This is a genomic window from Lutibacter flavus, assembly GCF_900188355.1.
Classification (GTDB): Bacteria; Bacteroidota; Bacteroidia; order Flavobacteriales; family Flavobacteriaceae; genus Lutibacter; species Lutibacter flavus.
In genome coordinates this window covers 173,014-230,684 of the sequence record NZ_FZNX01000005.1, presented here as the reverse complement: position 1 = coordinate 230,684, position 57,671 = coordinate 173,014, and the positions used below count along the sequence as shown (strand labels likewise).

Genomic DNA, 57,671 nt, shown 5'->3' with positions numbered 1-57,671 from the left:
CTCCTTATTTTCAGGTAATTGATGTATTAAACCGTCAATTTCTATAATTAAATTCGTTTTTAAACATATAAAATCTGTAATATAATTTCCTATGATATGTTGTCGTCTAAATTTATGCCCATCTAATTTTTTTCCGCTCAATACATCCCAAAGCAAAGATTCAGCCTCAGTTGGCTGCTTACGCATTTGTTTTGCATAATCTTTTAATAAACCATACAATACCGGGTTTGCAGTTTCCCAGTGAAAAGTCCCCTTTGGGGATTTAAGGGCTTCTTTTGCAGCGTCAATATATGGCAATAAGTAGGCAACCGCTTTTTTCATAACACGAGCAGATTTTACTACTTGAGGTAAAAACATTTTTCCTGAACCAAATAAATCTCCAACTACATTCATACCTGTCATTAAATTACCTTCAATAACTTCAATTGGTTTTTCAGCCTGTAATCTTGCCTCTTCTACATCTTCAACAATAAATTCATCCAAGCCTTTTACTAAAGAATGTGTTATTCTTTCTTGCAAAGGTCTTTCACGCCAAGACAAATCTACTTTACGACCTTTTGCAGTGCTTACAACACTTTCTGCAAAGTCTAACAATCTCTCTGTTGCATCGGCTCTTCTATCTAAAATAACATCTTCTACTCGCTCTAATAAATCTTTCGGAATTTCATCGTAAACTTCTAACATTGTAGGATTTACAATTCCAATATTCATTCCTGCTTTAATTGCATAATATAAAAATACCGAATGCATTGCTTCACGTACCGCGTTATTTCCTCTAAAAGAAAAAGATACATTACTTACACCACCACTAATATTTGCATTTGGTAAATTTTCACGAACCCAACGTGTAGCTTCAATAAAATCAATCGCATTTCTTTTATGCTCATCCATTCCTGTTGCCACAGGAAATATATTTAAATCGAAAATAATATCTTCAGAAGGAAATCCAACTTTATTAACCAAAACATCATATGAACGTTTCGCTATTTCAATTCTTCTTTCATAATTATCTGCCTGCCCAACTTCATCAAAAGCCATCACAATTACAGCAGCTCCATACATTTTAATCTTTCTGGCTTGCTCAATAAATTGCGCTTCTCCTTCTTTTAAACTGATAGAATTCACTACACATTTACCTTGTGCAACTTGCAAACCGGCTTCAATAATTTCCCACTTAGAACTGTCAATCATAATTGGAACACGAGCAATATCTGGTTCAGCAGCAATTAAATTCATAAAACGAACCATTGCTTCTTTTCCATCTAACAAACCATCATCCATATTAATGTCGATAATTTGTGCACCACCATCAACTTGATCTCTTGCTATCGCTAAGGCTTCATCAAATTTTTCTTCTTTTATCAGTCGTAAAAATTTACGAGAACCTGCAACATTGGTACGTTCACCAACATTGATAAAATTACTTTCTGAGGTAATTATTAAAGGTTCTAGTCCTGAAAGTTTCAGCCCTCTGGCCCCCGAAGGAGGAACGAATGGTGTTTCTATATTTTTTGTATTGTCTTGCATTATTTTTGTACTAGTAAATTATAGTAAATAAAAAATTATCTACTATTTAATTTCCCCCTTCGGGGGTTAGGGGGCTTCTTGGCTTATAATCTTTAACCAACTCAGCAATGGCATTGATATGAGCTGGAGTTGTACCACAACAACCACCAATAATATTAATTAAATTTTTATCTAAATATTCTTTTATTTGACTTGCCATCATTTCTGGAGTTTCATCATATTCTCCAAAAGCATTTGGCAATCCAGCATTTGGATGTGCCGAAATTCCTAAATCAGATTTTTGCGCCAACACTTCTAAATGAGGTGTTAATTGGCTTGCACCTAATGCACAATTAAATCCGACTGTTAATAATGGAATGTGAGAAACCGAAATTAAAAATGCTTCCGCCGTTTGTCCAGACAACGTTCTTCCACTTGCATCGGTAATTGTACCGCTTAACATTATAGGAATATCAATATTTCGTTCGTTTTTTATTTCTTCAATCGCAAACAATGCTGCTTTTGCATTTAACGTATCAAAAACCGTTTCAACTAATAAAACATCCACTCCTCCATCAATTAAAGCTTCTGCTTGTTGCTTGTATGCAACTCTTAAATCGTTAAAAGTTACGGCTCTAAAACCAGGATCATTTACATCTGGAGACATACTTGCTGTCCTATTTGTAGGTCCGATTGAACCAGCGACAAAACGAGGTTTACTTGGATTTTTTAAAGTAAATTCTTCAGCTACTTCTTTTGCAATTTTAGCAGATTGATAATTCAACTCATATACAAAATCCTCCATTTCATAATCTGCCATTGCGATGGTAGTACTTGAAAAAGTATTGGTTTCAATAATATCAGCTCCTGCTTCTAAATATTTTCCGTGAATTGCTTTAATAGCTTCTGGTTGTGTAATTGAAAGCATATCATTATTCCCTTTCACAGAAATATGAAAATCTTTGAATTTTTTACCTCTATAATCTTCCTCAGTAAATTTAAACTGCTGAATCATAGTTCCCATAGCTCCGTCAAGAACCAGGATTTTATCTTTTAATATATTGCGAATGTCTTCCATTTTAAATTTTTTACATAAACATTTGGAAGTTATTAAGAAGGTATACTTTAAAAGTATAGGTGTTATCTGTCCATAATTAATGGTAGAACGTAGCACCTTCTTTAGTTTTAAAGGGTTGCTAAGGCTTCAACAGGTCTATTCCCTCTGCCTTTCTTAATAACTAATAAGTATGTTTATGAACTTTCTGCAAAGAAACGGCATATTCTTATGAATTACAAACAACTATTCTTAATATTTATGAATTTGGTAAGATTCTATTAATTGTAATGCGAGTACCGTTATTTTTTGAAGAATTAATAAAAATTCGTCCGTTAATATAATTTATTCGTTCTCTCATAAAAAAGAGCCCCATTCCTGCCTCCTTTTTTTCTGCTAACAATTTTTGAGCATCAAATCCTTTACCGTCATCATCAATAACAATGCTCAATACTTGATCTGTATGACTTATAGAATTTAGAAACTATAAAAGTAGAAATCATTAACTAAGTGCTTTTGTAATTAACGCTAGTGCTACTTTTGGAAGTTTTAATTTTAAAGCTGCTTCATGTCCTTTTTTAGACATTTTTTTCCAAGTTTTTTGAACGATCGCAATCAGCTTTTCTTCTGAATATTTTTTTGAAAACTTTAAAAAGTAAAATTCTAAAAACACCAAACAAACTACATCCTCTAATGCTTGAGTATCCCTATTTTTTTTCAACTGTTTTTTCAATAACAAAAATTCAATCTCTTTTATAAGCTCGCTATTATAGCCTACTTCTAGTAATATTTCAGTTGCTTTTTTTGCATGAAAATCCTTTAGATCCTTTCTCCAGTTTAGATACCCAACTCTATTCATTTCATAAGAATCTCTTGGAATTTCCCATCTACAAATATGTTGACAACGTACAGTTAATTGCAATGCTAAAGATGAGTTTGGAGCGAATTTATTTAATTGCTCAGTCATTCTTTCAGCATATAATAATTCCTTTGGATATTCCTTGCCTTCAAAAAATTCTGTATTTGGGTCTAAAGCATTTGCTTCATCAAAAAGCTGAATTGCTTTCTTATATTTTTTTAAATTTACCATTGTTTATATTTAAAATAAAATAGATCCAAAAAACCCGATATAATAAAAGTTACTTTTAATTTTCATTGGATAGAGTGCAATCGCTACTCTTTTTTATGAATAATCCCTTTCGTTAAATCATTTAAAGTTGTTACTTTTTCTTCAAAATCTCCTTTAATTGTTTTTCTAAAGGAATTTAAGTTTTTAGCTAAATCATTAATATTTTCGGGAATTACTTCTTCAAAAAATTGACGTAATCTTTTAGCTAATGTTGGTGATTTTCCATTGGTTGAAATGGCAATTTTCACATTTCCTTTAGTTACAATTCCACCCATGTAAAAATCGCAGTACGGTGGATTATCAGCAACATTTACCAATATATTTCTTTCTTTACAATCTTTATAAACCTCAACATTTGTTGCAACAACATCAGTTGTTGCAATTACCATATGCTTTCCTTCTAAATATGATATATTATAAGAATCTTCAACTAATTTTACTTCATGGTTTTTTGCTAATTCAACTAATTCAGAATGAAAATGAGGAGCCACAACAGTTACTTTTGCACTAGGACTTGACTTTAATAAGAACGTCAATTTTTCCAAACCAACATTTCCACCTCCAACAATTAGAACCTCTAATTGGGCAACTTTTAAAAATATTGGGTATAATTCGTTTTGGCTCATAATTAGTGTTTTTGATGTCATTCCTGCGAAAGCAGGAATCTAAAACTTAATGTTTAATATGGATACCTTCCTTCGCAGGTATGACAAGTTTTTTAATTACTCACCAAATTTAAACTTTCGTAAAATGAACGTAATTTAGTGCTCTCTTTTACAACTTCACCAATTACAATAATTGCTGGAGATGATAATTTTTTTTGTACGACAACTTCTTCAATTGTACTTATAGTTCCAAAACCTAATTTTTCATTTTTAGTGGTTCCATTTTGAATAATTGCTGTTGGAACTTCATTTTTATTAAACTTTTTGAAGATTGAAACAATCTCAGAAAGTTTACTCATTCCCATCAAAATAACAACAGTAGCGGTTGATTGCGCTGCTAAATAAACATCATTTGATAGTTTTCTTTCTGAAGTTGTTCCGGTAATTACCCAAAAACTTTCTGAAACTCCTCTTTTGGTTAATGAAATTCCTTGACTTGCCGGAACCGCCATTGATGAAGAAATTCCAGAAATAACTGTTGTTTCGATACCAAAAGATTCAATATATTCTATTTCCTCTGAGCCTCTTCCAAAAATAAACGGATCCCCACCTTTTAAACGAACAGCATTACCGCACTCAAAAGCACTTTTTACAATTAGTTCATTAATTTCATCTTGAGAAAAACTATGCATTCCTTTTCTTTTACCAACAAAAATTAATTTCGCTGTTGGTGCATAATCCAATAATTCTCTATTGATTAAAGCATCATATAAAATAACATCCGCTTTTTTTAATGCGTTTACCCCTTTTACTGTTATTAATTCCGGGTCACCTGGACCTGCACCTAATAAGGTTACTTTTGGTTTTGTATTAGTTCTCATTTGAAACAATATTAGCTCTAAAAGCATCTACTTTTTTATAAAAGGATTGCGCATCACTCAAATAATTTTGAGCAAACTCTTTAGATGGTTCATTATTTTTAATTTGATAAATAAAATCAGAAAAAGGAACATTTAAATTAATTTCAGAAGCAAAAACTTCTTCAAACTGTTCAATAATACCCGCATGAGTATTTGTCTTTTTTCCATCGGAGATTAACAACGCTTTTGCTGTATTTACAATACTTAAATATGAATAGTAAATACTATCTGCATATTGCTCCTGCTTAAATGATTCTGAAGCGTTTTCTAGTTTCTCTTCACTTTCAAATAACAATGTTGCAATTAAATCAATAACCACACCTGCACATTCACCAACTCCAACTTCTGTTATATAATTTGTATCTGCCCCCCAATCTACAAAATCACTTTCTTGCATATTTGATACATCTGCTAATGGCTTTAATAAATTATAGAAATATTTTTCACCTTGCCTGTCGTAATAATTTACAAAAGTTTCACTTGCATTTAAATTTGTTTGATAATCATTTAAAATAGTACGTAAAGCACTCGGACCTCTTTTGCTTGGAATTTTTAACACTTTATCTGCAATTCTTCCACTTCCATCACCTAAAACACTTCCTCCTAACGACACTTGTAAGGCAGGAGCTACCAATTTCCCTGATTTAATTGACATACCTTGAAATCCAATATGAGCCATTGTATGTTGCCCACAAGAATTCATACATCCACTTATTTTTATAGTAATATCCTTATTATTTACATACTGTGGAAACTCATTTTTCAACACTTTTTCAAGTTCTGTAGAAATTCCCGTACTACTTGCAATTCCTAAATTACAGGTGTCTGTTCCAGGACAAGAAGTAATATCTAAGGTACTTTCATAACCTGCTTCTACAAATCCTAATTTTTCTAATTCAACATAAAAAAATGGCAATAATTCATTTTTCACATGACGAATTAATATATTTTGACGTAATGACAAACGGATTTCATTTCCAGCATATTTTTTAACCAAATCTGCTAAAATCCTAGCTTTATCTGTGTAAAAATCACCTAAATGAACTTTGATACCAATAGCACTAAAACCTTCTTGTTTTTGCTGAATTACATTTGTTTTTTTCCATAAATCAAAAGCTTCTTGATCTATAATTGTAGCTGAAGGAGTTTCAATTTGAGAAAAATCTATTTCCGAATCAAATCCATCAGTCTCAATTGGAAATGAAGTTATAGACAATGCTTTTTGTTCCTCTTCAACTAACTTTATAAAAGCATCAAAACCAATATCTTTTATTAAAAACTTCAGCCTTGCTTTTGCTCTTTTAGAACGTTCTCCGTATCTATCAAAAACACGTAAAACGGACTCAGTTATTGGAATTATTTTATCCGCAGCAACAAAATCAAATAAAATATCAGCTAATCTAGCTTGCGATCCTAAACCTCCACCAATCATTATTTTAAAACCAACTACACCATCTTTAATTTTGGCAATAAAACCTAAATCGTGCATAAAACTTAGGGCAGTATCTTTATCCGTTCCTGAAAACGAAATTTTAAATTTTCTACCTAATTCCTGACAAATAGGATTTCTTAAAAAGAATTCGAACACTGCATGTGCATAAGGAGAAACATCAAAAGGTTCTTCTTTATCAACTCCTGCCGTTTCAGATGCGGTTACATTTCTAACTGCGTTTCCACAGGCTTCACGCAACGTAATATCATCTTTTTCTAATTCAGCCCAAAGTTCAGGAGCTCTATCTAAACTTACATGATGTATTTGAATATCCTGACGAGTAGTTATATGCAGTCTACTTCTTGAATATTCATCAGAAACATTTGCAATTCTGTGTAATTGTTCACTAGTTACTTTTCCATAAGGAAGTTTAATTCGAATCATTTGAACCCCAAACTGACGTTGCCCGTAAACTCCACGAGCCAAACGTAAACTTCTAAAACGTGCTTCATCAATTTTACCTTCGTAAAATAATTGAATCTTTTTTTCCAGGTCAATAATATCCTTCTCGACGATCGGATTTTCGATCTCGCTTCTAAAGCTTTGCATTCTATTTGATTTTTTTAGTTAGTAATAATAGATTCCCTAGTTCATAAGGAATTATGAGCTTTAATAAATTATATGTATTTGATTTTCTTTTAGTTACCTATTCAATAAATCCTACACCAGCTGTATTATTGCTTTGTGAATCTATTAATATAAATGCTCCATTTGTTCTGTGCTCTTTAAAAGCATCAAAAAATATTGGTTTATTTAATTGAAATGAAACCGATGCAATATCATTCATTTTTAAACTTGAAACTCCAGTTTCGATACCAGAATAATCAGGGTTAATTTTATTATTAATTGCACTCACCTTTGCCAAAACTTTATTTACGCCATGTTGCAAGGTATATTTTGCGCCAGGCACCAATTCTTTAGCATCCATCCATGAAATAGTTGCTGTTAATTTTTTTTCAATTTTTGGCAACTCTCCAACTTTCACAATCATATCTCCTCTACTTACATTTACATCGTTTTCTAATGTTAATGTAACTGAAGATCTTCGTGCTGCTGATTGATATTTTTTATCGTAGAAATATATTTCTTTAACTTTTGTTTTAGTTTCTGAAGGCAATACCATTACATCATCACCAACATTTATATCTCCTCCATATACTTTTCCAGCATACCCTCTATAATCGTGGTATTCTTCAGTTTTTGGACGAATAACATATTGAACAGGAAAACGAGCTCTTCCTCTATTGTAAATATCTGCAGTATCAATTTTTTCTAAATGCTCTAATAACGTTTGACCGCTATACCAGGTCATTATTTCTGATTTATCAACAACATTATCACCTTTTAAAGCACTCACTGGAATAAAAGTTATATTCTGATCTTCGTAATCACTTTTTTCAACTAATTTTTGAAAATCAGCTTTAATTTCATTGTATCTTTCTTCTGAAAAATCAACTAAATCCATTTTGTTTATGGCAACAATCACATCTTTAATCCTCAATAAATTATTAATAAAAAAGTGACGGTATGTTTGCTCAATTACACCATGACGCGCATCAATTAATACAATTGCAACTTGCGAAGTTGAAGCTCCAGTTACCATATTTCTTGTATACTCTACGTGTCCAGGAGTATCTGCAATTATATAACTTCTTTTATCTGTTGAAAAATAGATATGTGCTACATCAATGGTAATTCCTTGTTCTCTTTCAGCTACCAGACCATCAGTTGCTAACGAAAAATCTAAATAGTCATATCCTTTTTGTTTTGAACTACGTTCTATTGCCTCTAATTTATCATCAGTTAATGATTTTGTATCGTACAATAACCTTCCAATTAACGTACTTTTTCCATCATCTACACTTCCTGCTGTTGCTATTTTTAAAACTTCCATTTTTTGTTTAGCTATTTGCCATTCGCTATTTGCTATAGGCTTAATTATATTATTATTTTATAAATCTGCTAATGGCTAAGTGCCAAAAGCTAAAAGGAAAATTTTCTAAAGAAAATTTTAAAAGTACCCTTGTTGTTTACGTTCTTCCATTGCTGCTTCCGATCGTTTATCGTCAATTCTGGCACCTCTTTCTGAAATACTAGAATCTCTTATTTCTGCAACCACTTGACTAATTGTAGTAGCATAAGATGCCACGGCAGCTGTACAACTCATATCTCCAACAGTTCTAAATCGCACAATTCTTTCTTCAACAAGTTCCTCTTTATCTTTATATACAAATTCTGAAGCTGACCAGATTAACCCGTCCCTTACAAAAGTTTCACGCGGATGTGAAAAATAGATTGAAGGAATTTCTAAATCTTCTCTTTCAATGTATGTCCATACATCTAATTCTGTCCAGTTAGAAATTGGAAAAACACGTACATTTTGACCAAAATCAATTTGACCGTTTAACATATCAAATAATTCTGGACGTTGGTTTCTTTCATCCCACTGACCAAAATCATCACGTACTGAAAAAATACGTTCTTTTGCTCTAGCTTTTTCCTCATCTCTACGAGCGCCACCAATACAAGCGTCAAATTTAAATTCTTCAATTGCATCTAATAAAGTAGTTGTTTGCAACATATTTCTACTTGAATATCTGCCAGATTCTTCTTTCACTTTTCCTTCATCAATAGAATCCTGTACATTTCTAACAATTAATTCCAGCCCTAATTCTTCAACCAATCGATCTCTAAACTCGATGGTTTCAGGAAAATTATGACCTGTATCAATATGCATTAATGGAAAAGGAATTTTTGCCGGATAAAAGGCTTTTTGAGCCAACCTCACCAATGTTATAGAATCTTTTCCACCAGAAAACAATAGTACTGGTTTTTCAAATTGAGCAGCAACTTCTCTAAAAATATAAATTGCTTCATTCTCAAGGGCGTTTATTTGAATCTTATCTGTCATCTTTATTTTTTTATGAATGCAATCCACATTCTCTGTTTGATAATACTTTTGTTGGATCAAAATACGTAAACTCGTTTGGTAAATTATTTTGCTCTAGATAAGCATCTAATTGAGCATCTGACCAATTGTAAAACGGACTCACTTTTAAAACTCCATCTTTACTTAAAGAAACAATATCAATACTATTTCTAAAGGCTGTTTGACCACTTCTTAAATTTGTAAACCACACATCTGGTTTATGTTCTTTCATCGCTCTATTAAATGGTTCTAATTTTACTTGCTCAGTGAAAATTGCATGTTGAGGATCTTCAATTTGTGGAATTCCCATAATTGAATCTCTATGTGCCGAAGTTTGTTGCGGAACATATAAATGAACATTTAAACCCAACGAGTGAATTAACTCATTTGCGTGTTTATAAGTTTGTGGTGTATTATAACCAGTGTCGCACCAAATAACTTTTAAATCTGGCTCTACCTGGTTACAAGCATATAAAATCGCCACTTCATAAGGTCTAAAATTAGTTGTAACTAAAGGAGCTTTACCAACTTCAATAGCCCAAGCAATAATTTGCTCCGGTGATTTATCTTTTAACTCTAAATTTATTTTTTCAATATTTAAATCTCTCATTATTTTCCCCATTTTATAGTATTCCAAATTCTTTCATGAAAAAAGTACAACACCATTTTAGTTACTAATTCAATTGAACCTATTGTAAGCGCTAAAGTCATTTTTCCAGTTATAACCCATGAAATAATAATTGTATCAATAGTACCAACAATTCTCCAGCTAATTGACTTAATTATACTGCGGACAGGCCTCTCGGAATGTGTTAATTTTGTTTTAACTTTATCTGTATGTTTTTTATTTGAAATAAAAATTTGATCGAGTATCATTTCTAAACTTTATACATTTATTTTTAAGATACAAACATACTATTTTTCCACTACTCTACCAACTCGATAGACTTTTAGATTATTATTTTTTTAAGAATTATTAAATTCCTAAAAAACAGTATTAATTTTTAACTATTTAAAGCTTGATTTATATCTTGAAGTATGTCATCCACATTTTCTAAACCAACTGAAATACGAACCAAGCCTGGAGTAATTCCAGCAGCTAAACGCTCTTCTTCACTTAATTTACTATGTGTTGTTGATGCAGGGTGCGTTACTATAGTTCTTGTGTCGCCTAAATTTGCAGATAAGGAACACATTTTAATTGAATTCAAAAATTTTCTTCCCGCTTCAATTCCTCCTTTAACATCAATTGCTATTATATTTCCTCCTAATTTCATTTGCTTTTTTGCAATTTCATATTGAGGATGCGATTTTAAAAATGGGTATTTTACCATCGAAACTGAAGGATTTTGCTCCAATGATTTAGCTATTGTTAATGCATTTTCACAATGCCTGTCAACACGAACAGCTAAAGTTTCTAAACTTTTACTTAAAACCCAAGCATTAAATGGTGACATTGCCGGGCCTGTATTTCTTGAAAACAGATAAATTTCCCGAATCAAATCCGTATTTCCAACTACAACCCCACCTAAAACACGACCCTGACCGTCCATTAATTTTGTAGCAGAATGTACAACTAAATCAGCTCCAAATTTAATAGGTTGCTGTATATAAGGAGTTGCAAAACAATTATCAATAATTAATAATAAGTTGTGTTTTTTTGCAATTTTCCCTAACAATTCTAAGTCAATAATATCAACTCCAGGATTTGTTGGAGATTCAGCATATAATATTTTTGTTGAAGGTGTAATTAATCCCTCAATTTCATCAGGATTGTTAATATCAAAATAAGATGTTGTAATATTCCATTTTGGAAAATACTTTGTAAATAAAGTATGAGTTGATCCAAAAACAGAACGAGCTGAAACAATATGATCTCCACTACTTAATAACGCTGCAAAAGTTGAATAAATAGCTGCCATACCGGTTGCAAACGCATAACCATCTTCTGCACCTTCCATTTTTATCACTTTTTCAACAAACTCGGTTGTATTTGGGTTGCTAAAACGAGAGTAAATATTTCTAATTTTTTCTTCTGTAAATGAAGCTCTCATATCTTCAGCATCATCAAAAACAAAGCTAGAAGTAACATACATTGGTGTTGAATGTTCCTGAAAATGAGAACGCTCTAATTGCGTTCTAATAGCATCGGTTTCAAATTTATTATCGCTCATAATGTTTTGTAAATCTTATTTTTAATTCTTCTCTGCCAATCTTAAAATATCTCCAAAAACTCCTCTTGCAGTTACTGCTGCTCCCGCTCCTGCTCCCTGAATAACAATTGGTTTTTCTCCATATGATTCAGTAAATACTTCAAAAATAGCATCGGCCCCTTGTATTTGACCCAAAGCACTATTGGATGGAACAGATATTAATTTTACTTCTAAAACACCTTTATCTTCTTGTAAATTACCAGATAAATCTCCAATGTATCTTAACACATGACCTTCCTTCTGGTTGTCTTTTACGCTCTGATAATAAGCATCCATTTCTTCTAATTTACTTAAAAATTCTGAAGCAGTACCTTCACGTAAATCTTCTGGAATTAAATTTTCAATTTTTACATCATCAAATTCATTTTGTAAATCTAATTCTCGTGCTAAAATTAATAATTTTCGCCCTACATCATTTCCACATAAATCTTCGCGAGGATCTGGTTCTGTAAAACCACTATCAATTGCTTCTTTTAAAACAGCGCTAAAAGGCCTATCCTGAACAGAATAATTGTTAAATAAATAACTTAATGAACCTGAAAAGACACCTCTAATTCCTGTGATATTTTCACCTGAATCATGTAACAATTTAATAGTATCAATTAAAGGCAAACCAGCACCAACATTGGTTTCATACAAATATGCCTTTTTGTTTTCACTCAATTTTTTACGTAATTCTTTATAAAAAGAATATTCCAATGTATTTGCAATTTTGTTTGAAGAAATTAAATCGAATCCATTATCAACTAGATCAATATAATTTTTTACAAACTCACTACTCGCAGTGTTATCAATTGCAATTAAATTTTCTAAATGAAACTTTTCGGCATATTCAATAATATTTTGAACACTATTTACTACTTCACTAGTTTCTAAATCTTTTTCCCAATTATCTGAAACACCATTTTTACTAAGTAATACATTTGATGAATTTGCAACGGCAAAAATATTTAGATTGATATTTTTTCTTTTAATAATATTTTCTTTACTCTTTAAAATCTGATTTATAAGGGTTCCTCCTACTAAACCTTTACCAAAAATAGCAATGTTTATATTTTTTGAAACTCCAAAAATCTCACCGTGAATTACATTTGCCGCTTTATGTAAATCCGTTTTTTTAACAACCAAACACACATTTTCTCCTGTAACAGTATTGTTTATTAAAATTGGAGTAATGTGGTTTTTAATTAAAGCACTATAAGGCTGATTAAAAGAGTATAAACTCTGTCCAATAATTGATATTACAGATACATTTTCAGTAATATAAATCTGACTTACATCTTTACTTTGAAATTCATTTTTAAATTCGTTTTCAAGTACTTTTTTAGCTTTGTAACCATCTCTTGCATCAACTATAAATCCAATTCCTCGCTCTGATGATCCCTGCGAAATAATACTTACACTAATATTTTCCTTTCCTAAAGCGCTAAAAATTCTACCATCTACACCAACCTTACCTAGTAAACCTCTACCAATTAGATTAACCAATGCAACATCTTGTTCTACAGAAAGTGATTTAATTCCACCACGTTCAGTTTCTGAACCAATTAAAGTCCCTGTATTATCAGCATTAAACGTATTTAATATTCTTAATGGAATGTTCTTTTCTATTAACGGAATAATCGTTTTTGCATGTAAAATATTAGCCCCAAAATTTGCCATTTCATTAGCTTCCTGGTACGATAATTTTTCAATTTTCTGTGAATTTTCAACTAAATCAGGGTTTGCAGTATAAATTCCGTTTACATGTGTATAGTTTTGAAATTCTTCAGCATTTAAAAAATTAGCAATTAATGCTGCGGAATAATTACTTCCATTTCTACCCAAAGTAGTAGTTTCTCCATTTAAATTAGAACCAATAAAACCAGTTATTACTTGGATAACATCATCATCTACATTTCTAAAATGTTCAACCACGTTTTCTTCTGAAACACTTTCAAATGGCAATGCTTTTCCAAACTGATTATTTGTTTTTATTAAATTTCTGGAGTCCACAAAATTTGCTTTAACCCCACTTTTATTCAATAAATGGGTAATAACTTTTCCTGATAAAATTTCTCCCTGAGCAAGAATTTGATCTTTTACTTTTGGGCTATAATCACCTAATAAATTAACACCTTTAAAAATTTCATCTAACAATTGAAATTCTGCCGATACATCTACTGAATTATCAACTGCTAATTGATACTCTTTTAATTGCTGTAATTCTTCTAAATATGGTAAACTATTTTTTGCCTTTTCTAAAATAGATTCTAATTGATTGGTTGTATTACCTCTCGCTGAAACAACTAATGCTATTTGCTCTCCATTTGTTACTTTATCTGAAACTATTTTCAAAATACAGTCTAAACCCTTTCCGTTCGCCAACGATTTCCCTCCAAATTTTACTACTTTCATCTTATTTTTTTTAGAACTTTGATTAAATATTGGTTCTATTATTTTTCCTAATTGTTTGTATTCTATCAAAAAAGCATCGTGCCCATGTACCGAATTAATTTCGTTATAAGTTACATTTGGGTTTAACAATGCTAGTTGTTTATGGGTTTCTTTATTCTCTTCAGCAGTAAAAAACAAATCTGAATCAACTCCAATTATGTGAATATTTGCTTTAATTGAATCTAAAATTGTAGCCTCTCTGCCTTTGGTAACATCAATTGTTCTTAACAACTGATTCATTAATTTATATGCAGATAATTGAAAACGCTCTTGTAATTTTTTTCCATGATGCAACAACCAACTCTCTACATTAAAAATTTCTAATTCATCATTTTTTGAACGTTGAAATCGTTCTTTAAAAGATTCAGGAGTTCTATAACATAACATTGCATGCATACGAGCATCGTGCACCGGATTACTTGAGTTTGATAAAAATTGCTCTTGTATTTGACAGTTAGCTATTAACCAATCTGTAGATTTCCAATCAGTTGCTATGGTAATTAAATGTTTTGTGATTGTTGGATTTACAACTGCCATTTCCCATGCGATTCCTCCACCTAAAGAACCTCCTACAAGAGCAAATATTTCATCTAATTTTAATTCACTTAAACCTTTTAAAAAGATTTTAGCAATATCTCTGGCAACAAAATCTTTATAATTATCTATAACAAAACCATCAAAACTGTTTCCTGGAATGTTGAAAGACAAAATTGTATATTTATCTGTATCAATTACTTTATTTTTACCAACTAAATCATTCCACCAACCATCTTTACCCGCAACATTGCTATTTCCTGTCAATGCATGGTTTACTAAAACAATGGGTGCAGTGTATAATTCTTTCCCAAAAAGTTGATATGAAAGGTTAATATCTTGACCTTCACTCCCCTTTTCAGGAATAAAATTAGTTATTGTTATGTGTTTTAATTGACTCATTAAATACTCTATAAATTGATTAAAAATCAAAAATTATTTGTTTCAGCTTAAAAAATAGTGTTACGAGAAATTGCAGTAATTACAAAAAGTAATTACGTTGAGTTATCTATCCAAAATGGGTAGAATTTAGCACCTTCTTTAAAAGCTAAAGGGTTGCTAAGGCTTCAATGGGTCTATTCCCTCTGCCTTTCTTGATAACAATAGTCAATAAGTTTATGAACTAAGTGGCAAATTAACGCAATAATTATTTCTCAAACAAAACATTTCAGCAAAAATTAAATCTTCTTAAAAGCTGCTGCTAAATCTTGCTTCAAATCTTCAATATCTTCAAGACCTACAGACAATCTTATTAAATCTTGTGTTACTCCTGCTCCAGCTTGTTGTTCTAATGTTAATTGCTGGTGTGTTGTACTTGCAGGATGAATAATTAATGATTTTGTATCTCCAATGTTAGCTAATAATGAAAATATTTCAGTAGCATCAGTCACTTTTTTAGCAGCTTCAAAACCACCTTTTACACCGAAAGTAACCAATCCGCTCTGGCCTTTTGGTAAATATTTTTTAGCCAACGCATTGTATTTATTACTTTCTAAACCAGGATAATTTACCCATTCCACTTCGTCTCTACCTTCTAACCATTTTGCTAATTCCAAGGCATTTGCACTGTGTTGTTTTATACGAACAGGCAATGTTTCTAACCCTTGAATAATTTGAAATGCATTAAAAGGACTTAAAGCACCACCAAAATCACGTAATCCTTCTAAAATTAATTTAAATGTAAAAGCTGCTGCTCCTAAAGCTTCACTATATATCAAACCATGGTATCCTTCTGAAGGCTCCGTAAATTCAGGAAACTTTCCATTTGTCCAATCAAAAGTTCCTGCATCAATAATTGCGCCTCCTAAGGAATTTCCTTGTCCACCAATATATTTTGTTAATGAATGAATTACTAGGTTTGCTCCGTGTTTGATAGGATTTAATAAAGCCGGACTCGCAACTGTATTATCCACTATAAATGGCACTCCAGCAGCTTTTGAATGTTCTGCAATTGCTTCTAAATCTAGCACATCTAATTTTGGGTTCCCTAAAGATTCAACAAAAAAGGCTTTTGTATTATCTTTAACGGCCTTTTTAAAATTTTCAGGGTTTGATGCATCTACAAACGTAGTTGTAATTCCCAATCTTGGTAACGTAACATTTAACAAAGTAAACGTACCTCCATACAAACTACTGGAAGCTACAATATGATCACCCGCTTTCAACAAAGTTAACAATCCGGTAGATATTGCTGAAGTTCCAGAAGCAAAAACCACAGCTCCTATACCTCCTTCAATGGCAGCCAAACGCTGTTGTAAAATATCGTTTGTTGGGTTATTTAAACGTGTGTAAATAAAACCTAGCTCTTTTAATGAAAACAAATTAGCAGCGTGTTCCGTATCATTAAAAACATACGATGATGTTTGATAAATTGGTACGGCTCTTGTTCCTGCTGTTTTAGTTGTATCGTGTCCTGCGTGTAATGCTTGTGTTGATAATTTTTGAGTGCTCATTTTATATAATTTTTATATTTTAATTCAAATTTTAAATAAAAAAGCCCCTTTGGTTTTAGGTATTACCAAAGGGACTTAAATCTTATATGATTTTATTTTTCCATTTATTTTAGGCAATACCATTTCATTGTGCTACGCATCATTCGCATAGATATTTTAGACATATTGCACATTTTTTTTTGAAAATTTGAGTTCATTTTATTACTTTTTTGATATAAAAAAACCTCTGATAAATCAGAGGTTTTTATTTATTATATATTATTATATTTTAAACAATAGCAGCCTCTGTGTAAATTTCACACATCATATAACGCATTTTGTTAAACATAATATTCATTTTTCTTTATTTTAATGTGACAAATGTAATCACATTTATTTAATATGCAATAAAAAAAATAATTATTTTAATTCAGCTGTACCAAAACTTACTGAAAAATCTACACACCAAATATTCACAATTTTAAATTTCTCTAAATCAATATTTTCTGGAATTGAATAGGTGAAATTTCCTGAAACACCTTTTAAATCCCCAAGATTTACATATTCTGTTGAGTTGGTATCTGTTGATAAATACACCAATAATTTTGGACCATTATCTGTTTTAAAATTAGCAAAAGACAGCACTGTTTTATCAGAATTTACAGTTGCTTTTCCAGATGTTGGATGCGCACCATCTACAAAATCGCCCATAGCAAAATTACTAACTTCCATATCATCAACTAATTCTTCTGCCATTTGATCCTCTAAAATTTCCATAGAAACATCATTGTCTGAGCAACTAATACTTATAACTGTACAAAGAACTAAAACTAGTATTTTTTTCATCTTAAATTTGGTTTTATTGTGTTTTGTCTCACCAAAAAACAAATCATTACAAAAAAATTTATGAATTATTTAGCAGTAAATTAGCTTTTAAATTTTAAATTTTCATAGATTTGCAGTCGAAATAATCCGAGGAAAAATTTGAACTGATTGCAACCTCATTAAAAAATGCTAAAGCAGTAATTATTTACTCCTTTTAGCGACCAACGCAATCTTCAATTTTCTTAAATAATTTAAAATTAGATAATTATGTCATATTTATTTACATCCGAATCAGTTTCTGAGGGACATCCAGATAAAGTTGCTGATCAAATTTCAGATGCTTTAGTAGATAACTTTTTAGCTTTTGATGAAAACTCAAAAGTTGCATGTGAAACTTTAGTAACCACTGGTCAAGTAATATTAGCAGGTGAAGTAAAATCTAATACTTATTTAGATGTTCAAAAAATAGCAAGAGACGTTATTAATAACATTGGCTATACAAAAGGAGAATATATGTTTGATGGTAATTCTTGTGGTGTTTTATCTGCAATCCACGAACAATCTCAAGATATAAACCAAGGTGTAGATAGAGCTACAAAGGAAGAGCAAGGTGCTGGAGATCAAGGAATGATGTTTGGCTACGCAACAAATGAAACTGAAAATTTAATGCCATTAGCGTTGGATTTAAGTCATAGAATTTTGCACGAACTTGCTGAATTACGAAGAGAAAATAGCGATATTACATATTTACGTCCAGATTCTAAAAGTCAAGTTACTATTGAATATACCGATGATAATGTTCCTTTTAGAATTAAAGACATTGTAGTTTCAACTCAACATGACCAATTTAATGAGGATGATGAAGCTATGTTGGCAAAAATAAAAAGCGACGTAATTCATATTTTAATTCCTAGAGTAATTGCAAAATTACCTGTTTCAATTCAGGCATTGTTTAACGACAATATTGTATACCACGTAAATCCAACTGGAAAATTTGTAATTGGTGGACCTCACGGTGATACTGGTTTAACAGGCCGAAAAATTATTGTTGATACTTATGGAGGTAAAGGTGCTCATGGTGGTGGTGCTTTCTCTGGAAAAGATCCAAGTAAAGTTGATAGAAGTGCAGCTTATGCAACTCGCCATATTGCTAAAAATTTAGTTGCTGCCGGAGTTGCAGATGAAATTTTAATACAAGTTTCTTATGCTATTGGAGTTGTAAAACCTATGGGTATTTACGTAAACACTTATGGAACTTCTAACGTTGATAAAGCCGATGGTGAAATTGCAGAAATAGTTGAAAAATTATTTGATATGCGACCTGCTGCTATTGAAGAACGTTTAAAACTTCGCCAACCAATGTATTTAGAAACTGCTGCTTACGGACATATGGGTCGTGATAATAGAACCGTTACTAAAACTTTTTCAAACGTTGACGGTACTGAAAAAACCATTGATGTTGAATTATTTACTTGGGAAAAACTAGATTACGTAGAGAAGGTAAAAGACGCTTTTAACTTATAATCTTTTCCGAATTCAAAAATAAAAAAAGACGATTTCTTAGAAATCGTCTTTTTTTTATCATATATTTTTTACTCTTTTTTGTGATCGTCTATCACATTTTCATCTCTGTATTTACAACAATCATGTAAACTATTATAAGCTTCATCTGAAGCCTTTAAATCTTTCATATCGTGGCCTGCATTTGCAACGCTATTCTTTATTTTTTGGGTATCCGTTTTGCGTTCGTCAAAAATAAGACTCAATTCATGTGTTTTTACATTCCACACTGCTGATTTTACACCTTTTGTTTTAATACAAGCTTTTTCAATGCGCTCTTTACACATTAAACATACCCCATCAACTTCAAAAGAAGTTCTTGCATTTTTATTCTGAGCATACGATATCACTCCAGTAAGAAGCAACATGATTAATAATAATTTTTTCATTTTATTTAGTTTTAATTTAATTTATATCTAAGACCCGTATAAAACATACTTCCAAAAACAGGACCATATACAAGTGTACTATCAAAATATGGACCAAATGGATTTTCAGCGCTTACAACTGGATTCTTTTGCTTTACGTTTGTTATATTTTCACCTCCAATATAAACTTCAAACTTAGGTGAAAACACTTTTGTTGCCTGTACATTTAATGTTGATAGCGTTGGAGAAAATTCATTTAATTGATATTCGATTTCACTATTCTTTGTTGATGGCAATCGTTGTTTACTCAACCAATTATAAGTAGCATCAAATTTCCAATGACTTCCATTCTTTTTCGTATGTAATTCATAAGATGCATTTGCAAACACCCTATTCTTAGGAATTAAAGGAGTTAATTTTTTACCTGATTTATACTGAGTCATTACATCGTAATACTTATACGCCAATTTTAAATTAAAATGATTAAATGGATTGTAACTGAACTCCGATTGAAAACTATTTGAATAACTTTCACCTTCTAAATTGTAGAAGCTTATTTCTGTTGAATTTTCCCAATCAACAACTACTTGGTTTTTAAAATCAGTTCTATAAAAGTCAATATTAATATCGGCTTTTCCACCAAATAAATTAAATCCTTGTAAATATGAAACACCATAATTCCAAGCAATCTCAGGGTCTAAACCGTAAACTTTCCCACCAGAGTTAAAGATATTTATACTTCTTGAGGTTGCAAACATCTTTTGATTTTCAGTGAAAATATTAGCACTTCTTTTTCCCCTTCCAAAAGAAGCTCTTAATGCAGATTTCTCCCATTTTGAATAACGTATGTGAAATCTTGGAGTAACAAAAGTTCCTAATAAATTATGATGATCAATTCTAATTCCAGCAGACATATTAATGGCTCCTAAATCATCATAATTATACTCGAAAAAACCACCTACAGAATTCTCATTTCTACTATAATCAGTGTCTAAAACCAGCTCATTATATTCATCATAAGTAAAACTAACTCCTGTTTTTACCTTATGTCGAGAATCGGATATAATTGAGTTGTACAATAGGTTTGAATAAAAACTTTGGTGCTTTATGTCATACCTTTTCAGTCCAAAATATGAATCTTGCTTATGATCACTATATGCCAATTGCAAACCTAAACTTTGGTAAGGAATGTTTGGGTTAACATACCCTAATTTAAAAGAAATATCCAATCGTTCTGTATCTATCTCACTTCCCCAAAAATTCGTTGTTAATTTATCAGTATCCGGATTAAAACTTACCTGACCCGATTGTTTTTCATCATTTAAATATCTTAAATTCAAAAAACTCACAAAACCAGTTTCGGTATTGGCATACTGCCAACGGTTCATTACATTTATTTGCTTTGCCAAAGGAGCATCTAAAAATGAATCATTGTTTTTATCATTTTTTTTATCTCTAATATTTCCGTGTAAATAAAGCCCTGTACTCCATTTTTCACTTAATTTTGAATTCAAATGTGTATTCAATTCCATTCGTCCATTACCCGCAGTATATGCATTTACAAAAAGTTTATCATCCGTACTTGGTTTTTTAAGTTCAGCATTAATCTGACCAGCAATACTTTCAAATCCGTTAATAACACTTCCTGTTCCTTTTGTAATTTGAATACTTTCTACCCAAGTTCCTGGAATAAAACTTAAGCCATAAGCTTGCGAAGCCCCTCTAATCGAAGGAACATTTTCAGTTGTAATTAAAATATTAGGACTTGTTAAACCCAACATTTTTATTTGACGTGTTCCTGATATAGCATCAGAAAAATTAACATCAATAGAAGGGTTTGTTTCAAAGCTTTCAGCCAAATTACAACAAGCAGCTTTCAATAATTCATCGCTACTAACATTAATAATATTAAATGATTTTATGTATGAAACTGATGTTGATTTCTTTTGTCGTTTCAAAATAACTTCATCTAACATACTAGTTGGTTTCAACCTATGAGTAATACTATTTGAATTTTTTACAGTTATCGTATCTGTTTTAAATCCTACGTAACTAATCACAAGTTTTTTATACACATTTTTATATGGAATTTTAAATGCTCCATTAATATCGGTTACAGTACCTATTGGCAAATCTAACCAATAGACATTTGCTCCCGGCAATACAATTTCTCTATTGTCTGGATTGTCTTCATAAATAACACCTTTCACTTGTTCTTGAGAAAAGAGAAATATGGGAATTATAAATAAAAAATATAGTATTTTTTTCATTAATATTTGATTTTTAATTAATTATAAAATTATTTCCAAGACGTAATTATTCATCTTGATTAACTACAATTAATTTAAAATCAGATTCGAAAAACTTGTTGTAAGACTTGAATATCTACCTCTATAATTGGCGGTGAATACTCGTTGAAAGGAATATGTTTATATGGTAAACTTTCAAATAAATTTACATATGAATGTACAAATTCAGGAAGAAATACTTGTTGATCTAACAATGAATATTCAAAAACATTAAATTGCAATTCTTCTTGTCCATCAAAAACAAAATTTTCATCACTACAACAATCTTTAATAGTTTCTTCTTCTTCGCAATCGTCACTTTTTGAAATTTCCATACCACAAGAGGAGGCACGAGAAAACAAAGCTGCATCAACTAAAAATTCTCCACAATAATGCATACCTACAGTAAACGACATTGTAGATAGAAAAACTACCAACGCCATAAATACAGCTGCTATTTTATTGCTTACTTGTTTCATTTAGTATGTAAATTTATGAAATAATTTTATTAAGTTTTTGTTAAAATGATTCCATTCAATATTTTAAATAAAAATTAAAATTAACGTTAAAACAATGCCTCCAAGTGTAAAATACATTCCTTTTTTAAAGGTTTTAGTTTTTGGTAAAAACATCCAAAAGGAAGAAATTGCAAAAAATAATAGTGATAACCCAAAAAATATGTTTAACCAATATATTGAGCTATTTGTAGTTGCCTTATGCAAATGAGTCATTTTATCTAATACAAAAGGAAGTACTTTAGATGTGTATTTTGCAACTCCTGTGCTATTATTATAAGTTCCACTATTAAAATGTAAAATATTATTTTCTGTTTTAGTTATTTTTAAATCTCTAATTCTTAGCGACCTTCCTAGCTCTGAGACTTCCAATCCAGGTTTAAGTTGCTTTTCAATTTGTTTTTCTACCTTAAACGCATCCGTTTCTCTAAAAATTAGAACAATTCCACTTAATGCATACACAGTCATAATTCCGATTAGAAAAAAGCCTAAATAACGGTGTATAATTCTCATATAAAAACTTGTTGATTTTTTACTTTTCATAAATTCCTTATAATTATTGTTTATAAATTATATTTTACAGAGAACATTACTATTCTTGGCTGAATAAAATACAACGAATTTGAATTACTATCTATAATTTCATTATAATTATCACTATTCATAGATTTATTATCGGTTAAATTATTAGCAGAAATTTTAAATTCCCAATCGCTTTCTTTTTGTTGATAATATAAATTTGCATTCAAAAAAGAATACTTATTTTTTACTGTTTTCTCGTCGTTACTATAGTTATAATGACTATAATCTGCTGTTAAAATAAAATTCTTTAAAAACCCTATTTCTATATTAGCAAAAGGTCTGTCGGTTGTACTACCAGTATTTGAATATTCGGTAAAAGATTTTTGGTAACCAATTTCAAAATTTGGAGCATCTTTAAACTTTGTTGCTACACTCGCCTGATAACTATGTGAAAGTGTTTTTGATTTTATTTGAGCATCATTTATAATATTATTAAATATCGAATTTGACACATTAGCTCTAAAATTAGTTTTTAGTTTACTATATGTTTTACCATATCTAAAAAAAGCTGAAAGCGTTTCATCCGCAAAATCAGAATTTACAGGAAATGAAATCCTATCAACTCCAATTAATTCACTATTATTTTTAACAGTATTTAGATTCTTTGTATAATTTATAGAAGCATTTATGTTTGTAAATGAAAACATACTAAAACTATAGTAGTTTAATGAATAACGATGGCGAAACGAATTTTCAATAGTTCTACTTCCTCTATTTAAAGATCTGTAAGTATCTAAAATATAACCTTCAGAAACCGTATTAATATCAGAAAATTGAGTTGTAATTGCATAATTAAAACGTAAACTTTCTGAAGATTTAAGTTGCAAATTTGCATAAACATCAGGTAAAACCTTCGTTAAATTATCTTTATTTGTCGTTCCCAATTGCACATCTTTTGTAGTGTAATTATGCACTGTTACTCCAGGATTAAATGTGAAAATTCCTGATACCATTTTATAATGTACACCTAAAAATAAATCGGAAAAATTATAATCCACGTCATTATTTAAAAATGATTCTGAAAAATCTATTGTTGAACCATTATCCAATTCTTGAGAAATTTTTGAAGTAAATGTTTGTCCGCTAAATGTAGATCCTAAAGAAAAATTAATATTACTTTTTGGCGTTAGCAAATAATAGTAATCAAATTTTGCATCTAGTTTATTAGTACTAGATTTCTGGTTTTGAATTAAATTATATCCATTTGCTTCATTCGAAGATGGTATTAAAACAAATGGTTGTGTACTTGCTAATGAATTATATAATGGTTGATCTTTTTGATATAAATGTTGTATTTCAGAAGCAAAAATATTCTTATCATTTATAGTATAGTACACATTAAAATTTAGATTTAATGAAACCGGCTTTTCTTCTTTATGCGTATCTATTGCCCCTCTATTTGTTGAAGTAACATCCATAAATTCGGTTTGCTCAGATAGCTTTCCAAAAATATCATAATCTATATGTACATTATTATTTGGTTTATAAGTAGTACTAAATTTAAGCATTCCTAATTTACTGCCTTGAACTGCCGAAGTTTCGCTGTTTTCAGTTAAACTAGTTTTATTATAAACGGTATTTGATTGTGTAAACATATCCGTTTCGGAATCGTTTACAATTGCAAAACCATTAAAATCTAAACCTTTTTTTGGCACTAAACTAAAATTTAATGCTCCAAATTTTGAAATAATTTCTTGAGCTTTATTATTTTGAACCGTCATAAAACCTAAACCGCCTGAAGAAACATTAAAACTAGTTCCGCTTCCTTGCATTCCACCTCTTAAACCACCAGTAAATCTAAAATAATCACGCATAGTAAAAGGTGTTTCACCTATATTATTAAAATCAGCTAAAATATTTACACTTTTATTTTTACTGTAATAAAATAACTTTGGTTTTAAAATGTGTTTTTCATTGTCACCAATACCAGCATTTACTTCGCCAAACCAAAATTTATCCTTCCCTGTTTTCAGCCTTATGTTAAGAGCAATATTATCTTCGTTATTAGTTACACCGCGCATACCAGAAACTTCATTGTAATTTTTTAGAACTTCAACTTTATCAATTGCACTGGCAGGGATATTTTGAGTTGCTAATTTAGAATCTCCATCAAAAAACTCTTTTCCTTCAACCAATACTTTTTGCACTTTTTTACCTTCAACTTCAACTTCACCGTTATCATCAATATCTATTCCCGGTAATTTTTTAAGCACATCCTCTAATTTCTTTTCTTTTCCTGAAGTAAATGAATCAGTATTGTATACAATTGTATCTCCAACAATTTTAACAGGCATTTCATAGGTAATTTCAACTTCGCTTAGCTCTTCATTCGCTTCTTCCAGTACAATATCTTTTGTTAAACCTTCAGAATTATTAGAAATATCAACATCTAAATCCTTAGTATTAAAACCTAAATAACTTACTTTTAAAGTATAACTTTCGTTTTCTTCTAAGCTTAATTTATAATTTCCTTTAGAATCTGTTATTGAATAAGATTGTAAAAATTTTGTTCCTTTTTTAAAAGCAATCACATTGGCCATTTCAAGTGGTTCGCCTGCTTTATTTTTTACAATTCCTTCAAATTTTACATTTTGAGATATTAAAAGAAATGGAGTAGCTATAAAAATAAGTAAGCTTATATACTTTTTCATTTTAAATTATTTTTACTTTTAAAACATTGAAATTTTAGCTTGATAATATTTAATACTAGTTCAAATATTGAGATTGTCATTTCGTTTTATAAAACTTCTCGCAATGACAGTCTTTTTTGACACCTCACTTTTAACACAAATATTACCCTCCTATTCTAATTCTGTGCCCTTCATTACCTCCTTTTTGACGCTCATTTCTCATACGTTCTCTCATCTCTTTCATTTTTTGCTCTATAATTTTATTATATTCTTTCTGACTAACAACTTTTCCTTTAGTTGGCTCTTTAATTTCAATTTTATCCTTTGGATTCATTACAATTTTTGTACATAAAATGTTTGTATTTCCATAACCAACTTCTAAAATTAAACCAGGTAAACCCCAATAATTTCCGGGGCCCTGACTAACTGGAATTTCCATAGCATACCAAGCAGTTACAATTACTTGTTCCATTTTTGGCGCTTCATCTTCTCTATTTTCTTCCTTTTTATCCTCTTCGTTATTATTTCTTCTTCCAAATCTAACATTGGTTGATCGCTCTGGCATTTCAATAACTGTAGTGGCTTTAAAACATAAATTTTCTCCAATCATTTTAGTTTCTTGCTCCATTTTCCAATCATAGGTTACTAAATCATCTTTTATTAAAAAGTTTTTTCCACTAAATTCGCTTTCTTTTGAATAAGTTTTAGAATGTGTATTTTTATAATAATTACCAGAAGCTCCGCCACCCATCATCATAAATCGCATACCTCCTCTTCCTCCAGTAGATTGGTCTAATTTTTCTTCCTCTTTATAAATTGAAGCCGTTTTATTAAAAGATAAAATATATGTTTTCTCTAATTGATTTTTCATTCTTTCTTTAATCATTTCAATTCTATCAGCAGGAATTCCGCTCCCAGCGAAATCCATATTCATTGTAGTTTTGGTTTGATATATGGCTTTTCCTTGAAAATCTTGTGCAGTAGTAATTGAACTAGTTAGTATTAATAAAACAATGATACATTTAATAAGGAGATTCTTCATTTTCTTTAATTTTAAAAATTCTACACAACAAATATAAAAGCAATTACTATAAACAACCGTTAATTAGTGTTAACTACTGTTAACCAATTGGGTTTATACAATTTATGTACTTAACTTTGATTTATGAACAAGCAAAATTACAAGTGGATAGTTTATTTAATTGGTATTACAGTTATTATGACTATTGCTGCTCAAGTGTATTGGAATTTTAGAGAATACCAAATAAATAAACATCATTTAATAAATAATGTTCAGCATAGTTTAGATAATGCCGTAGAAGATTATTATGCTAATTTAACCCGATCTGGCTTTATAACTTATAGCACCAAAAATTCGAATGATTCCACAAAAAAAATTGACACTATTTTAGTAAAAACAAAATCCAGAAGGGGATTACGAAAGAAAATTGACAGTACTTTGGAAAATATTGTCCAAAAAGATACAAGTAAAATATTTGTTTTAGGTGGATTTAGAAGTCATAACCCAAATTTTATAAATCCGCGCACATTTTCTAAAAATATTGACAGTTTAATTTCAAAAATTGTTGTATCATTTTCTCGTGACACTTTAGACTTGGAGAAAATAGATCAATACCTTGCTACTGAATTTGAAAGAAAGAAAATAAATGTAACCTATGGTTTAAAATTTGAATACCAGCATTGGATTCAAAGAGATAGTTCAATCACCAAAATTATTGAATACAATACCAATAACTTTCCAAAAAAACATTTAACAACCAAATCAAAATCTAATTATCTACCCTACAGAAGTAAACTTGAATTAATGTTTACAAATGAAACCTCAACATTGTTAGCAGAATCAATGGCGAGTATTTTATTATCCTTATTGCTTTCAATTTGTATAATAACAAGTATTATTTATCTACTCAAAACCATTTACAATCAAAAGCAATTATCAGAAGTTAAAAACGATTTAATAAGCAATATAACTCATGAGTTTAAAACACCAATAGCAACAATATCTGCAGCACTAGAAGCTATGAAAAGTTTTAATGCTCTTGATGATAAAGTGAAATCTGAAAAATATCTATCAATTGCCAATTCACAAGTTATTAAGTTGAATGAAATGGTTGAAAAAATATTGGAAACTGCTATATTAAATCAAGAGGAGTTAATTTTACATAAACAACCTCTAAATTTAGTTGAATTATTAGAAAACACAATCGATAAATTTAAAATAATTAATACTGAAAAATCCTTTGAGTTTATTAATAACAATGGCAATCCAATATTTAATTTGGATAAATTTCATTTTGAAAATGCAATAAGTAATATTTTAGATAATGCCATAAAATATGGTGGAAATAAAATAACTATTGAATTAAATTCAGAAGGAAATAAAACTGTAATTCTTATAAAAGATAATGGAAATGGGATTCATAAATCTCAAAAAGATAAAGTTTTTGAGCAATTTTATAGAGTTCCTAAAGGAAATACTCACAATGTAAAAGGGTTTGGAATTGGATTATTTTACACAAAAAAAATTATTGAAAAACACGATGGAAATATTACTATTGTTTATGATAAAAACAACAATACAATGTTTAAAATTGAATTTATAAATGAATAATCCAATCAAAATATTATTAGCAGAAGATGAACCTTCATTAGGGCAAATTATAAAAGAAAGTTTAGAAACTAGAAATTTTGAAGTATTACTTTGTTCCGACGGTGTTGAAGCTTATAAAACATATAAAACTGAAAGTCCGCTTTTATTGGTTTTAGATGTTATGATGCCTAAAAAAGATGGTTTTACGCTTGCAAAAGAGATTAGATTAGAGGATTCTGATATTCCTATCATTTTTTTAACCGCTAAATCTTTAACTGAAGATGTTGTACAAGGGTTTAATTTAGGAGGAAATGATTATTTAAAAAAGCCTTTCAGTATGGAAGAGCTTATCGTTAGAATTAATGCCCTACTTAAAAGAAATAAAACTGAAAATAGTCCCAATCCTATGCAATTGGGAAAATTTATATTTAATTTAAAAAATCAAACCTTACAAATCGATTCCGATATTGAATCTTTAACTCATAGAGAAGCGCATCTGCTTTATCATTTAGTTAAAAATAAAAATCAAGTTTTAGAACGCTCATTCATTTTAAAAAAACTTTGGGGTGATGATGATTTTTTTAACGCTAGAAGCATGGATGTTTTTATTACAAAACTTCGTAAAAAACTAAAAGACGATCCTGCAATTCAAATCATAAATATAAGAGGCTTTGGCTATAAATTGATTTTTTAATACGGTAAAATTGTATTATAAATTCAAGAAAAAATTATTTAACTTTAGCGTTTTAAATTTTCACATATAAATTAATTATGCACGTAGCAATTGCTGGTAATATAGGCGCAGGTAAAACCACTTTAACTAAACTGTTAGCAAAACATTATAAATGGGAACCTCACTTTGAATCAGTTGAAGAAAATCCCTATTTGGATGATTTTTATGGTGAAATGGAGCGTTGGTCGTTTAATTTACAAGTTTACTTTTTAAATAGTAGATTTCGCCAAATTTTAGAAATACGCGAAAGTGGCAAAAATATAATTCAAGATAGAACCATCTACGAAGATGCTAGAATTTTTGCACCTAATCTACATGCAATGGGATTAATGCCTAATAGAGATTATCAAAATTATGACTCTTTATTTAACTTAATGGAACGTTTAGTTAATCCACCAGATTTATTAATTTACTTAAGAGCTTCCATATCAACTTTGGTTGGACAAATTCATAAAAGAGGACGCGATTACGAAAACTCTATAAGTATTGATTATTTGAGTAGACTTAATGAACGATATGAAGCTTGGATTACAAAATACACTAATGGAAAACTTTTAATTATTGATGTTGATAATTTAGATTTTGTAGACAACCAAGAAGATTTAGGTTCTATTATTGATAAAATTGATGCTCAAATAAACGGATTATTTTAAAAACTATATTTTTTAAATAAAAATAGCTCGCCATTGGCGAGCTATTTTAGTATTAATCTTTTTCTCTTATTTCATCTTATAATTGAGGTCCTGCTGCTACTAAAGCTTTTCCTTCTTCATTATCTGTATACTTCTCAAAGTTTTCAATAAATAATCCAGCTAATTTAGTTGCTTTTTTAGTCCAGTCAGCTGCATCAGAATATGTATCACGAGGATCCAAAATCTCAGTATGAACACCTGGTAAAGAAGTTGGTACTTCTAAATTGAAAATTGGAATGTTTTTAGTTTCCGCTTTTTCAATAGAACCATCTAAAATTGCATTAATAATTCCTCTTGTATCTTTAATTGAAATTCTTTTTCCTGATCCGTTCCATCCTGTGTTCACTAAGTAAGCTTCTGCTCCGTTAGCTTCCATTTTTTTCACTAATTCCGCACCGTATTGTACTGGGTGCAAAGTTAAGAAAGCTGCACCGAAACAAGCAGAGAATGTTGGAGTTGGCTCAGTAATACCTCTTTCAGTTCCTGCTAATTTTGCAGTAAACCCTGATAAGAAGTGGTATTGAGTTTGTTCTGGAGTTAATTTAGATACTGGAGGTAATGTTCCAAATGCATCAGCAGATAAGAAAATTACTTTTTGAGCGTGACCTGCTTTTGAAGGCACGGCAATATTCTCTATATGGTAGATCGGGTAAGAAACTCGAGTGTTTTGAGTTACAGAACCATCAGTGAAATCTATTTTTCCGTTTGCATCAACAGTTACGTTTTCTAATAATGCATCTTTTTTAATTGCTGCGAAAATTTCTGGTTCAGATTCTTTATCTAAATCAATAGTTTTTGCATAACATCCACCTTCAAAGTTAAATATACCTTCATCATCCCATCCGTGCTCATCATCACCAATTAACTGACGGCTTGCATCTGTAGATAACGTAGTTTTTCCAGTTCCTGATAAACCAAAGAAAATAGCTGTATCACCATCTTTTCCAACATTAGCAGAACAGTGCATAGAAGCGATTCCACGTTGAGGTAAGAAATAGTTCATCATTGCAAACATACCTTTTTTCATTTCACCACCATACCAAGTTCCTCCAATAATTTGGATTTTCTCAGTTAGGTTAAATAACACAAAGTTTTCAGAATTTAATCCATGCTCTTTCCAGTTAGGATTAGTCACTTTAGATCCATTCATTACAACAAAATCAGGCTCTCCAAAGTTAGCTAATTCCTCAGCTGTTGGACGAATAAACATATTTGTTACAAAATGTGCTTGCCATGCAACTTCAACTATAAAACGTACTTTTAAACGAGTATCAAGGTTAGCTCCACAAAATGCATCAACAACATATAATTTTTTATCTGATAACTCTTCAGTAACCAATCCTTTTAATTCAGACCAAACCGCTTGAGTTGTTGGTTTGTTATCATTAGGAGCTTTTTCAGAATTCCACCATAAAGTATCTCTTGTTACATCATCTTTTACAATAAATTTATCTTTAGGAGAACGTCCTGTAAATTTACCTGTCATTACATTAACAGCCCCAAGTTCAGTTAGCTGTCCTTTTTCATAACCCTCTAAAGACGGGTCAAGTTCTTCCTTATATAATTCATCATAAGATGGATTATAAATTATTTGCTTAACATTTTTAATTCCTAATTCTTCTATTGACATCTCTACTGTTTTGTTTAGAACTTCCATAAGCTTCGTTTTAATATTAATTGGTTATCTCTTTATTTCTATAACAAATTTCGCATAATTACTAGTTGAAGTTTATGATATTTGTCAGCTAAAACAGACTATTTACTAAAACGTTTTCCAAGGTTTAGTTCGTTAATTATCAATTAGTTATTCGATATATTAAAAATTGACAATTTCACGAAATCGTTTTCGTGAAACGGCAAAAAAAATCGAAAGCCTAATCCATTTTTAATTTCCTTAATGCCGCAAAAATATGCTTATATGTTTTAAGACACAAATAATTAAGTAGAGAATTTCTGATTTTAACATTTTATATGGTTATTCCTTTTTATAAAAGGATTTTACTATTTTTAGCCAACCCAAAATAAAAAGGAGTCCTCCAAGCGGAGTAACAAACCAAATATTTTTTGCGCTTACTCCAAAAGATATCGCATAAATTGATCCGGAGAAAAATAGAATACCTAGAAATAATAAATAACTTATTATGTTTTTCGATTTTATTGAAAACCCCGAATAAGTATTTACAAATAATAAAACAATTACATGGTACATTTGATAACGCACTCCTGTTTCAAAACTTTTAAGTTCGCTTAAACTTAAAATATCTTTTAATGCATGAGCTCCAAATGCGCCTAATACGATTGTAACACATCCCAATAAAGCGGTAATTATTAGATTCCTTTTCATGTTAACTAATTAAGTGCTTCAAATATATAGTTTTATTAAATTATCAATTACAAATTTCTTATATTTAAGTAAAAATAAATAATTATGGAAAATAATTCAGATTCTTTAGTAACGGTTTTAACTGCTAGCTTAATTCATGAGATACATATTGCTAAAACCCTTTTAGCTAGTAAAGGAATTAATAGTTATGTTTTTGATGAGAACATAATGACTACAATTGGTACAGCATATGTAGATGGGTATAAATTAGAAGTTAGCAGTAAAGATTTGGAGAAAGCTAAACAAATTTTAGCAGAAATTGAAACAGATGATAATTAATTAAGTCATTCTCTAAATCTAATATTTAAATTCGTATTTTCGTTGAACAGGATAATTCTTAAAATAAACGAAAATGCGAAACATATTGGTTATTGGAGCAGGTAAATCTTCTTCATCTTTAATAACCTATTTATTAAGTAAATCTTTTTCAGAAGATTTGCATATAACGGTTGCAGACTTTTCACTAGATCTTGCAAAAAGTAAAATATTAAATCACATTAATGGTAGCGCAATAGCATTAGATATTTTTAATGATATAGAAAGATCAAAGGCTATAAAAAATACAGCTATAGTTATCTCCATGCTACCAGCCCATTTGCACATCAACGTTGCCAAAGATTGCCTGAAATTTGGAAAAAACATGGTAACAGCGTCTTATGTTTCAAAAGAAATGATAGCTCTTGATGAAGAAGTAACAAAGAAAGGATTGCTTTTTATGAATGAAATTGGTTTAGATCCTGGAATTGACCATATGAGCGCCATGCAAATAATAGACAATATAAGAGAAGAAGGAGGGAAAATGTTGCTTTTTGAATCTTTTTGTGGTGGATTGGTTGCTCCGGAAAGTGATACTAACTTATGGAATTATAAGTTTACCTGGAATCCAAGAAATGTTGTATTGGCAGGGCAAGGCGGTGCTTCAAAATTTATTCAGGAAGGCACCTACAAATACATTCCTTATCATAAATTATTTAGACGAACAGAAATATTAAACATTGATGGGTATGGGAAATTTGAAGCCTATTCTAATCGTGATTCATTAAAATATAGAGATATTTATGGATTAAATGATATTTTAACTTTATATAGAGGAACCATAAGACGTGTTGGGTTTTCTAAGGCCTGGAATATTTTTGTTCAATTAGGAATGACTGATGATAGCTATATTATTGAAAATTCTGATAACATGAGTTATCGTGAATTTACCAACTCCTTTTTAGCCTACAATCCAAATGATTCTGTTGAATTAAAATTAAGACATTACTTAAAAATTGATCAAGATGATATTATTTGGGAGAAATTATTAGAATTGGATATTTTTAATCCAAATAAAATAGTTGGATTAAAAAATGCTACACCTGCTCAAATTCTTGAAAAAATACTAAAAGATAGTTGGACACTTGAGGAAAACGATAAAGATATGATTGTTATGCAACATCTTTTTGGATATGAACTCAATGGTAAAAAACAACAAATTGAAAGTAGTATGGTTTGTATTGGTGATAACCAAACATATACGGCAATGGCAAAAACCGTTGGCTTACCAGTAGCAATTGCAACCTTAAAAATATTGAATGGAGAAATTTCTGCCAAAGGAGTTAAAATACCTGTAACAAAAGAAATTTATGAGCCTATTTTAAAAGAATTGGAAGAAAATGGGATTATTTTTAAAAACAAAACAGTTTCTTACTTAGGTTATAATCCAGAACATGTAAATGGATAAATATTACATTTTCAAATAAAAATCCTGAACTAAATTTATATAATCTTCTGTATAAAAATGTCGGTCAATTTCTATAATTAGTTCATTTTTCTCAATAAGTTTTTCGGAAAATGAAAACTGTAATAAACTCCGTTTAGTTGGAGCATCTTTAGTTCCTTTTACTCTTGTAATTCTATTTAGAAACAACGTGTGTTTTTTAGCGTTTTCAATAAAATTTTTCTCTTCTGAAAAAGGAATAATAAATGCACAAGTTCCTTCTTCCGATAGCAAATTTGAAACCCCATTTAACAAGTCTGAATAAGTAAGACTTTCTGTATGTCTAGCCATCGCTCTACCTTCTTCGAGTAGCTTATAAGTAGATGTATAAAATGGTGGGTTTGAGATAATCAAATCATATTTATCTTCTATTTCATCTGTGAACTCCTGTAAAGATGCATGGTAACAAAACAACCGATCTCCCCAATCACTTTGTTCAAAGTTGGAAACGGTTTGCTCATAGGCTTCGTCATTCAATTCTATGGCATCAATTACTTCGGCGTTACTTCTTTGAGCTAACATTAAAGCAATTAATCCAGTTCCTGCTCCAATATCTAAAATACTATATGGATTTGACTCTAATTTTACCCAAGCCCCCAACAAAACACCATCAGTACCAACTTTCATAGCTGTTTTATCCTGATTAATGGTAAATTGTTTGAATTTGAAAGGTTTACTTGACATAAACTAGATCTTAGCAGAGAGGAAGGGATTCGAACCCTCGCTGAATTCCCTTTATTTATAAGGACTTCCCTACTCCATTATTTTTTTGTTGACCGATTTGTTGACCTAACCATTGATGTTAATCAATTGGTTTTGACTTTCAATCTAAATATAAAGATACAATTTTTAGATTACTAAAACACAACAAAACGCACCAAATTCTATGACATTTCCTCAAATATTCATTTATAATGTCCTGGTTAATTCCACTATATTCAGCTAATTCTTCTGAAGTAATAAATTGATTTTTTTGAAGTTTATCCAAAGCTTTAGAGACTTTAACTTCTATATTAAAATCTCCTACTTCTAAGTCTCAGTAAAACAAAAAGAGTTGGTTTTCACCAACTCTTTTAAGCTTTATGTAACTAATTCTATTTCCAGAAAACTGTATATAACGCTACTAATATTAACATTATGGCAAATGAACCAATATTAAATAACGGACTTGTTTTAAATAGTTCCTTAGTAATTTCAATTGCTTTTTCATCATCTTTTCCTTTATGCTGAATTAAACTAACAATTACAATTACAACCATTGTTAATACAGCTGTTAACCCCATTTGATCCATCCAAGGCATTGTTGTAACCTTAAATGCAACGGCAATTGGAATAGAAGCTAAAGCACCAATAATTGCAGCTTTGTTTGTTGTTTTTTTCCAGAATAAACCTAGCATAAATACCGCTAAAATACATGGAGAAACAATTCCTGTATATTCTTGAATAAACTGGAACGCTTGATCAATACCTCCTAAAAGTGGAGCTATAATACACGCAATTACCAAAGCTACACCTGCTGATAATCTTCCAACATTTACCGTTTGTTTGTCGCTTGCATTTTTATTAATGTATTGCTTGTAAATATCCATGGTAAAAATAGTGGATGTTGAATTCAACATAGAAGCTAAAGATGATACAATTGCTGCAGCAAATGCCAATCCTTTCATACCAGTAGGTAAAAATTGTAACAACCAAGGATATGCTCTATCTGCTTGTTCTAATGAAGGTAAGTTTTTCAATCCTGCTTCACCTAAACGTGCCATAATTTCAGGGTCATTTACCATCACATAAGCAGCAATTCCAGGAATAACTACAATCACAGGAATAACTAATTTCAACCCTGCAGCTAATAAAATACCTTTTTGAGATTCTTTTAATGATTTAGCAGCCAAGGTTCTTTGAATAATGTATTGGTTGAAACCCCAATAGTATAAGTTTGCAACCCAAAGTCCACCAACTAACACTCCAATTCCTGGTAAGTTTTTAAATTCAGGATTTCCTTCTTCTAAAATCATGGAGAAACGATCAGGTGCAGCATCATAAACAACTTTTAAACCTTCGATAACACCTTGTCCGTCAGAGACTGTGTTTAAGGCTAAATAGGTAGTTACTAAACCACCTAGCACTAAGAAAACTACTTGAATTACATCGGTCCAAGCTACTGCTGAAAGACCTCCATATAAAGAATAAGCTGCGGCAAACAAACCTAAACCAATAACTCCGTATACCATTGGAACTCCAATGATTGTTTCTAATGCTAAAGAACCTAAATACAGTACTGAAGCTAAGTTTACAAATACATATAAAGCAATCCAGAAAACAGCTAAAATTGTTTTAAGGTTCGTTGAAAATCGTTTTTCAACAAACTCAGGAATGGTACACAATCCTTTTTCAATAAAAATAGGTAGAAAATACTTCCCTACGATGATTAAAGTAAGTGCGGCCATCCACTCAAAAGAGGCAATTGCCAATCCAAGAGCAAAACCTGAACCTGACATTCCAATAAATTGTTCTGCGGAAATATTTGCAGCTATTAAACTCGCTCCAATAGCCCACCAAGGTAAACTCTTACTCGCTAAGAAATAATCTTCAGCATTTTTTTCATGTCCTTTTTTATCTCTGGAAACCCATAATCCTACACCTAAAATAAGTACTGCATAGGCTACGAAAATGAGGTAATCCCAAAATCCAAAATCTATTGTCATATTCAAGTTTTATTTTAATTAATAGGTAAGTGTTTGAATAGCGTGAGAAGGAATATTCAACGTTATTTCCTTTTCATCAACAATTAATTTATATGTAATTTCTGCAGCTGTTTTATTCATTACAACCGTTGCAATTGTTCCATCTTCATTAGCAAAAGAAGTGCTTTCAAGCGTACTTCTACTCGACGTTGTGCTTACTCTTTTTGCATCTGGTCTTATAAATTTTGAAAAATGACCTATATAGTAATACGTTGGCGTATAAATTAACTCCCCACTTTGTGTATCTGCATGTATTGGAGCAAAGCAAAAGTTTCCAACGTGGTTAGGACCTCCAGTTTCGTCTAACAATACATTCCAATCTGTCCAACCAACAACACCATTATTAAAATCATTTATCATAGAATTTCCATAACGTTCTGCATTGGACCAACGTTGGTAGTGAGCAGAGTCAAAAGATTCTTGACAACCTTCAGTAAATAATAAATTTTCAGCAGGAAATGAATCGTTTATATTTTGTAAATTTTTGTAATTAGGTTCAGCACCTGTCCAAGTTTCGTAACAGTGAAACCCAATTCCCCAAGCATATTTAGCTGCTTCAGGATCTTCAAAAATTGTATTTGCTCTATGAGAAATCAAATCACGGTTATGATCCCAAACCACAATATTTTTATCTCCTAAACCTTCTTTTTCAAATGTTGGACCTAAATAATTTTTTAAGAAATCTCTTTCTTCTTCCGCAGTATAAATACACGATTCCCAGCGTTGTACTGCCATAGGTTCATTTTGAATAGTAACTCCCCAAACAGGCATTCCTTCTGCTTCATACGCTTTGATAAATTTGGTGTAATAAGTTGCCCAAGATTGATAAAACTCCGGTAATAATTTACCGCCCTGTAGCATGTCTTTTTTTCCTTTCATAAATGAAGGAGGGCTCCAAGGACTTGCATAAAAAACAACATCATTTTTAATAAGATCCATTGCTTTTTTAATCATTGGAATTCTAAATTCTTTGTCTTTTTCTATAGAAAAAGTTGTTAATTCTTTATCACCTTCTTCAACATAAGTAAAACTTTCAGGGCTAAAATCACAGCTATGAATACTTGTTCTTATGATATTATTACCAATACCATCTTTGCTATAATTGGCTTGTAAAAACTCTTCTTCTTTATCCTTAGATAATTTTGAAAAAACAACAGCAGATGCATCTGTAATAGCGCCACCAATACCTAACATTGTTTGAAAGGTTTTTTTAGTGTTTACAAAAATGGCAACTTCAGTTTCTAAATGCTGAACGGCTTTGTTAAATTTATAATTTCCTGTTAACGATAGTTTTAAATCACTTTCTTTAGCTGTGGAATATACAGTCACTTCTTTTTTTATTGAAGTCACAGTAGTTTGTTGTTTTTGAGTTTCTTTTATTACTGGTTTTGAGCAAGAAACTAAGGCGCATACGGTAAGTATTAGCGTTAAATATTTATACGTCATATTATTAAAATTTAAGAGTTATTACCAAATATAAGTTCCAACTGCACCTGCATCTAATGTTGTTGTAATTGGCTCGTCTTCAGCATTTATATTAAAGGTTTTTTGAACTCCAGTATTGTTTAATACAATAACAACAATATCACCGTTTGGAGCTTTAAAAGCAACATTTGGCAATTCAGAAATATTATTTGAATTTATTCTTTTAGAACCTGGTCTTACAAATTTTTAAGCATGTGCAATAATATAATACGCTACGTTTTTAGTAACCGTATTTCCGTCGATAGTTAACGCACCTAAGCATTCTGTACAACCACCATTTGTATGTGGTTCTAAATTTGAGTCGGCTGCTAAATTCCATTCTAACACTGTTTTACACCAGTTACGTGTAGCACCAATAATAAGTTCTCTGGTATGCCATTTTAAATTATCTTCAAATTTTTCATTTAAACCAACCCATTGCTCAGTAAAATATAGGTTTTTATCGGGATGTGCTGTATGAACTTTTGTTAAATCGTTGATATTTCCACCATACAAATGAAATGCAGAACCATCAATATATTTTTTAGCATCTAAATCGTTTAAAATTGAAATAGGGTAATCAGTTCTATCAGCATTATGATCGTAAATTATTATTTTAGTTGAAATTCCATCAGCGATTCTACCTGCATAACCTCTAAAATCATTATTTTTAGCACGAATTACGGTTTGAACAGGAAATCTAGCATCAATTTTATTTGTATCACTGATTATTTGAATAGTTTCTAGTGTATGTAATAAAGGAGAGTCCTGATACCAATTCATATTTCTTGAACGTTCAACTACATTGTCTCCACACAATGCAGAAATTGGAATATAATGGATATCTTTTATCATCATCTTTGATGCTATTTCTTCATATTCCTTGACAATCCTATTAAATACAATTTCGTTATAATTAACTAAATCCATTTTATTTATACATACAATAATATGCGAAATTTGTAATAAAGAAGCAATATATGAATGCCGTTTTGTTTGCTCCAGAACACCTTTCCTAGCGTCAATTAAAACAATTGCAACATTTGCTGTAGAAGCACCTGTTACCATATTTCGAGTATATTGGAGATGACCAGGAGTATCAGCAATTATAAATTTTCGCTTTGGTGTTGTAAAATAACGATAGGCTACATCAATAGTAATCCCCTGCTCACGCTCATCTCGTAAGCCATCAGTGAACATGGCTAAATCAATTGAATTTAGACCTTTCTTCTTGCTTGAATTTTCAACGGCAACAATTTGATCCTCAAAAATAGATTTTGAATCGTATAACAACCTACCTATTTAAGGTACTTTTTCCGTCATCAACATTTCCTGCTGTTATAAAACGTACTAATTGATTTTTATCTTTTTGCATACTATTCAATTTATACCCTTCCTTTTAAAAGAGTTATGTATGAGAATTAAAAATAACCTTCTTTTTTTCTATCTTCCATTGATGTTTCAGAACATTTATCATCTGCTCTATTACCACGTTCTGTTTCTCTCAGAGCTGCCACTTCTTTAACTATTTCAATTAATGTAACAGCCTTACTCTCAATACCACCACTAATTGTAATATCACCCAAGGTTCTAAATCGAATTTTTTTGTGTAAATCTTTTCATTTTTTATGGGTTGTAAAAATTTTGATACGGGTATCCAACTATTGTTTCTCCATACAACTCTTCGTTCATGTGCAAAATACAATGATGGAATCTCAATATTTTCTTTTAAAATATAGTTCCATACATCCATTTCGGTCCAATTACTAATTGGAAAAATACGAAAGTGTTCCCCTTGATGCATTTTAGCATTGAATAAATTCCACAACTCTGGTCTTTGATTTTTAGGATCCCACTGTCCAAACTCATCTCTATGTGAATAAAATCGTTCCTTTGCCCGGGCTTTTTCTTCATCTCTTCTTCCTCCTCCAACAGCACAATCAATTTGATAAGTTTCTATAGCATCTAATAATGTGGTGATTTGCAACAAATTTCGTGAGGCATTTTCTCCTTTTTCTTCTATTACTCTCTTTTCATCAATGGCTTTTTGAACACTCCCAACCAATAAATCTACGTCTAATTCAGAGACCAACTTATCTCTAAATTTGATAGTTTCAACGAAATTATGACCTGTATCAATATGAAATAATGGAAATGGAACTTTACTTGGATAAAAAGCTTTTTTTGCCAAATGAGTTAATACAATTGAATCCTTACCTCCAGAGAAAAGAATCACAGGATTTTTAAATTCTGCATATACTTCACGAAGAACAAAAATGGCCTCTGATTCAAGTTCATCAATATAATTTTGGTAATATTTTGCCATTTATAATCTACTTTGAATAAATGAAATAATCTTATCCACGGCCTCTTTAGGTGTTTCTTTAATTGTGTTAATTTCAATTGAAGGATTTACAGGTTTTTCATATGGAGAACTTATCCCTGTGAAATTTTTAATTTCACCCTTACGTGCTCTTTTGTATAGACCTTTAACATCACGCTATTCACAAATTTCTAATGGTGTATTTACAAATACTTCAATATAATCTTCGCTTCCTATGATATACTTAATTTCTTCTCTGGTTTTGATATATGGAGATATAAAAGCTGCTATTACAACTATTCCAGCATCTACAAATAATTTCGCAACTTCGGCTGTACGTCGTAAATTTTCATTTCGATCTTCTTTTGAAAAAATGAGATCTTTATTTAAACCTCTTCGTAAATTATCGCCATCTAATGTATAGGTGTTAATTTGTTGCTCAAATAATCTCTTTTCTAATAAATTTGCAATGGTTGATTTTCCAGAACCTGATAATCCTGTAAACCAAATTAAAAATGAGTGGTGCTTGTTTGCTTTTTTTCGATTTTGCCGATTTATTGAATATTCTTGTTTATTATTATGATCCATCAATTTTTGATTAACTATAAAATAAGGATTCAACAAATTTTCTTTGTTATATTTAAGTTCTTCTCCATTATTAGGAACTTGCATTACTTTTAATCCAACGGCATTACAAATAGCATGTCCGGCAGCTGTGTCCCATTCCATTGTTGGTGCAAATCTTGGATATATATTGGCTTTCCCCTCTACTACTAAACAAAATTTCATAGAACTTCCTTTGGAAACAACTTCTATTTTCTTTCCTTTTTTCCTTAAATTAGTAATAAGTTCATCTGTTTCAACACTTTTATGAGTACGGCTCCCAATTACTTTTAAGTGATCAATCATTGTTTTTATCGGAATAATTTCATCATTACTATTTGGGATTATTATGTCAGAAGAATTATGTTCTTTTAAAACAATTTTATAAGCTTTATTGGTAGTAATATTTCCATAATATAAGGTTTTATTATCAGGCACATAAATAACTCCAAGAATTGGTTTGTTTTTCTTGATTAAGGCAATATTAACTGTAAATTCTCCATTTCGCTTTATAAATTCTTTAGTACCATCTAATGGATCAACTATCCAACATGTTTCCCAATTCTTTCTTTCAGCATATTCCACTTGCTTGCTCTCCTCGCTAATGATGGGTAAATTTGTTTTTTTTAGAAAATTTTCAATTATAGTATTCGCATTTTTGTAAGCAACAGTGAGTGGAGAAAAATCTGATTTTAATTCAACATCAAAATTTTTGTTGTAGATTTTCATAATTTCAGCACCAGCTTCTATTGCAGCTTTTATAGCTGTAGAAAGTAATATATCCATATCTGTTAGAAGTAAAATACTTAAGTAAGTATTATAAAATTCAAATATTGCTGTAAATGTAAAATATTCATATTGAAGTTAATTTAAAAAAAACTAAGACGATTTCATTTTTCAATATATAAATTTTAATCTTTCTCTTCTGCTACATCCTGCGTAGTTTAGTAAAACCTTTGTTTAAAAGATCCTTAAAAGAATGGATTATAATCAACTTCTATGATTATTTAGGCCTCAAATATTTTTCAGCATTAAATAGATTGTGTGCCAATATATTGAAACAAATTTCATCATTCAGCAATTTCTACATAATCAAATAAAGCATAGTTATCTTGGTTTGGGTTATGATCTCCTAAAAAAGTTAAGTTTTCTACACTACAAAAAATATAAAAAGGAATAGAACCATCATACTCAAGATCTAAACGAACTAATTCATTATTATTGATATACCAAACTGCTTGGTATTTCCCATTTACAATTAATAGCTCAATCTGTAAAGTATACCACTGATTTCTTTTTATTTTATGTGGAATAGACTGAAAAGGATTGTCTTGTGATGTCATATATACAATCAAATCATCATCAGTTGCATCTAGACTTTGACGTACAGCAGTTGTTCCATAACCAATCTCAAAATCCAATTCATGAGTTTCATCAAAATAGAGAAAAGCTCCAATACTTGCCATATCTCCAACACCCATTTCAGGAACAAAAACTCTCCAAGAGTATTTCCCCTTCTTGTATATTTTATCCACGGTTCTTACTTTTGGTCTATCCCAAGTATTAGCCCTTGTAAAAATATTTAAAACACCATCATTTATATTATAATTTATTATTCCATTCATGTTTTGTGAACCATCAACCCACCCATCAAGCGTTTCAAAATCCCAAAAATTATAATAATTAGGAATTTCAATTGGTTCTTGAATTTCGTCATTATCAGATGAACATCCAAATAGAGTTAGTGCGAAAATAGTAAGCCCAAAAAACTGAATTAGATTTTTCAGATTAGAAATTTTATTTATTTGTTTATAGATTAAAATATTTTTCATTTTGTAATAATTTATGAATATTAAATTAGAAAACTTAACGAGTGATTAGCTTGTAATGTCCTCTACAAACCTATAAATAACCTCCTTAAAATAGGTGGGTGTTTTCTGCGATATAGTAGGTCATATTAGTAAAATTCTTATTTTATTGACTCTTATAGAATTTAATATTAATTTGAATTATGCACACTTAGCGTTGGTTTTAAAATGCGATATACTTTCCTAAAAATAAGTTGGTTTATTTTTTACTAAACAGTTTATAAACTACAGCCAGAATAGGCTTGTTCTTTTGAATTACGGCTACATTAGCCATAAATTATCCATTTTATTTTATGAATTCTATAGTGCAACTAAGGAGTCAACTATTTAACAAGTTTCCAATTCTTCCTTTTAGTGTAATTTGCTTGCTTATTTACCTCACTAATGATAGGTGAATTTGTTTCTATAAGAGAATTTTAATAAAATTATATTTGCTTGGATCCTACTTCTCTATTACATCGTAGATCGCTTGTTTAAACCAATGTTTAAAATATTTTATTAAAGAATATATTACGGTCCGATAATGAAATTATTTTAAATATTTTTTTGGATCATCAAGGTTGTGTCTAAAAATGGATTATTGAAACTAGGAGTTTTATCATTTAGAGAATTCTACATAATCAAAAAGCGCATAGTTATCTTGATGTGGTATATGATCTCCTAAAAAAGTTAAGTTTTCTACACTACAAAAAATATAAAAAGGAATTGAGCTACCATATGAAAGATCTAATCGAACCAATTCAGAATTATCAATAGACCATACTGCTTGATATTTTCCATTTACAACTAGTAATTCAATCTCTAAAGTGTACCATTGATTTCTCTTTATTTTATGCTTAGCAGTATTGTATGGATTACCTTGTGAAGTAGTATATACAATCAAATCATCAATTGTTGCATTTAGATTTTGGCGAACAGCAGACGTTCCATAACCAATTTCAAAATCCAATTCGTGTGATTCATCAAAATAGAGAAAAGCTCCTATACTTGTCATATCTCCAACGCCCATTTCTGGAACAAAAACTCTCCAGGAGTATTTTCCTGTATTGTATATTCTATCTTTAGTCCTGATTTTTGGTCGATCCCAAGTATTGGCTCTGGTATAAATGTTTAAGACTCCATTCCCATTATAATTAATTACTTCGTTCATGTTTTGGGAACCATCAACCCATCCGTAAAGTGTTTCAAAATCCCAACGGGTATAATCATTAATGTATTTAATTGGTTTTTCAAATTCAACTATACTATATGTATTGTATGAGCAACCGGGAACAGACAATGCAAAAATTACAAACCCAAAAAATCTGATTAAATTTTTCAGATTAGAAGTTTTATTTGGTTGATTATAAATTATAATATTTTTCATTTTGCTATATCCTATAAATTAGTATAAAATTTAAAAATTAAACTTAAGTAAAATTAAGCTGTAATTTTCTTTACAAAAGTATAAATATAGCATTAAGACAGGTGGATATTTTCTGCAATATGGTAGGGCATATTAGTGAGTTTGTATCTATTATTAATTCTTGTAGAATTTAATATTAACCAGTACCGTGTAATTTGAGTTAATTTGATATTATTTTACATGTTCTCCAAATATTGAAATAATGATTTGGATAGATAATTATGAATAGCTTTTATAGAGATATATTTTATTTCTTTAGTAATTATTTTAAAATAGAAAAAAATATTTTTTGTAAATCAAATTTTTCGTCATGAAAAGTGGCATGTTTGGAAAAGCACTTTCTATATGATTGCAAGAAAACAGGAGGTATCAATAATATTTCAAATTTTATATTAGTTCATATTTGGTTAAAAAAGAATCTAAATCCGAATTTTCAGCTTCTTTTTTAAAATTAGTTGGTGTTTTTTTGAAATGTACTTTAAAAGATTTTGAAAAGTACTTAGGATCATTAAAACCAACTTCAAAACAGGCTTCTGAAATTGAATAGCCATCTTTACAAATTAAAATAGCAGCTTTTTTCAGACGCATTAACCGAAATAAATCAACTATTGTTTTTCCTGTTAAATTTTGACATTTCCTATAAAGAGATGAATAACTCATATTCAATGTTTCAGAAAGGTTTTCTAATTTGAATTCAGCATTTCCTAATTCAGAATTTAAGATTCCAATTAATTTTTCCAAAAAGAGGATATCTTTTGATTTTGAATTACTTTGTTCAGGAGTGCTAATGTACTGAGAAGTAAAATTAGAAAAAGCCTTCTCATGTGATGCCAAAATATTATGAGTTTTTAACTGCAGTTCTTTAATGTCAAATGGTTTTCTAATAAATTCAATTGCACCATATTCCAATCCTTTTAATTTAGTTTCGGTTGTATTTTTTGCAGTTAACAATATTATTGGTATGTGAGAAGTTTCATTATTATTTTGTAGGTTTTCACACATTTCCAAACCATTCATAATTGGCATTGAAATGTCAGAAATTATAATATTTGGCTGCTCTTTTTTGGCAATAGCTAGTCCTTCAGCTCCATTGTCAGCCAAAAGTATTTTATAATTATTACGAAATATATCATGTAAAAAATTTTGCATTTCAAAATTATCTTCTACAATTAAAAGTGTTGATTTACTATATTTTGAATTTTCAATTTGAGCTAACTCAAGCGGTTGTTTTAAGCTTGTTTTTAATTCGCTAATTGGTTTTTTTTCACAATTAACTATTTCTTTTTTAGAATATTTTGATTTATTCAAAGGTAAATACACAATGAATTCTGTACCTTTATTTCGTTCGGAATTAATAATTATTTTCCCTTTATGAAGATCAATCAATTCTTTTACAAGTGCCAATCCAATTCCAGTTCCTCTAAATTTTTTCCCTTTATTAGTTCTATAAAATAATTTAAAAACATTGGCATGTTCTTCTTTTGAAATTCCAAGTCCAGAATCCGCAATTGAAATCATAAACATACTTTTTTCGATATTTAATTTTGTTTCAAGCTTGATTTTCCCTTCACGTGGAGTGAATTTAAATGCATTTGAAAGTAGATTATAAATAATATGTTCAAAGAGTTCAATATCAAACCACAATTTAAATGATTCCTCAAAATTCTTTTGCTCAAAATCAATTTTTTTAAATCGTGCCTGCTCAGTAAATGATTCAGCAATCTCTTTTATTTCTTTTATAATATCCTTTTTAGAAACTTTTAACTTTAATTGACCTATTTCCTTATTTCTAATTGTTGTGAGTTCATTGGCAATCCTTGAAAGGCGTTTTGCATTATTGGATATAATTTTTAATCGTTGGGTTAATAATAAATCTCCCTTTTCCTCTGAATTTGTAAGCATTTTTTCAATAGGGCTTAAAATTAAGGTTAATGGTGTCTGAATTTCATGAGACATTTTTGAAAAAAAGTTCATTTTCTCAGCATAGATTTCTTTTTCTTGGTTATTTTTTAATTTTTGTAGAAGTAAATTTTTTCTAAGCTTAACCCATCTATAAATACTATAAATGACAACACAGAACATAATGAAATATAATAAATATGCTAAAGGGTGGTTCCAAATTGGAGGGTGAACTTTAATTTGGATGGTTTTTACCGGAATATCCCAATTTCCATTTTTAGTTGCCGCTTTTACTTCAAAAGTGTAATCCCCCGGAGGAATATTAGTATAAGTAGCTATTCGCTCATTTTGAGTAATTTTCCATTCATCATTAAAACCTTTCAATCTGTAGGCATAAAAATAATTCGAATTTAAAATAGTTCCTATTGAGGAAAAACGAAAGGAAAATGATGATTGATTATAGTTTAAGTCTAACCGTTTTACTTGTTCTATCCCATTTTTAACTTGTTCTGGAATTAATGAGGATGCTGATTTGTTAAGGACTTCAATTGAATTTATGTGTAGCTGAGAAATGATAGGAACTTTTGAAATATCATTAGGATTAAAGCCATTCACACCATTCATGCCGCCAAAATAAAGAAAACCAGACTTGTCTTTAAAGGCACTCCTCTTAATATAATAATCGTTCTGAAAGCCATCTGTCCTATAATAGTTTTTTATGATTGAATCCTTAATATTATAATTCCATAGACCATGAGTAGAGCTTAGCCAAAGGTTATTTTCATCTTCCATTAATACAGTTTGGAAAGTAACATTTTTAAAAGATTCATAGTCCTTATATTCTTTAAATATTTGATTAATAGTGTTATAATAAAAAAGTTCGCCTAGAGAATTTACTATCCAAATTCCTTTTTTAGTATCAGCTGCCATAGAAGTAATTGAATAATCTTCAGCTACTTGATTGATTTCTTTGGCATATTGAAATCTTTGAAAATTGGAATCTACAAAGATTTGCTTTTCATTAAATTTAAAAAGACCACCTCTATCCATACCTATCCAAATATTGTTATCGGAATCCTCAACAATGCACCTAACCAAATCACCAAAAAGTCCCTTCTCATCAAAGGGAAAAGAGGCTATTTTTTCTTTTTTAGAATTATAAAGGTATAAACCAATATCAGACCCCGCCCAAATTCTGCCTTTTGAATCATTAAATATTGTTAAAACGTCGGTGGCTTGAATTCCTTTAGAGTTAGAAATCGGTATTTTAGAAATACCCTTTGTTTTTGAGTTATAAAACCATAATCCATTTTTATAAGAACCAATCCAGATATTACCATTTTCATCTTCTATAATTGATTGAATATAATCACCTTCGAGAGAGTTTTTAATATTTAAAAATTGATTTTCACTACCTGTTGTAAGGTTTGTTTTTGTCAATCCTTTACCATCTGTTCCTATCCAAAGATTATTATTGGAATCTTTAAAAACTGACAATACTCTTGCTGATATATTTTTTATGGAACCTTTATGATGATAAATATTATTTTCATAATTTGGGAGTATATTAATGTCTCCATAATTTGTGATTACCCATAAGTTATTATTGGAATCTTCATTTATGTTAATAATAGAATTACTGCTTAGAGCGTATTGATCAAAAGAATTATGTTTAAAAAGCATTATTTCTCCGTTACTCGGATTAATACGATATAACCCTTCTCCATCTGAGCCTGCCCAAACAATCCCTTCACTATCACAATAAAGAGCCAATATCATATCCTTAGCTAAAATATCCACATTATCTTGATAATATGAATGTTGAATGAATTTATTTTCAGCCTGATTATATTGAAATAAACCCATGTATTCTGAACCAATCCATAAATCATCATTTTTTCCTAAGGTTAGATAAAGGATACCAGGATATTTATTAAAGGGGCCTTTTATTTCATGTAATTTATCTTTAGCTTTTGAATATTTATAAAGTACTCCAATATTTGTGCTTATTATAAGATCGTTATTTTTTGTAATTTCAAAATCTACTATTTCAGTTTTAGTGAATTTAATATTTGGAATAGTTGTAATGCTATCAAATTTAGAAGTGATTTTATTTTCTAGGTAAATGGTTCCTAAATAATCTGTCAACCAAACTTGATTTTTAATTGTAAAGATTTTATTAACTAAAACAATCTTATCTGATTCAGAAAACAAGTAATTTAGTTGAGTATAATTTCCATTGATTTCTCTTCTGGCAAGTAATCCATTTCTCGAAAGAATTAAGATATTTCCTTTTGAATCTATTTCTATTCTTTCTATGGCATCTTTAATTTCTTTTTTATTAAAAATAGAATCAATCGAATCAAACCAATATTCATAACCATCAAATTTTAAAATTCCTGTATCTTGTGACATCCAGACATACCCTAAACGGTCCTCAACCGTGTTTTTTATCATCCGGTACCCACTATCTGTTTTGGGAGACAAATGTGAAAAATTAACATTATTCTGACTTCTTAAATTAATGATATTAATTATAATGAATAGGAAAATTAAATATGATTTTGTCATTTTTGAAGAAAACAATTATTTCGCAATAATATGACTTATTCTTTTGAGTTCACAAATTATTAATACTATTTTAACATTTATTTCTATTTGAGTTGCTATAAAATGGTATTTTACTAATATATCATACGTTATTGCAGAAAATATTTACCTATTGTAATAAGATTGAATGTAATATTGTTAAGAGAATTCTATGTTGTGTGTGCAAATTAGTTTTCAAAACCACGATTAATCAAATAAATAACAATAACATGAAAATCAAATACATATCCCTGATAGGTATCTTTTATCTAATGGCAGTTTCAAACTTATTAGCACAATCCAATATTAATATTATTCCACAGCCACAAGAGCTCATTATTGGAAAAGGTGTTTTTACAATTAATAGTCAAACAGAGATTTTGTATTTGGCTGAAAGCAAGCATGAAGCAATCATATTACAAGAATTTATTCAAAATGGGTTAGGTAGTAAAATAGTAACTGTTCAATCAAATAAACAGCATTCTGGAAGTATCATATTTAAGCAAAACTCAGAACTTGAAAAAGAGAGCTACGAACTTGACGTATCTAAAAATGGTATACAAATTATAGCTTCCACTAATACTGGTTGGTTTTATGGAATTCAAAGTTTAAAGCAATTATTTCCGGAAAGCTTTGGTTCATCTCTATTAGAAGGCACATCTATTAACATTCCTAAAGTTAAAATTAAAGATGCCCCAAGATTTTCTTGGCGTGCATTTATGCTTGATGAAGCCAGATATTTTAAAGGAATGAAACAGGTGAAAATGCTTTTAGATGAAATGGCTCGATTAAAAATGAACGTTTTTCATTGGCATTTGGTAGATGATCAGGGATGGAGGATAGAAATTAAAAAATACCCATTGCTTACAGAAATTGGCTCCACTAGAGCAAGCACCCAAGTTGGGCCTTTACTTTGGGATAGCCCTATTCAATCTGCTGAATCACATAGCGGTTTTTATACTCAAAATGAAATAAAAGAGATTGTTAAATATGCTTCGGAAAGACATATAACCATAGTGCCAGAAATTGAAATGCCTGGACATGCAACGGCCGCTATTGCTTCTTATTCTTGGTTAGGCACTACTAAAAAAGAAATTGAAGTACCAATTAAATTTGGTGTTAGTGAGGAAGTATATGATATTAGCGATCCTAAAGTTTATCAATTCCTAACAGATGTACTTGATGAAGTTATGGATTTATTTCCATCCAAAGTAATCCATATAGGTGGAGATGAAGTAAAGTACACTCATTGGAAAAATTCTGATACTGTGCAAACCTACTTGAAAGAAAACAAATTGGCTACGCCAGCTGAATTGCAGGTTTTCTTTACAAATAGAATTTCAAAATATTTGGAGAGTAAAGGAAGACATATGATGGGATGGAACGAAATAATGGGTCATCAGCTACATTCTTATCAGGAATCTGAAGATAATATAGCGTTGGGTCAAGAATTGGCAAAGGGAACAATTATTCATTTCTGGAAAGGCGATATATCGCTACTAATAGAAGCTGCCAGTAATGGTTATGAAATTGTAAATTCTTTACATTCAAACACTTACTTAGATTATAATTATAAGACTCTGCCATTGTCAAAAGCATATGCTTTCGATCCTATTCCAGATAATCTTGATCCTAAATACTACGACAAGGTAATTGGTTTGGGCTGTCAAATGTGGAGTGAATGGATTCCAACAAATGGCGAAATGCAATTTTTAGTATTTCCAAGAATAGCTGCTTATGCAGAAGTTGGATGGACCAAAAAAGAAAATAAAAATTTTGATAATTTTAAGTTAAGACTAAAGAGTTTACAAAAAATTTGGGAGCAAAGAAGTATTTATTATGCTCCAGATTCCTCGGTAGTAAATGATGAGGTGAAAAAATAATCAGAACTTAAAAATTCAGATAACCTGCATTCTTAATATTATCTACCTACTCAAATGAAAAAATATTCTGATTAAGAAAACAATTAATTACTAACTATTATGAAATACTTCATACTGATTTTTACGCTCTCTACACTGATTTGTTTTAATACTTTGAATTCTAAGGGCGAACAAGTATCAAGCAGTAAGGAGGCTCATCTATTTGAAAAACCAAAAGTAAAAGCGTTTCTTTTGCACATGGCACATTACGATCCTTCTTGGAACATAAGAAAAGAATCTGAGCCACCTTTCTCTTTAGAGGTAGGTTTAGCAATTCTGAATAATATGAAAGAATCGGGATTTAATACTGTCATATTAGATATTGCAGATGGCGTAATATATAATTCACATCCGGAATTAACTCGGAATTACAGTGTCCCAATGGATGACCTAAAACAATTCGCAGATAGAGCCAGAGAATTGGGGATTGACTTTATTCCTAAATTAAATTTTTCAAGAAGCGGAAGAAATTTGCATGACAAATGGCTATACCCTCACTGGGATGAGCTTAATTTTGTTAGCAAACGAGACGATTACAGAAAGGTTGCGTTAGAGGTAATGGATGAGATTATAAATGTATGTAAGCCTAATAACTATTTTCACATTGGTATGGATGAGGACCACCACAGATCCTTAACCCAGTATGTGGAAACCATTAAATTTTTTCATGACTACCTTAAAAATAAAGGGCTTCAGACTATAGTATGGAATGATACCGCCTATGAGAATCGCGATGTTATTGCACAAGTACATGCGGATAAAATGAAGGCAGCCGAACCAGATTTGCCTAAAGATATTACACATGTGGTGTGGGATTATGACTTGGTGCACAGAGATCTTGTGCAACGATTAACAAATTTTGGCTTTGAGGTTTGGGTAGCTCCAGGCGATAATCTTGAGCGAATTGAAAAATGGGATGAAGTTATGAAAAATGAAGGCGGAGATGGATTTTTGTTTACTAAATGGATAAAGTGCTCAGATGAAAATAGAGAGATATTGTTAAGCCATATAGATAGATTTAAATTTATAAAATGAGCATTTAAAGAAATAATAATATGTATCATCATTTAAAAATATACAATTGCCATTTAGTTCATGTCACATCTATTTTGTGCTTCCTGTTATTTATAAGTTGCAAGAATGAAGACACCAACAACAAGGAGATATCGAATGAATTTGAATCTCAAATCATCATGTTTGAGGAGTTTGATAAACCAGGGAAGCCCTTATCAGATGTTGGTTTTGAATGGTCTTTTGTAAATGATATGTATCCAAATCAACAAAAATGGGAAGATTTTGTGCCCGGAGATGGTTATGCCTATATTACAATTGATTCCGATACTGAAAATGATACCGATGACACATTTCCTTTTCAAACCATATCATTCAAAAATATAGGACCAGGCCATCGCCTGGAAATGTTTGCAAAAGGTCTTGCCGTATCTGGAGTGGGTGGATTTATATTCACATACAATGAAGACACTACTTTTGACGAAATTGATATTGAAATTGTGCCTGATGATACAGGTACCTTACAGGTGGGTCATCAAACAGACCCACCTGATGGATGGACGGATGCTCGTTTTAATTCATGGAGTAATTCAAGCCTAACTGATTATATGCCAGAAGCTTCTTTTAAAAAGCCGGTTGCTGATAGTAATGGAAGAAAATTCTCTCTCAATGATGATCGTTTCCATACTTATACCATTGATTGGCTCCATTTCCCTGGCGGGGATAAAAGGAACGGCAGAATTGATTTTTATATCGATAATGTACTCCAACAAACAATAAATTCTCCGGTTCCTGATGGCCCATCAGGTGTAATAATGGGATTTCGCCAAATGAATTGGACTGGATCATTGAATTGGTCAGGGACCCATACCATGCTTATTGATTGGGTTAAAATAGAAACTATTGAACCAAATAAATAAGCTTAAAGTTGTAATAAACTTAGCAAACTTCACACACTAACAATGTTTATTCTTGGCTTAAAATTAAGTGATTAAGTTATGCTTAATTTCTATTGATTTCTCTATTAAAAAGTAATCCAATTCTTAAAAGAACTAAAAATAAATATCAATATTTATATATTTCCATTCTCTTAAGAGTTTTTTAATTGTATCATATTTAAAATAATTCCATATTCTTAAAATAATATTTACATTTAAATTATTTTGATTTTAATGAATAATGACAATTATTTAATATAAATATGATATTAGAGTCTAAAAAAAGCGTATTTATTAATATGTAATACCATATTGCAGAAAATATTCACCTCTACTATTATGATTGTATATAATTTAGCTTCAAGCTAAAAGTTTAGGTAAACACCTAAATATTCTGGCCCTTATTAACATATTAAAATAATATTAATTAAACTTTATCTTATGAAAAAAAGAATTTTTAAATTTTTATTTCTACTATTGTTTGGAGTGACTTTTGCCATTCAAGCACAGCAGAAAGAAGTGAAAGGAACAGTTTCTGATTCAGATGGGGTTCCACTTCCTGGAGCTACAATTCTAATTAAAGGAGTTTCAAAAGGAGTTTCAACTGATTTTAATGGAAATTTTTCTATTAATGCTTCCAGTGGTGATGTTCTTTTAATTTCATTTTTAGGTTATAAATCTAGGGAGATTACATTAACTACTCAAACGACGCTAAATGTAGTGCTGACGTCAGATATAAGTCAGTTAGATGAAATTGTAATAGGTTATGGTAGTGTTAAAAAGAAAGATTTAACAGGATCAGTTAGTGTGCTTTCAACAAAGGATTTTAATACGGGACCTATGACAGGTGTGGAAAATTTGATACAAGGGAGAGCCCCAGGAGTACAAATTTCGACAGTTAGTTCTGAACCTGGAGGAGAAATGTTAATTAGAATAAGAGGTAATAATTCGGTTAACAGCAATAACAGTCCATTATACGTAGTTGATGGGTTTCCTATGGAATCCCTTGATAATAGTCTTAATCCATCGGATATTGAATCTATTAATATTTTAAAGGATGCATCTGCAACTGCAATTTATGGTACAAGAGGTGCTAATGGTGTTGTTGTTGTTACTACAAAAAGAGGAAAGGAAGGAAAATCAATAATATCATATTCAGGGAGTTATTCTACACATGAGGTGGATGTTAATGCTTATGATTTTCTTAATGGAGCTGATTATGCCAATATAAAAAATGAAACAGACGTTCTAAGTGGTTTTCAACCAACTTATTCACAGGAGGCAATAGCTAGAATTGATGCATTAGGATTACAAACAAATTGGATGGATGAAGCCTTTAGAACAGGAACTACAAGCGATCATCAATTATCAATTAAAGGCGGCTCAAAGGATACTAAATTTTTCTTTAGTGCTGGTGCTTATTCATGGGATGGAGTAGTTAAAAACACGTCTTTTGACCGTTACAATGTGCGTTTGAATGCCGATCAAAACTTATTAGATGGTAAATTAAAGTTTGGTATCAATACTTCACTTTCAACAACTGAAACTAACTTTCTTGGTTTTTCAGGAAATTCTTTACAGGATAATATATTAAGAGGAATTTTTAGGGCAAATCCAATAGTTCCAACATCAGAAGCTTGGAGTACATTATCAGATTTAGATAAAATTTTGATTTTTGGAGGTGACTCTAAACCAGGAAATCCATTGCAATCAATAGATATTGCAGATAATAAATCAAGTAATTATTTTGTTCTAGCTAATGCATTTTTAGATTTTTCTATTTCAAAAGACTTTAAATTTAAAACACAAGGAGGTGTTCGAGTTACAAATTCAAAGGTTAGAAGATTTTTACCATCATATTCAAATTTAGTAGCCTCATCATTAGAACCTGGTGCTGCAACTTTAGACAGTGGTTTGTATAAATATTATACTTTTGAAAATGTTCTTAGTTTTGATAAAGTTATTGATAAACATACCATAAATGCAATACTTGGGGCAACTCATGAGTGGAGCGATAATGAATATTTCTCGGCTGGGGCTAAAGATTTCACAACAGATGCTTTAGGATACTACAGCCTACAATCGGGAGCTACTCCTTTAACCCCAGTTTCATATGTTTCTTCTACGGAACTTATATCTTATTTGTCAAGAATTAATTATTCTTACGATGATAAATACCTATTTACCTTTACTTTCAGAAGAGATGGATCATCAAAATTTGGAGCTGGTAATAAATGGGGAAATTTTCCAGCAGCAGCTGTCGCATGGAAGGTTAATAATGAAGACTTTTTTAAAAGCGATGCTATCTCAACTTTAAAATTGAGAGCTAGTTATGGAATTACTGGTAGTGATCGATTTAGAGTAGGTCTTGGTCAAAGCACATTTTCCGCATCGGCTCCCGTGACAACAGACGGAGCTAATTTAGATATGGGAACAATTTCATCAAGAGTGGGAAATAGCGATTTACAATGGGAAGAAACTCAGAAAATTGATCTTGGTCTTGAAATGGGATTTTTCAATGATGAATTAACTATGGAAATTGCCGCTTATAAAAATAATACTTCAAAATTATTATTACAAAAGAGCTTACCGCCTTCAAATGGTATTAGTTCAATATTAACCAATTCAGGTGAAGTTCAAAACAGTGGGATTGAATTAAACTTGAACTTTAATCACAATTTCAAATCTGGTCTTAATTGGAATTCTAATTTTTCAATTGCCTATAATGAAAATGAAGTGAAAGAGTTGATTTTACCTGCAGGAATTGACTTTTTGCAAGGACCTCAAGCAAGAATTGATGGATCTGTATTTGGATCTTACACAATATTAAAAGAAGGATTGCCGATTAATTCTATTTATGGTTATAGATTTTTAGGGATATTACAACCTGGAGATGTATATGAACCACAACCAAATGCACAACCTGGAGATCCTTTGTTTAAAGATCTTAATGGAGATGGAGTAATTAGTGCTGATGACAAAGAAGTTTTAGGGAATGGATATCCTAAATACACATTCGGTTTTAATAATTCAGTTAGCTATAAAAATTTCACTTTATCTGCATTTTTTGCTGGAGTAGTAGGTGTTGATAAAATCAATGGTAATAATATAATAGGATATCAATACAATACTTTAGAAATTGCAAAAGAACGCTGGACACCTAATAATTTAGAAGGAACTTTACCACAAAAGCTATGGTCTGGGGATAGATGGGTAAATGATCGTTTTATTGAAGATGCTTCATATGTTAGAATGAAAAACATAAGCTTGGCTTATAATTTTAATTCTAAAACATTAGAAAAAATAGGTTTAACTAGTCTGCAAATCAATGTTACAGGGTTAAATTTATTAACTTGGGATAGTTATTCAGGATTTGATCCAGAGGTAAATTCAAAGGGGAATGGCGGAACAAATCTTAATGTAGCTTCAGGTCTTGATGCCTATTCTTATCCGTATCAACGATCATTTAGCTTAGGATTAAAAATAGGAATATAAAATATAAATATCATGAAAATAAATAGAATAAATAAAATTATCAAAACTTGCCTGTATTTATTGTTTTTTATTACAATAAGTTCATGTGATGATGATCTAACAGAAGAATTAAAAGGAGATCTTTCCATATCAACATTAACTACAGAAAGTGATGCTATTGCTTTAATTGATGGCATTCATAATGGAATGTTCGATGACGGATGGGGATATTACGGAGCTGGAGTTATGGCTCGTGCCACAGATGGAATTACTGATGTATTCAAAATTAGCGATATCCATTATGCCGAATTGGAAAAATATCAATGGAGTAATGAGAATATTGTAGCTCCTATTTGGGTAAGTATATATAAGGTAATTGACAGAGCAAACTGGGCTCTTCAGTTAATTGAAGGGATGGATGATAGTTATTTTGGTGAAATTGGAACAAAAAACAAATTGTTAGGTGAAGCTTCTTTTTTGAGAGGAATGGCATATTTTGATTTGGTTGGTATGTTTGGTGGAGTGCCGTTAAAACTTGAACCTACTACAACTGATATACCTGGTCTATCTAGAAGTTCAGCAAGTGATGTCTATGTTCAGATTGAAAAAGATCTTGAGTTCGCAATTGCAAATTTACCAGCTAATGGCAGCTCACCTGGTCGTGCATCTAAAGGTGCTGCTTACGGAATATTGGCAAAAGCACAATTAAGACAATTAAAATGGGCTGAAGCAGGAGAAAATATTGATGCCCTTATAGCATTAGGTGTTTATGATTTATTCACAGAAGATTCGTTTTTGAAATTATTTTATGAATCAAAAATATTGGACAATGAATTTATCTTTTCTATTTTATCTATGGGAGAATCTTATAGTACAGCTTCAAATCATCATGTAAAGTTTTTTACACCATGGAGTTATGATACAGGGTGGGCTAATGTTGGTTTACCTCCAACAATATATAATACAATAGAAGAAGGTGATGAGAGATTAGAAGTATATTTAGATGATTACCCTCAATTATATGGAGGTGCTCTAAGAAGCGCAATTGATCAATTTGGATTTGCAATTAATAGAAAATTTGGACATTATAATAGAGACGTAACAGCACCTGGTACTGGATATGATGCGTATAAAAACTATGGTATATCCAAATTAGGTGTTCCGGTATTACGTTACGCAGATGTATTACTCTTAAAAGCTGATATTGAAAATGAATTAAATGGTCCAAATGGTGAAGCTTACGAGGCTATTAATCAAGTAAGGAACAGATCGGGGCTAGGCAATCTTCAAGCAGGTTTAAGTAAAGAAGATTTTAGAGATGCTGTACTTAAAGAAAGAGCAATAGAATTAGCAGGAGAAGGTCACAGAAAAGATGATTTGATAAGACATGGTTTATTTGAATCTACAATGACACGATATTTAAGTGATCAAGGATATCCTGTAAATGTAACTGTTAACCATCAGTTGATGCCAATTCCTCGTTTGGAGTTAGATTTGAATCCTAATATGGAACCAAACCCTTCAAATAATTTTTAGGTTAATTTGAGTAATCAATGGTCTTCCTATTGAAGGCCATTGATTTTTATTTAGTTATTTAATGTTTATGAAAAATTTATTTTTTTTATTGAGTTTGCTTTTGGTAATGCACTCGTGTAGTTTTTTTTCTGGGAAATCCAAAAATAAATGTGAAATTGGATTAATTGAAATGAAATCAATTTCTGATAATGCCTTGAAGA

The 57,671-nt window shown here is 30.5% G+C and carries 42 protein-coding genes, 3 pseudogenes and 2 riboswitches (2 of these 47 only partly in view); of the genes and pseudogenes, 12 read left to right on the top strand and 33 right to left on the bottom strand.

The window, feature by feature from the left end; translation table 11 throughout:
- The 15 genes from CHB63_RS14220 to CHB63_RS14150 form a co-directional block, all read right to left on the bottom strand.
- Positions 1-1,527 carry the beginning of a vitamin B12 dependent-methionine synthase activation domain-containing protein gene (locus tag CHB63_RS14220; protein ID WP_089379147.1) on the bottom strand. Its footprint begins 1,593 nt before the window's first position, so 1,527 of the gene's 3,120 nt are visible here — the first part of the coding sequence; it begins with the start codon at positions 1,525-1,527; its stop codon lies off the left edge, out of view.
- A 46-nt stretch (positions 1,528-1,573) separates the two neighbouring features.
- On the bottom strand, positions 1,574-2,584 hold the full coding sequence (locus CHB63_RS14215; RefSeq protein ID WP_089379146.1) for a homocysteine S-methyltransferase family protein: 1,011 nt from the start codon (positions 2,582-2,584) through the stop codon (positions 1,574-1,576).
- 59 nt (positions 2,585-2,643) lie between these two features.
- Positions 2,644-2,747, bottom strand: a riboswitch (SAM riboswitch).
- Between the two features lie 72 nt (positions 2,748-2,819).
- Positions 2,820-3,032, bottom strand: coding sequence for an ATP-binding protein (locus CHB63_RS14210; protein WP_394335318.1), 213 nt, complete (start codon positions 3,030-3,032; stop codon positions 2,820-2,822).
- Positions 3,033-3,062: 30 nt separating this feature from the next.
- Positions 3,063-3,650: a DUF4202 domain-containing protein gene (locus tag CHB63_RS14205; protein WP_089379144.1), complete on the bottom strand. Its 588-nt coding sequence runs from the start codon at positions 3,648-3,650 to the stop codon at positions 3,063-3,065.
- An 83-nt stretch (positions 3,651-3,733) separates the two neighbouring features.
- The gene (locus CHB63_RS14200; RefSeq protein WP_089379143.1) at positions 3,734-4,315 is read right to left on the bottom strand and encodes a precorrin-2 dehydrogenase/sirohydrochlorin ferrochelatase family protein; all 582 of its coding nucleotides are present in this window, start codon (positions 4,313-4,315) and stop codon (positions 3,734-3,736) included.
- Positions 4,316-4,407: 92 nt separating this feature from the next.
- The gene (gene cobA, locus CHB63_RS14195; protein WP_089379311.1) at positions 4,408-5,175 is read right to left on the bottom strand and encodes a uroporphyrinogen-III C-methyltransferase; all 768 of its coding nucleotides are present in this window, start codon (positions 5,173-5,175) and stop codon (positions 4,408-4,410) included.
- Positions 5,165-7,255 carry a HEPN domain-containing protein gene (locus CHB63_RS14190; RefSeq protein ID WP_089379142.1) on the bottom strand — a complete coding sequence of 697 codons (2,091 nt, stop codon included), beginning with the start codon at positions 7,253-7,255 and terminating at the stop codon, positions 5,165-5,167. Before CHB63_RS14190 ends, cobA begins: the two co-directional genes overlap by 11 nt.
- 97 nt (positions 7,256-7,352) lie before the next feature.
- Positions 7,353-8,600, bottom strand: a complete 1,248-nt coding sequence (locus CHB63_RS14185) for a sulfate adenylyltransferase subunit 1 (RefSeq protein WP_089379141.1) — start codon at positions 8,598-8,600, stop codon at positions 7,353-7,355.
- 117 nt (positions 8,601-8,717) lie between these two features.
- Positions 8,718-9,617: a sulfate adenylyltransferase subunit CysD gene (gene cysD / locus CHB63_RS14180; RefSeq protein ID WP_089379140.1), complete on the bottom strand. Its 900-nt coding sequence runs from the start codon at positions 9,615-9,617 to the stop codon at positions 8,718-8,720.
- 10 nt (positions 9,618-9,627) lie between these two features.
- On the bottom strand, positions 9,628-10,245 hold the full coding sequence (locus CHB63_RS14175) for a phosphoadenosine phosphosulfate reductase domain-containing protein (RefSeq protein ID WP_089379139.1): 618 nt from the start codon (positions 10,243-10,245) through the stop codon (positions 9,628-9,630).
- Positions 10,245-10,511, bottom strand: coding sequence for a DUF2061 domain-containing protein (locus CHB63_RS14170; protein ID WP_089379138.1), 267 nt, complete (start codon positions 10,509-10,511; stop codon positions 10,245-10,247). The genes CHB63_RS14175 and CHB63_RS14170 overlap by 1 nt, the downstream gene beginning before the upstream one ends.
- A gap of 128 nt (positions 10,512-10,639) precedes the next feature.
- Entirely contained in the window at positions 10,640-11,809 is a 1,170-nt protein-coding gene (locus CHB63_RS14165; RefSeq protein WP_089379137.1) for a trans-sulfuration enzyme family protein, read from the bottom strand.
- A gap of 21 nt (positions 11,810-11,830) precedes the next feature.
- Positions 11,831-15,220: a bifunctional aspartate kinase/homoserine dehydrogenase I gene (thrA, locus tag CHB63_RS14160; protein ID WP_089379136.1), complete on the bottom strand. Its 3,390-nt coding sequence runs from the start codon at positions 15,218-15,220 to the stop codon at positions 11,831-11,833.
- A 99-nt stretch (positions 15,221-15,319) separates the two neighbouring features.
- A riboswitch (SAM riboswitch) is annotated at positions 15,320-15,421 on the bottom strand.
- 74 nt (positions 15,422-15,495) lie between these two features.
- On the bottom strand, positions 15,496-16,770 hold the full coding sequence (locus tag CHB63_RS14155) for an O-acetylhomoserine aminocarboxypropyltransferase/cysteine synthase family protein (protein WP_089379135.1): 1,275 nt from the start codon (positions 16,768-16,770) through the stop codon (positions 15,496-15,498).
- A 399-nt stretch (positions 16,771-17,169) separates the two neighbouring features.
- Positions 17,170-17,595, bottom strand: coding sequence for a DM13 domain-containing protein (locus tag CHB63_RS14150; RefSeq protein WP_089379134.1), 426 nt, complete (start codon positions 17,593-17,595; stop codon positions 17,170-17,172).
- Between the two features lie 246 nt (positions 17,596-17,841).
- Between CHB63_RS14150 and metK the strand changes: the two genes are divergently transcribed.
- Positions 17,842-19,098 (top strand): methionine adenosyltransferase, encoded by a 1,257-nt coding sequence (gene metK / locus CHB63_RS14145; protein WP_089379133.1) that lies wholly within the window; start codon positions 17,842-17,844, stop codon positions 19,096-19,098.
- Between the two features lie 68 nt (positions 19,099-19,166).
- Here the strand turns inward: metK and CHB63_RS14140 are convergent, their stop codons facing one another.
- From CHB63_RS14140 to CHB63_RS14115, 6 genes are all read right to left on the bottom strand, one after another.
- A complete protein-coding gene (locus tag CHB63_RS14140; RefSeq protein WP_089379132.1) occupies positions 19,167-19,523 on the bottom strand; it encodes a heavy-metal-associated domain-containing protein in 357 nt (118 codons plus the stop codon).
- Between the two features lie 11 nt (positions 19,524-19,534).
- Positions 19,535-21,772, bottom strand: a complete 2,238-nt coding sequence (locus CHB63_RS14135; RefSeq protein WP_089379131.1) for a TonB-dependent receptor — start codon at positions 21,770-21,772, stop codon at positions 19,535-19,537.
- An 80-nt stretch (positions 21,773-21,852) separates the two neighbouring features.
- Positions 21,853-22,269, bottom strand: coding sequence for an HYC_CC_PP family protein (locus tag CHB63_RS14130; RefSeq protein WP_089379130.1), 417 nt, complete (start codon positions 22,267-22,269; stop codon positions 21,853-21,855).
- Between the two features lie 63 nt (positions 22,270-22,332).
- On the bottom strand, positions 22,333-22,848 hold the full coding sequence (locus CHB63_RS14125) for a PepSY domain-containing protein (RefSeq protein ID WP_089379129.1): 516 nt from the start codon (positions 22,846-22,848) through the stop codon (positions 22,333-22,335).
- A gap of 20 nt (positions 22,849-22,868) precedes the next feature.
- Positions 22,869-25,538 (bottom strand): carboxypeptidase-like regulatory domain-containing protein, encoded by a 2,670-nt coding sequence (locus CHB63_RS14120; RefSeq protein WP_245857007.1) that lies wholly within the window; start codon positions 25,536-25,538, stop codon positions 22,869-22,871.
- Positions 25,539-25,680: 142 nt separating this feature from the next.
- Complete coding sequence (locus CHB63_RS14115) at positions 25,681-26,559, bottom strand: GLPGLI family protein (RefSeq protein WP_089379128.1); 879 nt, start codon at positions 26,557-26,559, stop codon at positions 25,681-25,683.
- 123 nt (positions 26,560-26,682) lie between these two features.
- Between CHB63_RS14115 and CHB63_RS14110 the strand changes: the two genes are divergently transcribed.
- The 3 genes from CHB63_RS14110 (at position 26,683) to CHB63_RS14100 (ending at position 29,514) form a co-directional block, all read left to right on the top strand.
- Complete coding sequence (locus CHB63_RS14110) at positions 26,683-28,149, top strand: sensor histidine kinase (RefSeq protein WP_089379127.1); 1,467 nt, start codon at positions 26,683-26,685, stop codon at positions 28,147-28,149.
- Positions 28,142-28,822, top strand: coding sequence for a response regulator transcription factor (locus tag CHB63_RS14105; protein ID WP_089379126.1), 681 nt, complete (start codon positions 28,142-28,144; stop codon positions 28,820-28,822). Before CHB63_RS14110 ends, CHB63_RS14105 begins: the two co-directional genes overlap by 8 nt.
- 77 nt (positions 28,823-28,899) lie before the next feature.
- On the top strand, positions 28,900-29,514 hold the full coding sequence (locus CHB63_RS14100; protein ID WP_089379125.1) for a deoxynucleoside kinase: 615 nt from the start codon (positions 28,900-28,902) through the stop codon (positions 29,512-29,514).
- A gap of 76 nt (positions 29,515-29,590) precedes the next feature.
- On the opposite strand, the gene pckA is transcribed toward CHB63_RS14100, so the two are convergent.
- Both pckA and CHB63_RS14090 read right to left on the bottom strand, forming a co-directional pair.
- Positions 29,591-31,210 carry a phosphoenolpyruvate carboxykinase (ATP) gene (pckA, locus tag CHB63_RS14095; RefSeq protein WP_089379124.1) on the bottom strand — a complete coding sequence of 540 codons (1,620 nt, stop codon included), beginning with the start codon at positions 31,208-31,210 and terminating at the stop codon, positions 29,591-29,593.
- 318 nt (positions 31,211-31,528) lie between these two features.
- Positions 31,529-31,897, bottom strand: a complete 369-nt coding sequence (locus CHB63_RS14090; protein WP_089379123.1) for a DUF423 domain-containing protein — start codon at positions 31,895-31,897, stop codon at positions 31,529-31,531.
- An 84-nt stretch (positions 31,898-31,981) separates the two neighbouring features.
- Between CHB63_RS14090 and CHB63_RS14085 the strand changes: the two genes are divergently transcribed.
- Positions 31,982-32,215: a putative signal transducing protein gene (locus tag CHB63_RS14085; protein WP_089379122.1), complete on the top strand. Its 234-nt coding sequence runs from the start codon at positions 31,982-31,984 to the stop codon at positions 32,213-32,215.
- A 73-nt stretch (positions 32,216-32,288) separates the two neighbouring features.
- Positions 32,289-33,659, top strand: coding sequence for a saccharopine dehydrogenase family protein (locus CHB63_RS14080; RefSeq protein ID WP_089379121.1), 1,371 nt, complete (start codon positions 32,289-32,291; stop codon positions 33,657-33,659).
- 3 nt (positions 33,660-33,662) lie between these two features.
- Here CHB63_RS14080 and CHB63_RS14075 read toward each other — a convergent pair whose 3' ends face one another.
- The 10 genes and pseudogenes from CHB63_RS14075 to CHB63_RS14025 all read right to left on the bottom strand — a co-directional run bounded on the left by CHB63_RS14075 (position 33,663) and on the right by CHB63_RS14025 (position 48,458).
- Positions 33,663-34,379 (bottom strand): tRNA1(Val) (adenine(37)-N6)-methyltransferase, encoded by a 717-nt coding sequence (locus tag CHB63_RS14075; RefSeq protein ID WP_089379120.1) that lies wholly within the window; start codon positions 34,377-34,379, stop codon positions 33,663-33,665.
- Between the two features lie 410 nt (positions 34,380-34,789).
- Complete coding sequence (locus tag CHB63_RS14070; protein ID WP_089379119.1) at positions 34,790-36,400, bottom strand: sodium/sugar symporter; 1,611 nt, start codon at positions 36,398-36,400, stop codon at positions 34,790-34,792.
- 18 nt (positions 36,401-36,418) lie between these two features.
- On the bottom strand, positions 36,419-37,885 hold the full coding sequence (locus CHB63_RS14065; RefSeq protein WP_089379118.1) for a glycoside hydrolase family 30 protein: 1,467 nt from the start codon (positions 37,883-37,885) through the stop codon (positions 36,419-36,421).
- 21 nt (positions 37,886-37,906) lie between these two features.
- Positions 37,907-38,059, bottom strand: a complete 153-nt coding sequence (locus CHB63_RS17495; protein ID WP_176420391.1) for a glycoside hydrolase family 30 beta sandwich domain-containing protein — start codon at positions 38,057-38,059, stop codon at positions 37,907-37,909.
- A 51-nt stretch (positions 38,060-38,110) separates the two neighbouring features.
- A pseudogene (locus tag CHB63_RS17485) lies at positions 38,111-39,278 on the bottom strand (GTP-binding protein).
- Between the two features lie 46 nt (positions 39,279-39,324).
- Positions 39,325-40,229 (bottom strand): annotated as a pseudogene (cysD, locus tag CHB63_RS14050) (sulfate adenylyltransferase subunit CysD).
- Positions 40,230-41,615: pseudogene (gene cysC, locus CHB63_RS17445) on the bottom strand (adenylyl-sulfate kinase).
- A gap of 284 nt (positions 41,616-41,899) precedes the next feature.
- On the bottom strand, positions 41,900-42,661 hold the full coding sequence (locus CHB63_RS14035; protein ID WP_245857005.1) for a hypothetical protein: 762 nt from the start codon (positions 42,659-42,661) through the stop codon (positions 41,900-41,902).
- A gap of 634 nt (positions 42,662-43,295) precedes the next feature.
- A complete protein-coding gene (locus CHB63_RS14030) occupies positions 43,296-44,063 on the bottom strand; it encodes a hypothetical protein (RefSeq protein WP_245857001.1) in 768 nt (255 codons plus the stop codon).
- Between the two features lie 426 nt (positions 44,064-44,489).
- Positions 44,490-48,458 carry a hybrid sensor histidine kinase/response regulator transcription factor gene (locus tag CHB63_RS14025; RefSeq protein ID WP_176420387.1) on the bottom strand — a complete coding sequence of 1,323 codons (3,969 nt, stop codon included), beginning with the start codon at positions 48,456-48,458 and terminating at the stop codon, positions 44,490-44,492.
- Positions 48,459-48,820: 362 nt separating this feature from the next.
- Between CHB63_RS14025 and CHB63_RS14020 the strand changes: the two genes are divergently transcribed.
- The 6 genes from CHB63_RS14020 to CHB63_RS13995 all read left to right on the top strand — a co-directional run.
- Entirely contained in the window at positions 48,821-50,473 is a 1,653-nt protein-coding gene (locus tag CHB63_RS14020; RefSeq protein ID WP_089379115.1) for a beta-N-acetylhexosaminidase, read from the top strand.
- A gap of 99 nt (positions 50,474-50,572) precedes the next feature.
- A complete protein-coding gene (locus CHB63_RS14015) occupies positions 50,573-51,547 on the top strand; it encodes a hypothetical protein (protein WP_141107316.1) in 975 nt (324 codons plus the stop codon).
- A 74-nt stretch (positions 51,548-51,621) separates the two neighbouring features.
- A complete protein-coding gene (locus tag CHB63_RS14010) occupies positions 51,622-52,443 on the top strand; it encodes a glycoside hydrolase family 16 protein (RefSeq protein ID WP_176420385.1) in 822 nt (273 codons plus the stop codon).
- Between the two features lie 459 nt (positions 52,444-52,902).
- Positions 52,903-55,956, top strand: a complete 3,054-nt coding sequence (locus CHB63_RS14005) for a SusC/RagA family TonB-linked outer membrane protein (RefSeq protein WP_089379112.1) — start codon at positions 52,903-52,905, stop codon at positions 55,954-55,956.
- A 12-nt stretch (positions 55,957-55,968) separates the two neighbouring features.
- Positions 55,969-57,471, top strand: a complete 1,503-nt coding sequence (locus CHB63_RS14000) for a RagB/SusD family nutrient uptake outer membrane protein (RefSeq protein ID WP_089379111.1) — start codon at positions 55,969-55,971, stop codon at positions 57,469-57,471.
- Between the two features lie 169 nt (positions 57,472-57,640).
- Positions 57,641-57,671, top strand: partial view of an aryl-sulfate sulfotransferase gene (locus CHB63_RS13995; RefSeq protein WP_217898420.1) — the 5' end (the start) only. It continues 1,334 nt past the right edge of the window; 31 of the gene's 1,365 nt are visible here — the first part of the coding sequence; its start codon is at positions 57,641-57,643; its stop codon lies beyond the right edge, outside the window.

Excerpts from the sequence above, each read along its gene's own strand:
- CHB63_RS14215 (WP_089379146.1), bottom strand. The coding sequence starts at position 2,584 with ATGGAAGACATTCGCAATATATTAAAAGATAAAATCCTGGTTCTTGAC.
- CHB63_RS14205 (WP_089379144.1), bottom strand. The coding sequence starts at position 3,650 with ATGGTAAATTTAAAAAAATATAAGAAAGCAATTCAGCTTTTTGATGAA.
- CHB63_RS14200 (WP_089379143.1), bottom strand. The coding sequence starts at position 4,315 with ATGAGCCAAAACGAATTATACCCAATATTTTTAAAAGTTGCCCAATTA.
- cobA (WP_089379311.1), bottom strand. The coding sequence starts at position 5,175 with ATGAGAACTAATACAAAACCAAAAGTAACCTTATTAGGTGCAGGTCCA.
- CHB63_RS14190 (WP_089379142.1), bottom strand. The coding sequence starts at position 7,255 with ATGCAAAGCTTTAGAAGCGAGATCGAAAATCCGATCGTCGAGAAGGAT.
- CHB63_RS14185 (WP_089379141.1), bottom strand. The coding sequence starts at position 8,600 with ATGGAAGTTTTAAAAATAGCAACAGCAGGAAGTGTAGATGATGGAAAA.
- cysD (WP_089379140.1), bottom strand. The coding sequence starts at position 9,617 with ATGACAGATAAGATTCAAATAAACGCCCTTGAGAATGAAGCAATTTAT.
- CHB63_RS14175 (WP_089379139.1), bottom strand. The coding sequence starts at position 10,245 with ATGAGAGATTTAAATATTGAAAAAATAAATTTAGAGTTAAAAGATAAA.
- CHB63_RS14170 (WP_089379138.1), bottom strand. The coding sequence starts at position 10,511 with ATGATACTCGATCAAATTTTTATTTCAAATAAAAAACATACAGATAAA.
- CHB63_RS14165 (WP_089379137.1), bottom strand. The coding sequence starts at position 11,809 with ATGAGCGATAATAAATTTGAAACCGATGCTATTAGAACGCAATTAGAG.
- thrA (WP_089379136.1), bottom strand. The coding sequence starts at position 15,220 with ATGAGTCAATTAAAACACATAACAATAACTAATTTTATTCCTGAAAAG.
- CHB63_RS14155 (WP_089379135.1), bottom strand. The coding sequence starts at position 16,770 with ATGAGCACTCAAAAATTATCAACACAAGCATTACACGCAGGACACGAT.
- CHB63_RS14150 (WP_089379134.1), bottom strand. The coding sequence starts at position 17,595 with ATGAAAAAAATACTAGTTTTAGTTCTTTGTACAGTTATAAGTATTAGT.
- metK (WP_089379133.1), top strand. The coding sequence starts at position 17,842 with ATGTCATATTTATTTACATCCGAATCAGTTTCTGAGGGACATCCAGAT.
- CHB63_RS14140 (WP_089379132.1), bottom strand. The coding sequence starts at position 19,523 with ATGAAAAAATTATTATTAATCATGTTGCTTCTTACTGGAGTGATATCG.
- CHB63_RS14135 (WP_089379131.1), bottom strand. The coding sequence starts at position 21,772 with ATGAAAAAAATACTATATTTTTTATTTATAATTCCCATATTTCTCTTT.
- CHB63_RS14130 (WP_089379130.1), bottom strand. The coding sequence starts at position 22,269 with ATGAAACAAGTAAGCAATAAAATAGCAGCTGTATTTATGGCGTTGGTA.
- CHB63_RS14125 (WP_089379129.1), bottom strand. The coding sequence starts at position 22,848 with ATGAAAAGTAAAAAATCAACAAGTTTTTATATGAGAATTATACACCGT.
- CHB63_RS14120 (WP_245857007.1), bottom strand. The coding sequence starts at position 25,538 with ATGAAAAAGTATATAAGCTTACTTATTTTTATAGCTACTCCATTTCTT.
- CHB63_RS14115 (WP_089379128.1), bottom strand. The coding sequence starts at position 26,559 with ATGAAGAATCTCCTTATTAAATGTATCATTGTTTTATTAATACTAACT.
- CHB63_RS14110 (WP_089379127.1), top strand. The coding sequence starts at position 26,683 with ATGAACAAGCAAAATTACAAGTGGATAGTTTATTTAATTGGTATTACA.
- CHB63_RS14105 (WP_089379126.1), top strand. The coding sequence starts at position 28,142 with ATGAATAATCCAATCAAAATATTATTAGCAGAAGATGAACCTTCATTA.
- CHB63_RS14100 (WP_089379125.1), top strand. The coding sequence starts at position 28,900 with ATGCACGTAGCAATTGCTGGTAATATAGGCGCAGGTAAAACCACTTTA.
- pckA (WP_089379124.1), bottom strand. The coding sequence starts at position 31,210 with ATGGAAGTTCTAAACAAAACAGTAGAGATGTCAATAGAAGAATTAGGA.
- CHB63_RS14090 (WP_089379123.1), bottom strand. The coding sequence starts at position 31,897 with ATGAAAAGGAATCTAATAATTACCGCTTTATTGGGATGTGTTACAATC.
- CHB63_RS14085 (WP_089379122.1), top strand. The coding sequence starts at position 31,982 with ATGGAAAATAATTCAGATTCTTTAGTAACGGTTTTAACTGCTAGCTTA.
- CHB63_RS14080 (WP_089379121.1), top strand. The coding sequence starts at position 32,289 with ATGCGAAACATATTGGTTATTGGAGCAGGTAAATCTTCTTCATCTTTA.
- CHB63_RS14075 (WP_089379120.1), bottom strand. The coding sequence starts at position 34,379 with ATGTCAAGTAAACCTTTCAAATTCAAACAATTTACCATTAATCAGGAT.
- CHB63_RS14070 (WP_089379119.1), bottom strand. The coding sequence starts at position 36,400 with ATGACAATAGATTTTGGATTTTGGGATTACCTCATTTTCGTAGCCTAT.
- CHB63_RS14065 (WP_089379118.1), bottom strand. The coding sequence starts at position 37,885 with ATGACGTATAAATATTTAACGCTAATACTTACCGTATGCGCCTTAGTT.
- CHB63_RS14035 (WP_245857005.1), bottom strand. The coding sequence starts at position 42,661 with ATGAAAAATATTTTAATCTATAAACAAATAAATAAAATTTCTAATCTG.
- CHB63_RS14030 (WP_245857001.1), bottom strand. The coding sequence starts at position 44,063 with ATGAAAAATATTATAATTTATAATCAACCAAATAAAACTTCTAATCTG.
- CHB63_RS14025 (WP_176420387.1), bottom strand. The coding sequence starts at position 48,458 with ATGATAAAAAACACGGTTGAGGACCGTTTAGGGTATGTCTGGATGTCA.
- CHB63_RS14020 (WP_089379115.1), top strand. The coding sequence starts at position 48,821 with ATGAAAATCAAATACATATCCCTGATAGGTATCTTTTATCTAATGGCA.
- CHB63_RS14015 (WP_141107316.1), top strand. The coding sequence starts at position 50,573 with ATGAAATACTTCATACTGATTTTTACGCTCTCTACACTGATTTGTTTT.
- CHB63_RS14005 (WP_089379112.1), top strand. The coding sequence starts at position 52,903 with ATGAAAAAAAGAATTTTTAAATTTTTATTTCTACTATTGTTTGGAGTG.
- CHB63_RS14000 (WP_089379111.1), top strand. The coding sequence starts at position 55,969 with ATGAAAATAAATAGAATAAATAAAATTATCAAAACTTGCCTGTATTTA.